Source organism: Amycolatopsis sp. M39 (assembly GCF_001651785.1).
GTDB classification, from domain to species: domain Bacteria; phylum Actinomycetota; class Actinomycetes; order Mycobacteriales; family Pseudonocardiaceae; genus Amycolatopsis; species Amycolatopsis rubida.
Genome location: NZ_LWSF01000004.1, coordinates 514,845 through 570,488 on the forward strand (window position 1 = coordinate 514,845; position 55,644 = coordinate 570,488).

Sequence of the window (55,644 nt, forward strand, 5' to 3'; positions counted from 1 at the left end):
GAGCCGATCAGCACGTCGAGCTGTTCCCGGAACGTCTGCTCCATCGCCTCGGTCAGCTCCCGCCCGGCGGGGGTCAGCTCGACGAGCGACGACCGCCGGTCCTCCGGGTTCGGCACCCGGCGCACCCAGCCGCGTGCTTCGAGCCGGTCGACGCCCTTGCTGGTCGCCCCGATCCCGACGGCGAAATTCACCGCGAGGTCCGCGACCCGCGACTGCGGATGCCGTCCCAGGTACTGCAGGAACTCGAACTGCGCCGCGCCGATGCCGTGCCCGGCCTTGAGTCCCTCCGTCAGCGCGTTGTAGATCCGGGTCTCGCAGCGCACGAGATGGTCGAAGAGCTCCTCGTTCGCCGAAGTACCTTCCATGGCATATAGTCTAGCATTATATGCCTAGGAATATACTTCCACGGAATCCTGAGGAGAGCAGATGAGCAGGGAACAGCGCCGCGCGATCGCCGGGAAGCTGCGGAACGCGCCGGAACAGCCCGAAGCGGCTTCGATCGACCAGATGCGAGCCGGGTTCGCCGCGTTCATGAGCCAGTGCCCCGTGCCTGCCGGGCATCGGGAAACTCCGGCCACGCTCGCCGGGAGACCGGCCGTCCTCGTCGAACCGACAGGCACGCCGCGGCCGGGCACGATCCTGTACTTCCACGGCGGGTCGTTCTCGCTGGGCTCACCGCGGACCGCGATGGGACTGACCGCGAATCTGGTCCTGCGCACGGGAATCCGCGCGCTCTCGCTGGACTACCGGCTCGCACCCGAGCACCCGTTCCCCGCCGGGATCGAAGACTGTCTCGCCGCCTACCGCAGCCTCTTGGCAGACAACGACCCGTCCTCGATCGTCTTCGCCGGCGACTCCGCGGGCGGCGGTCTCTCCGTCACCACCACCCTCGCCGCGCGCGACGCGGGGCTGCCGATGCCCGCCGGGATCGTCGCGTTCTCGCCGGGGCTCGACCACACGCGTTCCGGAGCGTCCCTGGTGACGAAGGAGGAGGCCGACCCCTTCTTCACCCGGGAAAGCATGGGCGAGACCGGCGAGCTGTACCTGGCGGGCGCGGACCCGGCCCAGCCGCTCCTCGCCCCGGCGGTCCACGCCGACCTGACCGGCTTCCCGCCCGTCCTGCTGCAGGTCGGCACGAACGAGGTCCTGCTGGACGACTCGGTCCGGCTGGCGGAACGCGCCCGCGAGGCGGACGTCGACGTGATCCTCGACATCACCGCCGACGTCCCGCACGTGTTCCACGCCTTCACCGACACTCTCGACGAAGCGGGACAAGCCCTCGACCGGGCCGCCCTCTTCATCAAGCAGCGCCTCGCCTGAAGCTCAGCGGATCTTGTCCAGCCGGGAGAGCGTCTCGTCGAATCCCCGCACCAGATCCGCCAGCACCTCGGCCACCGGGCGGACCCGGTCCATCCGGCCGACGATCTGGCCCACCGGCATCGACACCACCGACGGGTCCGCCGCGGCGTGGATCCGGTTGTGCGCGTGGGAAACCAGCAGGTTCTGCAACGGCATCGGCAACGGTTCCGGCGCACCCGGCGCCGCCCAGGCCTCCGTCCAGCGGGTCTTCAGCAGGCGGGCGGGCTTGCCCGTGTAGATCCGCGTCCGGACGGTGTCCGCGGAGGTCGCCGCGACCAGTGCGTTCTGCATCGCCTCCGATTCGGGCATCGTCTGGAGGTACTCCTGGGTCGCGAGCCAGTACGAGCCCATCCACGCGCCCGACGCGCCAAGGGCCAGTGCGGCGGCGACCTGGCGGCCGGAGCCGATTCCTCCGGCCGCCAGGACCGGGGCGCGGTCGCCGACCGCGTCCACGATCTCCGGGACCAGCACCATGGTCGCGATCTCGCCGGTGTGGCCGCCTGCCTCGTGTCCTTGTGCGACAACGAGATCCACGCCGTTGTCGACGTGCCGCACGGCGTGCGAGCCCTTTCCCGCGAGGGCCGCCACCGGGACGCCCGCCTCGTGGGCGCGGGTGATCACGTCGACCGGGGGCGAGCCCAGTGCGTTGGCGATCAGGCTGATCCGGTGCTTCAGCGCGACGTCCACATGGGACCGGGCGACGGAGTGCAGCCAGCCCAGAACCCCGGCGCGTTCGCCGGTGTCGTCAGGCAGCGGCGGGACCGCGAGATCCTTCAGCACTTTGTCGACGAATTCCCGGTGCCCCGGCGGGATCAGCTCGTTCAGGTCGGTCTGGGTGCCTTCGGACGGGATCTTCGCCGGCATCACGATGTCGACGCCGTAAGGCTTTCCGCCGGTGTTTTCGTCCATCCAGGACAGCACCGCGTCGAGTTCCGCGGCGTCGTTGAACCGGACGCAGCCCAGCACGCCCATGCCGCCCGCGCGGCTGATCGCGGCCGCGACGTGTTCCGACGGGGTGAATCCGAAGATCGGCACCTCGATGCCGAACCGGTCGCACAACGATGTGCGCATGCGCCCTCCTAGGCGGGTTCGTGTTCGGCGGCGTACCGCTGGGCCCACGGATAATCCGGCTTCCCGCTCGGCGAACGGCCGATTTCCTCGGCCAGCCACACCGTCCGCGGCACCTTGTACCCGGCGACCTCAGTCCGCACGTGCGCTTCCAGCGCGGCCAGATCCGGCCGCACGCCGGGACGCGGCTGGACGACGGCGGCCACGCGCTGGCCGAGCCGGTCGTCCGGGATGCCGATGACCAGTGCGTCGAAAACGTCCGGGTGCGATTTCAGCGCGCCCTCGACTTCTTCCGGATACACCTTTTCGCCGCCGGTGTTCACGCACTGCGATCCCCGGCCCAGCAACGTGACCGTGCCGTCTTCCTCGTAGCGCGCGTAGTCGCCCGGCACGACGTAGCGGACGCCGTCCACTTCGGTGAAGATCGTGCGGGTTTTCTCCGGGTCGCCGTAATAGCCGAGCGGGACGTGGCCGCGGCGGCCGATCAGCCCGATCGCGCCGGGTTTCGGTTCGACGAGCTTCCCGTCGTCGTCGAGCAGGATCGCGTCCTTGCCGAAGTTCACCCGGGGCCCGGCGGAATGGTCGGAATCCTTGCCCACCATGCCGATTCCGGTGAACCCGCTCTCCGAGGAACCGATCGCGTCGGTGATCACGACGTTCGGCAGCATCTCCAGGAATTCCTGTTTCACCGAATGCGAGAACAGCGCCGCGTGGCTCGACACCGCGACCAGCGACGACGCGTCGTAATCGCCGGAGCGATAGGCCTCCACGAGCGGCCGCGCCATCGCGTCGCCGACGATCGTCAGCACCTGCACCTTGTGTTCCTGCACCGCACGCCACACGTCGTGCGCGTCGAACTGCGGGACGAACACCACCGGACTGCCGGTGAACAGCGCACCGAACGCGGCCCACTGCGCGGCCCCGTGGATCAGCGGCGCGGCGGGCAGCCGCACGAGCGAACCGGATTTGCCCTGCTCGCTGAGCGTCCATTCGTCCGGCACGTACTCGCCGGTGACGAAGTTGATGCCGCCGCCCAGCGCGCGCCAGATGTCCTCGTGCCGCCAGAGCACGCCCTTGGGGTAACCGGTGGTGCCGCCGGTGTAGAGGATGTACAGGTCGTCGGCGCTGCGCTCGCCGAAGTCGCGTTCGTCCGACTCGCCCTCAAGCGCCGACTCGTACTCGACGCCCGTCTCGTACGGCGTGTCCGAACCGTCCTCGACGACTACAACGTGTTTCAGTTTTGGCGTTTCCGGCAGCACCGCCGCCACCCGGTCGGAGTAGCGCCGCTCGTGCACCAGCGCCACCAGGTCGGCATTGGTGAACAGATAGCGGAGTTCTCCGTGGACGTAGCGGTAGTTCACGTTCACCGCGATCGCGCGCAGTTTGTACGCGGCGAACATGACTTCCAGTGCCTCGATGGAGTTCCGGGAATAGACACCGATGTGGGAACCGGGTCCCACGCCGTGCGCGGCCAGGTGGTGGGCCAGCTTGTTCGCGCGTTTCTCCAGCTGCGCGAAGCTGACCTGGCGTCCGCCGCACACGACCGCGACGCGTTCCGGCACGGCGTCGACGGCGTGCTCGAGTAGATCCGCGATGTTGAGTGCCACGCACCCAAAGTAGAACATGTTATCGTTCTGGGCAATGACCCCGGCCAGCTGAGAAGGAGGCCCCGGTGGCCGAACCCCACGCACTCGTCAGCCTCGAAGGCCGCACCCTCGTGGTGACGATGAACCGCCCGGAAGCCCGCAACGCCCTCACCGGCGAAATGCTTTCGATCATGGTCGAGGCCTGGGACCGGGTGGATTCCGACGACCAGGTGCGCAGCTGCGTCCTCACCGGCGCCGGCGGCGCGTTCTGCGCGGGCGCGGACCTGAAATCCATGTCCCGCAACGCCCCCGGCAAGTCGTTCTCGAACGGTTCCTTCGACCCGAGCCGCATCGAGGGCCTGCTGAAGGGCCGTCGCCTCACCAAACCGCTCATCGCCGCCGTCGAAGGCCCCGCCATCGCGGGCGGCACGGAAATCCTGCAGGGCACGGACATCCGGGTGGCCGCGGAGAGCGCGAAATTCGGCGTCTCCGAACCCCGCTGGGGCCTGTTCCCGATGGGCGGCTCGGCCGTGCGGCTGCCCAGGCAGATCCCGTACACCGTCGCCGCCGACCTCCTCCTCACCGGCAGGCACATCACCGCCGCGGAGGCACGCGACATCGGCCTGGTGGGCCACGTCGTCCCCGACGGTCAAGCGCTGGCTCGCGCGCTGGAACTCGCTGAACTGATCAACGACAACGGCCCGCTCGCGATACGCGCGATCCTCAAGACCATCCGCGACACCGAGGCCATGCACGAGGAAGAAGCCTTCAAACTGGACGCCAAGTACGGCATCGAAGTCTTCGCCTCAGCCGACGCGAAGGAAGGCCCGAAAGCCTTCACCGAAAAGCGCAAACCCCACTTCCAAGCCCGCTGACCGACGTATGTGAGGGGAACCCTGCGGGAATCCGATTCCCGCAGGGTTCCCCTCACTGGCATTCAGTGCGTCACACGCACCCAACGCCACACTGGGGCGCTAAACCGCCACCCGCGAACCCCACCGCAACCACCCACCCACACCGTGCACCCCCACCACCAACCGCGGCCAACGCACCCGGCCCATCAAGGCACCCACACCCCCACCACCCCGATACGAAGCCAAAAACACTCAAGCTTCGGGGTGGTGGCCCCCACCTCACGACACGTACTGCTCCCGCAACTTCCGCTTGTAAAGCTTCCCGTTCGGATCCCGGGGCAGCTCCGGCAAGTAGTCGACCGACCGAGGCAACTTGAACCGAGCCAACCGAGTCTCCGCATACGCGAGCAGCTCGGACGTCAGCTCAGCCGACCCCTCAACCCCGTCCGCGGGCTGCACGACGGCCTTGATCTCCTCCCCCCAATCCTCGTGCGGCACCCCGAACACCGCCACATCCGCCACCTTCGGATGCATCACCAGCTCGCCCTCGATCTCCGCCGGGTAGATGTTCACCCCGCCGGAAATGATCATGTCGGCCTTGCGGTCGTGCAGGAACAGATACCCGTCCTCGTCGAGATGCCCGACGTCGCCCAGCGTGAACAGATCCCCGACGCGAGCCTTCTCCGTCTTGGCCTTGTCCCGGTGGTACTCGAACTTGGAATCGCCCATCTTCATGTACACCGCACCGGTCTCGCCGACCGGCACCTCGTGCCCGCCGTCATCAAGAATCCGGATCGTCGACCCCGGCCACGGCAACCCGACAGACCCCGGCTTCCGCAACCAGTCCTCGCCGGAAATCACCGTCCCGCCGCCTTCGGTCGCCGCGTAATACTCGGTGACAACCGGCCCCCACCACTCAAGCATCTGCCGCTTGACCTCAAGCGGACAAGGCGCGGCCCCGTGGATCATCACGCGCAGCGAGCTCAGGTCGTACTTCCCGCGCACCTCCTCCGGCAGGGCAAGCAACCGCCGGAACTGCGTCGGCACCATATGGCTGTGCGTAACCCGATGCCGTTCGATCAGCCGCAGCATTTCCTCGGCGTCCCACCGGTCCATCAGCACCGCGGTATGCCCCAGCTGCAGCGAAATAGCCACAAAATTCAACACTGCCGTGTGATACAACGGCGACCCGCACAGATGCACGTGCTCGTCGAACGGCCGCAGCCCGAACACGCCGAAGAACCACGTCGAAGCAGCAGGCACCTGATCCGGATCCGCCCCGGTCAACGGCCGCTTGACGCCTTTGGGCCGCCCAGTCGTGCCCGAGGTGTAGAGCATCGGCGACCCGGCGGTCCGATTGTCCGGCCGCCCCTCGCCCAGCCCCGCGCCCAGCTCCTCGACGCGGCGGAAGCCAGGCACTGAGCCGACCGAGAACCGCGCCGAAGCGGGCAGTCCGGCTTCGTCGGCCGCGGCCACCGCGACCTCGGCGAACCGCTCGTGCGCCAGAAACGCCTTGGCTCCGCTGTCGGAGAGGATGTACGCGACTTCCGGTCCGACCAGATGCCAGTTCACCACCACCACGTACAGCCCGGTCTGGATCGCCGCGAAGTACGCCGCGACCAGGTCGTCGCCGTTCGGCAGCAGCAGCACCACCGCATCGCCGACGCCGAGGCCGAGTTCGCGCAGCCCCGAGGCGTACCGGTTGGCTTTCGCCGTCAGATCGCCGTAGGAAATTTCCCGCCCGTCCGGATCCACCAGCGCCACCCGGGCGGGCTCGGCCGCGGCGATGGTCCACAGTCCCAGGTCCATAGTTCCCAAATCTAGAACGCGTTCCACATAGACACAACAGGTTCCTTGCCTCGGATTCGAGAACGTGTTTCACTCGAAGTCGTGACGGTTTCGGATGCCCCTCTGTCGGCGCCGCTCAACGTCGGCTTCGACTACACCCGTTCGACCGGCCCGGTGCTCGGCCGATTCGTCAACGCGCTGCGCGAACGCCGGATCGAAGGCGTGCGCGGCAGCGACGGACGCGTGCACGTGCCGCCGGTCGAGTACGACCCGGCCGCCGCGGACCCGTTGACGGAGTTCGTCCCGGTCGCCGCGGAAGGCGTTGTCGTTTCCTGGTCCTGGTGCGCGGATCCGCTCGACGGCCAGCCGCTGTCGCGTCCGTTCGCCTGGGTGCTGGTGAAACTCGACGGCGCGGACACCAGTCTGCTGCACGCCCTCGACGCCGGCTCCCCGGACAATGTCCACATCGGACAACGCGTGCGCGTGCGGTGGGCGGACGAAACCGTCGGCCACATCCGCGACATCGCGTACTTCCTGCCCTCCGGCGCGCCGGACACCACGCCGACCGAGGCTCCCCCGCCGGTGGCGAAGCGCGACGAAGGCGCGCCGGTCAGCGTGATCATCACGCCGGTGCACCTGAAATACCAGCATTCCGCGTCGCCGGAGGAAAGCCGGTACCTGCGCGGCCTCGCCGAAGGCCGGATGCTCGGCCAGCGCTGCCCCGAGTGCGGCAAGGTCTACATCCCGCCGCGCGGCGCGTGCCCGGTGGACGGCGTGCCGACCACCGACGAGGTGGAACTGCCCGACACCGGCATCGTCACGACGTTCTGCATCGTCAACGTCCCGTTCCTCGGCCAGCGCATCAAACCGCCGTACGTCGCGGCGTACATCCTGCTCGACGGGGCCGACATCGCCTTCCTGCACCTCGTGCTCGGCTGTGCCGCCGAGGAGGTCCGGATGGGCATGCGGGTGCGCGCCAACTGGCGGCCGCGCGAGGAATGGTGGACGTCGCTGGAGAACATCAGCCACTTCGAGCCCACCGGCGAACCGGACGCCGCGTACGAGACCTTCGCCCACCACCTGTGAGGAACCATGCCTGAAGTAGCCGTAGCCGGTTTCGCGCAGGCGCCCAACGTCCGCAAGACCGAGGGCACCACCAACGGCGTGGAAATGCTCGTGCCGATCCTCGCCGAGGCCTTCGCCGCGACCGGACTGTCCAAACAAGACATCGGATTCTGGTGCTCCGGATCGTCGGACTACCTCGCCGGGCGCGCGTTTTCGTTCATCGCCGCGGTGGACGCGCTGGGCGCGTTCCCGCCGATCAACGAGTCCCATGTGGAAATGGACGCCGCCTGGGCGCTGTATGAGGCGTGGCTGAAGATCCGCACCGGCGAGGTCGGCACCGCGCTCGTGTACGGCTTCGGCAAAGCCAGCGCCGGACAGCTCCGCCGGGTCATGGCGATGCAGCTGGACCCGTACCTCGTCACTCCGCTGTGGCCGGACTCGCTGGCGATCGCCGGCCTGCAAGCACGGTTGGGTCTTGACGGCGGGCTGTGGTCCGAAAAGGACTTGGCCGAAGTCGCTGCCCGTTCGCGGGCGGATGCGGCGAACAATCCGGCCGCACAGCTGTCCGGAACCGTGGACGTCGCCGAACTGCTCGACACTCCGTATGTCGCTGATCCCCTGCGCGCGCACGACATCGCGCCGGTGACGGATGGTGCGTCGGTGATCATCCTGGCGTCCGCGGAACGGGCCCGCGACCTCGTGGAGCGGCCCGCGATCATCTCCGGACTGGAGCACCGCATCGACTCCCCCGTCCTCGGCGCGCGCGACCTCACGCGTTCCCCGTCGACCGCCATCGCCGCGGCACGGCTGGATCTCGACGGCGTCGAACTGGCCGAACTGCACGCGCCGTTCACGCACCAGGAACTCATCCTGCGCCGCGAACTCGGTCTCGACGACCGCGTCCGGATCAACCCGTCCGGCGGCGCGCTCACCGGGAATCCCATGTTCTCCGCCGGGCTCGCGCGTATCGGCGAGGCCGCCGCGCGCATCCATCGCGGCGAGGCGGCCAAGACGCTCGCCCACGCGACCAGCGGACCCGCCCTGCAGCAGAACCTCCTCGCCGTGCTGGAGGCACGATGACGAAACAGCTCGCCGCGGTGCTCGGGACCGGGCAGACGCACCACCGCGCGAAGCGCACCGACGTGTCGATGGCCGGTCTGCTCCGCGAAGCGATCGACCGCGCGATGGCGGACGCCCAGGTCGGCTGGGACGACATCGAAGCCGTCGTGATCGGCAAGGCGCCGGACCTGTTCGAGGGCGTCATGATGCCCGAGCTGTTCCTCGCGGACGCATTGGGTGCGAACGGGAAACCGTTGATTCGCGTGCACACCGCGGGCTCGGTCGGCGGCTCGACGGCGCTGGTCGCCGCTTCGCTGGTCCAGTCCGGCGTGCACCGGCGCGTGCTGACGGTGGCATTCGAGAAGCAGTCCGAATCGAACGCGATGTGGGGCCTGTCGATTCTGCCGCCGTTCCAGATGCCGGTCGGCGCTGGCGCCGGTGGCTACTTCGCGCCGCACGTGCGGTCCTACATCCGCCGTTCCGGCGCGCCCGAGCACATCGGGGCGATCGTGGCGGCGAAGGATCGGCGCAATGGCGCGTTGAATCCGTTCGCGCACTTGCAGCAGGCCGACATCACGGTCGAGTCGGTGCAGGCCTCGCAGATGCTGTGGGACCCGATCCGGTACGACGAGACTTGCCCGTCCTCCGACGGCGCCTGCGCGATGGTGCTCGGCGACGAAGCCGCCGGAGACGCCGTGCCAGGCGGTGCGGCGTGGATCCATTCGACGGCGATGCGGACCGAGCCCACGACGTTCGCCGGACGCGACCAGGTCAGCCCGCAAGCCGGCCGCGACGCAGCCGCGGCGTTGTGGCGCGACGCCGGCATCACCGATCCGCTGTCCGAAGTGGACGTTGCCGAGATCTACGTGCCGTTCTCCTGGTTCGAGCCGATGTGGCTGGAAAACCTCGGCTTCGCCGCCGAAGGCGAGGGCTGGAAGATCACCGAAGCCGGCGAAACCGCGATCGGCGGACGGCTGCCGGTGAACCCGTCCGGCGGCGTGCTGTCGTCGAATCCCATTGGCGCTTCCGGGATGCTGCGGTTCTCCGAGGCGGCCAAGCAGGTGATGGGCCGCGCTGGCGACTATCAGGTGGACGGTGCGCGCATCGCGATGGGGCACGCCTACGGCGGCGGCTCGCAGTACTACAGCATGTGGGTGGTGGGGGCAGCAAAGCCCTCGTGAGCGTTTGTCCCGGTTCTAACCGGGACAAACGCTCACGAGTCCTTTCGCCGCCCCCTTCGCAACGCGACCGCCGCCCCCAACGCCCCCACTATCGCCCCCAGGACCGCCGCCTTCCCGCTGTGTTGTTTGGGCACGATGATCGGCCGCAGCTGCGTCGCCGCCGGGGGCTGGATCGGCTTGCGCGGAGCGTCGCGCGCGGTGGCGGTCCAGGCGGTGATGTAAATCAGCATCCGCGCGATCAGCGAGATGAAGAACAGCAGACCGATCACCGAACCGAACGCCACGCCGGAAGGCGACTTGCTGATCAGGTTCAGGTAGAACCCGCCGGCCAGCTTGAGCAGTTCGAAGCCCACCGCCGCGGCGACCGCGCCACGCATCGCACTGCGCCAGCCGACGCGTTCGCGCGGCAGCCGGGTGAGCACCCACAGGAACACCAGCCAGTCGGCGAGCAGCGCCAGCGGCACCGAGACGAACGACAGCAGGTTGTGTCCCCAGCTCGTGTCCTCGACCCCGACCAGCCCGAGCAGCGAGCGGCCGACCGCGGTGCCGGACACCGAGATCCCGAACGACACCAGCAGCGCCGCGGCCAGGCCGAGCAGCGCCAGGACGTCCATGAGGATCGTGCGCAGCAGCGGCTCCTCGGACCGGTTCTGGCCGTACATCGCGGTGAGCGCGTCCCGCAGCGCGTTCATCCAGTTCCAGCCGGAGTACAGGCCCACGACCAGACCGGCGACCCCGACTCCGGTGCGCTGCTCCACGAAGCCGGTCAGGATCGACGACACCTGCGCGCCGATCGGACCGGGGAGCGTGCCGGAAATGCCGCGCACCAGCGCGTCGAGCAGATGCGGCTGCGTGGCGAGCACGAACCCGGCCGCCGACGACGACAGCATGAGGATCGGCACCAGCGACAGCAGGCTGAAGTAAGTAATCGACGCGACGTAGTGGTAGCCGCCGTAGTCGATGTACCGGTTGGTGGCGCGCGCGATGTGGTCCAGCCATCGGTACCGGGCACGCGCGCGGGCCCACTTACTCGGCCCAGGGGTCTTGCGGGAACGCTTCACCGTCACTGTTTACCCAGCGGACGCGCTGTTTGTCGCAAAAGACACGCATTCAAGCCAGTACGACCGGGGCGTGCCCGTCGTCACGCGGCAGCGGCTCGTCGGTCGTGGCGAAGACGGTCGCGCCGAGGAAGTCCAGTTCGCAGCCCAGCGTCGCGAGGAACGGGGTGTCGGCGGCGTCGCGTCCGGTCGCGATGCGGAGCATGGACTGGCGCGGGGCCAGCCGAGTGGCGTCGAAGACGTACCAGCGGCCGTCGATGCCTGCTTCGAAAACCGCGTGGAAGTCCATCGGCTGCAAACCCGGCGCGTACACCGACGTGTAGCGCGCGGGCACGTCGACGAGTCGGCACAGTGCGACGCATACGTGCGCGAAGTCGCGACAGACGCCTTCGCCGGCGAGGAGCGTGTCGATGGCGTCGTGGGTGGGGTCGCCGGAGCCGACGACGTACGCAAGCCTGCCGTGTACGTGGTCCACGATCGCCTGCACTCGCGCCCGCGCGCCGTCCAGATCCCCGATGCCCGCCGGCAGCAGCCCGCCCATCCGGTCGCACGGACAGTACCGGCTGGGGCGGGTGTACCGCGCGATGTCGGCGAGCGTGACGGGTTCGGCATTGCCGCGGTGCAGCACGCGTTCGCCGTGATAGGCGACGCGATGCTCGCCCTCGGCGAGGTCGTACACCTCCGCGCGGGTGCCGTGTTCGAACTCGGCGGTGCGCGCGGAACCGGCGTCGGACACGGTGAGTTCGCCGGCGTCCGCGCGCACGGCGGCGACCGAGATCGCGGCGAGGCCGGGTTTCGTCACCCGGACGCCGAATTCCGCGTCTACCGTCGTGCGCACGGGGCCATCATGCCGGTGCGTCGCGCTCCTTGCCGGTCAGCTCGCGTCCCCGGGCGTTTCGCCTGCTCAGGCGTAGCGGACCTGGTAGTGCTTGATCCCGTTGAGCCAGCTGGAACGCAGCCGCTCCGGCGCGGAGACCTCGGCGATGCCCGGCATCGCCTCGGCGATCGCGTTGAAGATCAGGTCGATCTCCAGCCGGGCCAGGTTCGCGCCGATGCAGTAGTGCGAACCGGTGCCGCCGAAGCCGACGTGCTGGTTGTCCTCGCGCAGGATGTCGAACTTGCCGGGTTCGTCGAAGACCTCGGGGTCGAAGTTGGCCGAGCTGTAGAACATCCCGACGCGGTCGCCCTCGCGGATCCGCGCGCCGCCCAGTTCGGTGTCGCGGGTCGCGGTGCGCTGGAAGGCGACGACCGGCGTCGCCCAGCGGACGATCTCGTCCGGCGCGGTCTTCGGGCGCTGCTCCTTGAAGACGTCCCACTGGTCCGGGTGGTCCAGGAACGCCTTCATGCCGTGCGTGATCGCGTTGCGGGTGGTCTCGTTGCCCGCGACGGCCAGCAGGATCACGAAGAACCCGAACTCGTCGGAGCCGAGCGATTCGCCGTCGACGTCGGCCTGGACGAGCTTCGTGACGATGTCGTCCATCGGGCAGCGGCGGCGGTCCTCGGCCATGTTCCAGGCGTAGCCGACGAGTTCGGCGGACGCGGCGATCGGCTCGAGGTCGTATTCCGGGTCGTCGTAGGCGATCATCTGGTTGGACCAGTCGAAGATCTTGAGCCGGTCCTCCTGCGGCACGCCGATCAGCTCGGCGATCGCCTGCAGCGGCAGCTCGCACGCGACGTCGGTGACGAAGTCGCCGGTGCCCTTCTTCTTGGCCTCGTGCACGATCCGCTCGGCGCGCTCGCGCAAGGTGTCCTCAAGCTTGGCGATCGAGCGCGGGGTGAACCCCTTCGAGACGATGCGGCGGAGCTTGGTGTGCTGCGGCGCGTCCATGTTCAGCAGGACGAGCCGGTTGGCGTCGAGGCCCTCGGCGGTCATCTGGTCGTCGAACCGGATGATCGCGGTCTTTTCCCTCGACGAGTAGAGCTCGCTGTCGCGCGAGACCGCCTTGACGTCGGCGTGTCGCGTGACGACCCAGTAGCCGTCGTCGCCGAATCCGGCGGTGTTGTGCGGCTGCGGGTTCCACCAGACGGGCGCCGTGCGGCGGAGTTCGGCGAACTCCTCCAGGGGCAGCCTGCTGGCGTAGAGGTCCGGATCGGTGAAGTCGAAACCGGCGGGCAAAAGCGGAGCTGCCACGGCTTGGCCTCCTGCGCGGGATCGGCGGTGATACCCAACTGCAACGCGTTCTATGACCCCAGTAGAGCATACGGTGTTAACCAGTGGAACCCGCTTGAGTGAAACCTGTTTACTTTACCGTTCCAGAAGTCGTTGGCGCAGGTGAGCGCACGCTCATCGTTTCGTGATCGACTTCCGCGCTGCCGTGCGTTCGCTTGTCATTAACAGGAACGTGTTCTAGTTTTGCGGGTAGGAAGCTTCCGGAAGGGGACACTCGTGGGCGAACCGGTGATCGTGGCCGCGGCACGCACGCCGATCGGCAAGCGCGGCGGCTGGCTGTCCGGCCTGCACGCGGCCGAACTGCTGGGCGCGGCGGTGCGCGGGGTGGTCGAACGGGCGGGCATCGACCCGGCCGAGGTGGAGCAGGTGATCGGCGGAGCGGTCACGCAGGCGGGCGAGCAGTGCGGCAATCTGACCCGCACCGCTTGGCTGCACGCGGGCCTGCCGGAATCGACCGGAGCCACGACGATCGACGCGCAATGCGGTTCGGCGCAGCAGGCCGCGCATCTGATCGCCGGCTTGATCGCGGCGGACGCGATCAGCGTCGGCGTCGCGTGCGGCGCGGAAGCGATGAGCCGAGTTCCCCTCGGCGCGAACCGCGGCGAGGGCGTCGGCTCCCCCAAGCCGGACGCGTGGTCGATCGACCTGCCGGACCAATACGGTGCGGCAGAACGGATCGCGATCCGGCGCGGCATCACGCGCGAGGACGTCGACGCGTTCGGAGTGCGGTCGCAGACCAACGCCGCCGCCGCGTGGTCGGCTGGGCATTTCTCGCGGGAGATCGTGCCGGTCACGACGGAAGCCGGTGCGGTGGACCGGGATCAGGGGCTGCGGGAGACCACAATGGAGGGTCTGGCGCGGTTGAAGCCCGTGGTGCCGGACGGAATCCACACGGCGGGTTCGTCGTCCCAGATCTCCGACGGCGCCGCGGCGGTGCTGATCATGGACGCCTCGCTGGCCCGCTCGCTCGGCCTGCGCCCGCGTGCGCGGATCCGGCGGCAGGCACTGGTCGGCGCGGAGCCGTACTACCACCTGGACGGTCCGGTCCAGGCCACGACGCGGGTTCTCGACGCGGCCGGGATGAAGATCGGCGACGTGGACCTGTTCGAGGTGAACGAGGCCTTCGCGTCGGTCGTGCTTTCGTGGCAGCGCGTGCACAATCCGGACGAGACACGGGTGAACGTCAACGGCGGAGCGATCGCGCTGGGGCACCCGGTGGGGAGCACCGGCGCGCGGCTGCTGACGACCGCGCTGCACGAACTGGAACGCCGCGACGCGACGACGGCGCTGGTGTCGATGTGCGCGGGCGGGGCGATGGCTACCGCGACGATTCTGGAGCGGATCTGAGCTGACGGGGCACAGCCACCGCGGCAAACGGGAAGCGGAGCATCGCCACAGCGATGAACGGGGAGCCGGGCGGAGCCGACGGAGCATCGCCACAGCGACGAACGGCGAGCCGAGCGGAGCCGACGGAGCATCGCCACAGCGGCGACCTCGAAGCCGGGCGGAGCCAGTTGGGCGTGGCTGCTGCGACAAACCGGAACTGAGCAGGCAGCCCGGGTCTGGCCGGTTACGTGCCGCGCTGGCACCAGTTCCGTTGCGGCAAGCAAACTCTCACGCGGAAAGCCCACCGGTTCGACGGCGCAGCCGCGGCACGCCAGCGCCGGGAGCTTTCCGCCGCCGGTGCGGTGCTGGTTAAGGCCGGTCGTCCGTCCAGAAGCAGAACGGATGCCCGGCCGGATCCAGCAGCACGCGCACATGCTGCTGCGGCTGAAACTCCGTCACCCGAGCACCCGCGGCGACCGCCTTCGTGACCGCGGATTCCAGCGCCGCGCGGCCGTCGACCTCGAAGTCGAGGTGCAACTGCATCTGCTGCTCCCCGGCACCGGCGGGCCACACCGGCGGCACGTACCGCGTTTCCCGCTGAAACGACAGCCCCGCCCCGCCACCGGACGGCCGCAAGGTGACCCACTCCGGCTCATCGGCGCCGATCGGCCACCCGAGCAACTCCCGGTAGAACTCGGCCAGCGCGCGAGGGTCGGGCGCGTCGAGCACAGTGGACGTGAGTTTCATCGGCCCAGGCTAGGGCTCATCGCACTGTTCGCTCCACACATCTCCAGCCTTCTCCCCGGTCCGCCACCGCGCCCTGTCCTCAGCGCTTCCCAGCGGCTCTCAGCGCTCCTTAACGCCTCCCACTCTCCCCATCGGCCCCAGCGCTCCAGCGGTCCTCAACGCCTGCCCCTGTCTCCAATGGCCCCAGCGCTCCAGCGGTCCTCAACGCCTCCCCCTNCCTGTCTCCAATGGCCCCAGCGCTCCAGCGGTCCTCAACGCCTCCCCCTGTCTCCAATGGCCCCAGCGCTCCAGCGGTCCTCAACGCCTCCCCCTCTCTCCAGCGCCCCTCCTGACGACCCGCGCCGCGAGCGCCGTCATCGGGAGCGGAGCGGGCTCCCCTCCCCCATCACCCCAGCTCGGTCCGCACCGCGGGACCGTTGTCCGGCCTCGCGAACCGCACCCAGCTGCCCGGATGCCATGATTCGATCCACAGCGTGTTGTCCTCCACCCACGTCACCACGGCCTCTCGCAGATCCAGCCGGAACAGGTGGCTTTCCTGGCCCTCCTGGATGCGCGCGACCTCCGCCCGGTCGGTGATCTCCACCGCGCGGCCGGCGATTTTCGCGTCGCCGCCTTCCTCGATGCCGGGGCAGGCGTGCAGGGCGAAGCGGTCGTCGCGCTGGAGGTCGCGGGCCTTGCGGGCGTCGAGCATCGACCCGACGTACGCCTCGCCGTCGCGGAAGTCGATCTCCGAACCGCTCACCCGTGGCGAACCGTCGCTGCGCAGGGTGGCCAAGACGTGCGAATCCGCGGCGGCGAAGCGGGCCCGTACGCGCGAGGCCAGTGACGGGGCGGCGGCACTGAACTCATCCCAACTCGTCATTCCCGGAGTCTCGCACCCGCCACCGACAAAAACCGGCGTCCCGGAAGCGATCGGGTGACCCGGGTTGTGCTTGACTCTCGGCATGATCGCGGAAGACGCGGAGACTGCCGAGCATCGCTGTCCGGTCGAGGGCGGCGAGCTGGCCGTCCGCACGACCGGCGAGGGGCCGCGGCTGCTGCTGGTCCCCGGCGGGACCGGCGCGGCGGACTCGTTCCGGGCGCTGGTCAAGCTTTTGCGCACGGACTTCACCGTGATCACCTATGACCGGCGCGGCCATTTCTCCAGCACGGACACCACCACCGGACCCGTTCCGGTGCCGCTGCAGGCGGACGACGCGCTCGCGGTTCTCGACCACGTCGGCGGGAGCGGGCCGGTCGCGATGTTCGGCACCAGTGCCGGCGCGTTGATCGGGCTGGATCTCGTCGCGCGGCATCCGGACCGGGTCGCCGCGTTCGTCGCGCACGAACCGCCCGCGATCCAGCTGATGCCGGACGCCGAGGGGATTCTCGAGGCCGCCGCGGCGCAGGTCCGGCTGGCCCGTTCGGGTGATCTGATGGGCGCGGTCACGCGGTTCGCGGACGGGATCGCCGGAGCCGCGCTGCCCGACCTGCCGCATCTGCGGCTGCCGAACGAGGGCGACTGGCTCCGGTTGTTCGACCGCGAGCTGACCGAGTTCTTCGACTACCTGCCGGACTTGCGCGCGCTGCGCCGGACGAACACCGAGATCGTGCCGGTCGCCGGGGAGGGCAGCCGCGGCTGGTACCACTACCAGCCCGCCAAAATCCTCGCGCTCGAACTCGGGCTGCCCTTCACCGAGACGCCGGGCGCGCACCTGGCGCCGCAGCGCAATCCGGCCAAGTTCGCGGCCGCGCTGAAGGATCTCCTCGCCGGCGCCTGAAGGTCCGTGCGGGAACCACGAGGGACTCCCTCACGCACCTTCCGCGCCAGGATCGGCAGCCCGCCGGCGCCGCGGGAACTCCCGCACCAGCCCCGGCAGGATCGCCAAGACCAGGACCCACAGGAACCGCGCCGGAGTCAGCGTCCCGCCGAGAAATCCCAGCCCGGCCGGGATCCCCAGCCCGGCGAGCACCGCGACGAAATCCCACCGTTTCCACATCTTGGAGGCCACCCGCGCCGCGACGCCCACCATCGTGAACGCGGCGACACAGCCGCACAGCAGCCACCGCGTCCCCGCGGCGACGTGCCCGGGCGAGACCGACTCCACGACATCCCCGAACCCGGCCGCCAGCGCCGCCAGCAACCCGGCCACCAGGCAATGCACCGGCAGCAGAGCCCGCGGCCCCCAGGCAGTGTGCGACAAGTAGGGAATCCCGCCGAAGCCCTGGAACAACGCCGCGCCCCACAATGCCGCGAGCAGCGCCAGCACCCCGAGAACCGTCCAGAACAACGGTCCGGCCCAGTCCGGGACCTCCGTCGCCGCCTCGGTGACGGTCAGGACGCCCTCGCCCAGCACGATGATCGTGAACAGCCCCAGCCGCTCGCCGAAGTGCGCGATGTCCAAGTGCGCGAAAGCCAGCCCCGGCACCGGCCGCCTGGACTGGGTGGCTCGTTCCGTCATCCTGGCCGCGACCCGCTCCCCGGACATGGTCAGCCCGGCCACCAGGTCGATCCCCAGCCCCAGCGCCCACAGCAGGTACTTCCCGGGCGCGTCGACCCAGAACGAAACGAACCACGGCACCACGCCCATCCCGGCGTGCACGACCGGCCATTCGACAATGATCCGGGTGTTCTCCCGGCCCTCCCACACCCGGCTCGCCAGACCGCGCACCGCGACGTAAGCGATCGCGAAGGCTTGGGCGTGCTCGTCGAGGTCGTGCACCGCGCCGGCCATGAAAACGAGCCCGGCCATCGCCAGCAGCACCGGCATCGTGTGCGCCGCTTCGCCGGTGACGTTGCCGTACACGGTGAAGCACATCCACGCGGTCCAGAACGCGAGGAAGCACACGACGTAGAGGCCGGCGTCGCTCCAGGAAGTCGTTCCGCGCACGAGGTGCGAAAGCTGGGCGACGCCGGCGACCGCGACCAGGTCGAAGAAAAGCTCAAGCCAGGAAGCGTGGCGTTCCTCGGTTTTCATGATCACGGCGGCCAGTATGCCGTGCTCCCGAAAGCCCCGCCCTAAACCGCGCGCGCTCCGTCCTGCCAGACTTCCCGAACGTTCCCCGCCAGAGCCGGGAAATCGTAAATATCGCCCGAAACAACCACGAGGTCCGCGCAATGCCCCGGAGCCAAGCGGCCCAGTTCGCCGTCCTTGCCCAGCAGCTGAGCGGCCGACGACGTCGCGGCGGCCAGCACGGCCGCGGGGCTCATCCCGGCCGTCCGCATCAGGTCCAGCTCTTCGAGATTCGTCCCGTGCGGGCCGACGCCGCTGTCGGTGCCCATCGCGATCCGGACCCCGGCTTCGACGGCCCGGCGCACTGAATCCAGATGGACCTCCGCGACCTCTTTCGCTTTCTGCACCACCGCATCCGGCAGCGCGGCGCCGGCGGCCGCCGCGCGGATGACGTTCACCGGCGCCACCAACGTCGGGACGAGCCAGGTGCCGCGCGCGAGCATCAGTTCGATCGCCTCGTCGTCGAGGTAGATGCCGTGTTCGATCGACCGGATCCCGGCGCGGACGGCGTTCTTGACCCCCTCCGCGCCCTGCGCGTGGGCCATCACCGCACGCCCCCGCATGGTCGCTTCGGCGACCAGGACGGCCAATTCCTCCGGGGTGAACTGCGAATGCCGGGGATCGTCCCGAGGAGACAGCACGCCACCGGTAGTACAGACCTTCAGCACGTCGGCCCCGGCGCGCAGCAGCGTGCGTGCGACTCGGCGCATCTCGTCGGGGCCGTCCGCCAGCGCACTCGGACGGCCGGGGTGCGGGAGCGAGAGCGGGACGCAATGCCCGGACGGCATCCATCCGTCGCCGTGCCCGCCCGTCGGGCTGATCAGGCCGATCGCGATTTCCAGGCGAGGCCCGGGGATCAAGCCGTCCGCGAGCGCCTGCTTGATGCCCAGATCGGCCCCGGCGGCGTCGCGCACGGTGGTGATGCCGAGCTTCAGCGTGGTCCACAGGTTCCGGGCCGCCTCGTAGAACTGGTACGAGAACGGCTTCTGGACGCGCTGCAGCAACCCGAGATCGGACACCGTGACGTGCACGTGGCAGTCGAACATCCCGGGCAGCAGCATCGCGCCGGCGCAGTCCACCGCGCGGTCGCCGTCGAGGCCCGGGCCGACCTCGACGATCCGGCCGTCCTCGACCGCGACATCCGCGAGCGCGGGCGCGCTGCCCGTCCCGTCGAACACCGTGCCGCCGGTGAAAAGGGTCCGCGTCATACCGGTTCTCCTGTCCGCACAACGTCTCCGGACCGGTTCCCGGCCCGTTCGACGGCTGCCGCGATCGCGAGCACGACCACGTTGACCGCGAGCCCGACCAGCCCGACGTTCACGGTGCCGGCGAGCTTGGTGTCCACGAAGGTCAGCCAGATCACCACGACCTCGCCCGCCAGCAGCCCGGCGAACACCGGAACCTTGCCGACCGGGACCTTCTTCAGGAAGCCCAGCAGGTTCGCCGGGGCCAGCTGCACCGACCCGGAGTAGGTGAGCAGCAGCAGGTTCGCCAGCAGGTCCGGCCGGAAGATGCCGAGCACCAGGGCGAGCGCGCTGGCCAGCACGACTGTCCCGTGGTTGATCCAGAACTGCCTGCGCTCGCCGCGCACCCGGGTGATGTTCCTTGCCACCAGTGAGGAAATGCCGATCAGGATGCCCGCCGCGGGCACCATCGCGGTGGCCGTCGCGGCGACGACCACGAGCCCGGTGACCCAGCCCGGCAGCGCCTCCTTGCTCAACGACAGCAGCACGCCGTTCGGGTCGCTTCCCTTGGGCACCACCAGGATCGCCGCGAATCCGATGATCATCGGCAGCAGCAGGCACAGCTCGTACACCGGCATCCAGGTGTAGTTGCGGCGCAGCACCTTCGGGTCGCGCGCGGACATCAGCGCGGGCCAGGTGTGCGGCAGCGTCATCAGCCCGACGCCGATCGCGCTGACCAGCATGCTGGTGATGAACCACGTGTGGTCGTTGGCCCCGGCGTGCACGAACAGCTTCTCCGGATGCAGCTGGTCGATCTTGTGGAACACCCCGGACACGCCGCCCGCGAAATGCGCGGGCACCGCGATGATCAGCACCACCAGGACGACGAGCATGATCGCGTCCTTGAAGTACGACGTCGCCGCGACGCCGCGCAGCCCGGCCCACAGCACGAACGCGACCACCAGCACGCTGCCCGCGATCATGCTGAGCGTGCCGGAGGCGTGGTCGCCGGTGACGAGCCGGACGATCAGTCCGAGCCCGGTGATCTGCAGTTGCAGGTACGGCAGCACGAACACGACGCCGAGGATCGCCGACACCGTGCCCAGCGCGCGGCTCGAATACCGGTCCTCGAGGAAATCGCCCTGGGTCAGGTAGCCGCGCTCCTTGCCCATCCGCCAGATCCGCTTGGCGAGGAAGAACAAGAGGACGTAAGCGATCGGCACGTAGGGCAGCGCGTACATCGCGGCCACGCCGCCGGAGAACGCCAGCCCGGCCATGCCGAGGAAGGTGAAGGTCGTGAAGACCTCGCCGGCTTGCAGAAACCACATGGTCAGCGCGCCGAACTTCCGGCCGCCGACGGTCCATTCCGCGAGGTCCGCGGCGGGACGGCGGCGGCCGACGAAGCCGAGCACGCCGATGAGCACGATGCCGGCGAGGGTGAAGGCGAGGATCATCGTCAATCCTCCTCGCCGCTGCGGGACAGCAGCCGTTCCGACAGCAGCAGCGCCGGAGTGAACATGAGACACCAGAACGCGCCCCAGACCATCATCTTCGGCAAGCCCAGCCACAGGCCGGAGGAGTTGACGAAGGGGAGGAACGGCATGAGGACGAGAGCGACTACGGGGACGATCGGGGGGAGGTAGTAGCTGCGCATGCGAACACGCTGCCAGAAGGCGCGGCTCTCGGCAGGTTGGTTTCGTACCGGTTTCGCAGCCCTCGAACCGCGCGCCGCGGCCCGGTTTTACAACGGGATGGCGTGCTCTGGTGGATCAGCGCCTCGACGGTCCGGCGGGAGGTGTCCTGACGGCTGTCGCTCAGGGTTGCCGCCAGCCGGCCTGTCTCGGTGCCGGTCGCCTCGCGCACCTGGTGCACCACGGCTCGTCCCGCCGGGGTGACCGTGACGTGGACGGCGCGGCGGTTGCCGGGGACGGCGATGCGCTGGACCAGGCCGCGGCGTTCGGCGCGGTCCACCAGCCCGGTGACGCTGGACTTCTCCAGTTCGAGGATTCCGGCCAGGTGCCGCATGCCGATCTCGCGGCCGTCCAGCACGGCGAGCTTGCGCAGCCGGGTGACGGACAGTCCGTGCCGGCCCAGTACGGCTTGCACGATGAACGACAGCTGGACGAGGGCGTCGGTCAAGTTCAGCTCCGGCGGCGGGAGGTCCGCGGGCGGGGAAGCGGCCACGGGGACCAGGTCGGCCTGCTCAGTTCGTGACACCAACTATTTTGGTTCGTGTAACCAACAGTCCGCGAGGCGAACTAAAGGGCGGACCGCGACCATGGCGGACAAGAAACGCATTGCTGTCGTCGTGGGCGGCACTCGCCCTTCCCGGATCTGCGGGGATGTCGCGGCCTGGACACGGGCTGGTCGGCCTCGCGGAGATCGCGTTGCCGTTCCTGGACGAGCCGGTCAAGTCCGCGGCGCAGCAGTAGGACCACGATCGGGGCTGTCCGGGGGGGTGCTCAAGAACGCGCTGGACTACCTCTGCCGGGAGTGGCGCGCTCGGCCCGCGAGCCTGCTCGCCTGCGGCACCCGCGGTGGCGGGAAGGCTGCGCGACATCGAGGGCACGCTCCGGCCGAACCGCGCGCTGCTGAGCAAGATCGACGAAGAAATGGCCGAAGCGCTGAGCCGGCGGAACCGGCAGAACCGTCAATGACCGGAGGAATGATCATGACTGAACCGTCACGCCGGGTGGGTTTCATCGGGCTCGGGAGGATGGGCACTGCCCTCGCCGGTCGCCTGCTCGACGCGGGCTACGACGTCACCGTGTGGAGCCGCAGCGCGGGCAAAGCGGACGAGCTGGCAGTGCGAGGCGCGACCGTGGGCGAAACTCCCGAGGACGCGATCGCGACCGGGACCGTCTTCTCCATGTTGAGCGACGAAGCGGCGGTGCGGCAGGTGTTCACCGCCGAGCGGATGCGCTCCGCGCCGGAGGGCTTCGCCCACGTCAACCACGCGACAATCAGCCCGGAGGCAGCCCGCGAGTTCGCCGCGCGGGGCGGGCGGTACCTCAGTGCGCCGGTGGTCGGCCGCCCGGAAGCAGTGGTGGCCGGGAACCTGACTGTGCTGGTGTCCGGCGACGCGGACGTCCGCGCCGAAACGGCGCCGATGCTCGCCGCGATCGGACGGCGGGTCTGGGAGTTCGGCGACGCCGCGGACGCCGCGCCGACGGCGAAGATTTCGGTGAACTATCTGATCATTCACGCATTGCAGGCGCTGTCCGAGTCGATCACCTTGCTGCAGCACGCCGGACTGGACGCCGGGCGGTTCGTCGACATGATCAACGATTCCGTCTTTCCCGGCGCGGTTTACCGCGGCTACGGGGACGCCATCGCCGCCGGCGCCTACACGCCGCCGGGGTTCACCGCCGCGCTGGGGCTGAAGGACCTGAAGCTCGCGCTGGACACCGCCGGCGAGCTGGGCGTCGAACTGCTCTCCGGACCGGTTCTTCAGGACGTGTTCGCCACTGCGGTCGACCAGGTCGGCGCGGACCTCGACTGGGCGAGCATCGCGGAGGTGACCCGGCGGCGGTCCGGCGGCGAGCTGCGCTGAGGAGGCGTCGCTGCGCGGAGGGGCGGCGGGAAGCAGACCGCCGAACGACGGAAATTTCATGGGCACACGGAGTAACCCTGCTGCCCCTCACGGCCGCGCCGGAGCCGTCGCCCGGCGCCTCGGCACGCGCTTGAGCAGCACCGCTTCGGGAATGCACAGGAGCGGGGTGGGGACAACCCCAGCACGAGCCGTCGGGTCTGCTGGTTTCCCGCCGGGGCGCCGCGCCGCAATACTCGCCCGGGTGACCACCGAAAAGCTCGTCCTCCCCTCGCCCCCACGGCCGGGAAGCGACTTCGCCCGGCTTTGCCGCCGGATCACCGACGCCGGTCTGCTCGACCGCCGCCCCGGCTACTACACCGCTCGAATCTCGCTCGTGACCGTGCTGTTCGCGGGAGGCTGGGTCGCGTTCGCGCTGCTCGGCGACTCGTGGTGGCAGCTCGCCGTGGCCGCGTTCCAGGCGTTCCTGTTCGGGCAGATCGCCCTGCTTTCGCACGATCTCGCGCACCGGCAGGTGTTCCGGACGCGCCGTCCCGCGGAGATCGCCGGGCGCCTCGCCGGGAACCTCGGCATCGGGATGAGCTACGGGTGGTGGATGGACAAGCACACCCGCCACCACGCCAACCCGAACCACGAGGAGCTGGACCCGGACGTCGACCCGGACATCCTCGTCTGGTCCCAGCGCCAGGCCCGCGAGGCGCGCGGCCTGCCCCGGTTCGTCGGGCGGCACCAGGCGCTGCTGTTCTTCCCGCTGCTCACCCTCGAAGGCCTCAACCTGCACTGGTCCGGCATCCGCGCCGTCGCGCGCCCCGGACTGCGCCGCCGCGGGCTCGAAGCGGCGTTGCTGTTCACCCACCTCGCGGTCTACCTCGCCGCGCTGTTCATCGTCCTGCCGCCGGGCCTGGCGCTGCTGTTCTTCGCGGTCCACCAGGGACTGTGGGGCGTCTACATGGGTTCGATCTTCGCGCCGAACCACAAGGGCATGCCGACGCTGACCGGCAAGACGGATCTGGACTTCCTGCGCAAGCAGGTGCTCACCTCCCGGAACGTCGCGGGCGGACCGGTGATCGACGTCCTGCTCGGCGGCCTCAACCACCAGATCGAGCACCACTTGTTCCCGAGCATGCCGTCGGTGCACCTGCGCCGCGCCCAGCCGGTGGTGGAGGCCTACTGCGCCGAGATCGGCATCCCGTACCTGCGCACCGGGCTGGTGTCCTCGTACCGGCAGACGCTGCGGCACCTGCACGAAGCTGGGGCTCCTCTCAGGAACGCTTCCTAGACTCGGTGGCATGAGCTTCCCAGCATTGATTCCGGCGGCCTTCGGCGCGAAGGCCGCCGGAGCTCGTGCTGAGCGGATGCGCCAGTCTCCGCAGTACGCCGACGGCGTCTTCCACAACGCCGCCGCCACTCGTGCGACGCCCTCCTCCCCCGGCGGGCTCGTGCGCGAATTCCTGTTCGGCGAGGACCGCGCCCGCCGGCGGCCGGGCGGCGCGATCCCGCTGGTCTCCTCGCCCGCCGCCTCCTCCGCCGACGGTCTTTTCCTTACCTGGTACGGACATGCGTCCACGTTGGTGGAGATCGACGGCGCCCGCGTGCTGTGCGATCCGGTGTGGGGCGACCGGGTTTCGCCCGCCGCGTTCGCCGGGCCGCGGCGGCTGCACGCTCCCCCGGTTTCGCTGCGGGAGCTGGGCAGGCTGGACGCGATCGTGATCTCCCACGACCATTACGACCACCTGGACCTGCCCACCGTCCAGACGTTGATTTCGCTGACCGACGCACCCTTCCTCGTCCCGCTCGGCGTCGGCGCGCATCTCGAACGGTGGCACGTCCCGGCCGCGCGGATCATCGAACTCGACTGGCACGAGGACGCTCTCGTGGCCGGGATCCGCTTCGTCGCCACGCCCGCGCAGCACTTCTCCGGCCGCGGCCTCGCGAACGACAGCACGCTGTGGGCGTCGTGGGTGATCGCCGGTCCGGAGCATCGCGTGTACTACAGCGGCGACACCGGATATTTCGCCGGTTTCGCCGAGATCGGCGCGAAGCACGGCCCGTTCGACGCGACGCTGATCCAGGTCGGCGCGTACGCCCCGCAGTGGCCGGACATCCACATGACGCCGGAGGAAGGCGTCGCCGCCCATCTGGACGTGCGCGGCGGACTGTTGATCCCGGTGCACTGGGCGACGTTCACGCTGGCCATGCACGCCTGGCCGGATCCCGCGGACAAGGTGTGGCGGGAGGCCAGGGCCAACGACCTCCCGCTCGCGATCCCGAAACCCGGGCAGCGGATCGACGCGGCCGCCGCGGCGCCGGTGGACGGCTGGTGGCAGACCCTGGGCTGACGGACGGCCGCACCGTCCGCCAGCGCCCGCACCCCGCCGCGCCGGCCCGAGCGGACCCGGCCGGCGCGGCGGCAACCTGCTGCGGGCGTCCGAACGGACCCCGCTCCGCGTGACCCGGGCCAGCGGTCCGCGCTCGTGTGGCTCCGCTAGACCGAGGCGCGAGAAGACCCGAACTCGATCCGGTGCCGATGCACGTCCCCGAACATCTTGTCCGGAGTCAGCACCGTCTTCATCATCAGGGGCATCAGCAGATCCCGCATAATTCGCGCCACCGGCCCCGCCGCCTTGTCGTTGTTGATCTTCGCCGCCCGCGCGATGATCCGCTCGACCCATTCCCGCCGGGCCGCCTCGTACTGGGCGAAAGCCGTTGCCGCGTCAGGAGCGTCCCGCAACGCACGAGCCAGTTCGAGAGAGCTCTCGATCGCCTGCGACGCTCCCTGCCCGGAACTCGGCGACGTCGGATGCGCGGCGTCGCCGACCAGGACGATCCGGCCGCGATGCCACGTCCGCACCGTCGGGATGTCCTCCAGGATCCCCGGCTGGGCGACGTCCGCCGGCTTCAGCAGGGAGATGATGTCGCGCGCCGGGACGTCGTCCGCGTGCCGTTCGCGCAGCACCGAGAGCCAGTGCTCCGGCGACGCGGTCTTCGCCTCCGCCGGGTCGGCGGCGGGGACGTTGCTGAACCAGAGAATCTCGTCCGCGTCGACGAAGTAGCCGAAGAACGCCCGTTTGCCGAAGGCGAAATGCTGGTAGTTCCCGGTGACCGGCAGGCCGGGGTTGCGGATCCAGCCGCCGAGGCCGAGCAATCCGGCGTAGCGCGGAGCAGGCGCCGCCGGGTCCACAGCGGACCGGACCGCCGACCGGATGCCGTCCGCGCCGATCAGCACGTCGCCGGTCGCGGAGGAACCGTCGGCGAAATGCGCGACCACCTGGTCCGGCTTGTTCTCGACAGACTTCAGGCGCTTGCCGAATTCGACCGCGATCCCCCGGCTCAGCGCTTCGTCCATCAGCGCGCGGTACAGCCGGTCCCGGCGCAGCAGCAGGCTCGACGGCAGGCCCGGCAGCCCGTCGAATCTGCCGGCTACCCGGCCGTTGTGGTTCTGCATCACCATTCCGGGCACCTCGATGCCGACCGCGGCCACCGCGTCGTCGGCGTCGATCTGCCGCAAAGCGTTGCGGCCGTTGGGAGACAGCGTCAGCGCGCTGCCGACTCCGTCCGCGGCCTTCGGGTAAGCCTCGTAGACAGCGGCTTCGATTCCCGCCCGCTGCAACGCCATCGCGGTCGTCGCGCCGGCGATGCCGCCGCCGATCACCACTACGTTCATGTTCTCCCCTTGAAATAGGTTTCCCACGCCTGCCGGTAGTCCTCCCCGGCGACCGACTCGGCGAGCCGTTCGACGAAGCCGCGCTCCGCCTCGGCCTTCGTCAGCCGGTAGTCCTCCTCGACCAGGAACCACCAGGCGAGCCCCTGCTCCCGCGCGGCGTCGATCGTCGCGCGGATTTCGCCGGCGATCGCGGCGAGCGCGGCCAGCCGCTGCCGCAGCAGCTCGCGCACCTCGTCCGCCGGCAGCACCATGAACAGCGACAACGCCGCCCCGAACAGCGGATACTCGGTGGCCGGCTCGGCGACGAGCTCGCGCATCCAGTCGAACAGCTCAAGCCGTCCGGTGGGGGTGATGGCGTAGACCGTCCGCTCCGGGCGCGCCGAATCGCGCAGCGTCTCCCGCGCCGCGATGAACCCGGCCTTCTCCAGCTGCCCGACCACCATGTACAGCGAGCTGCGGGTGTACTTGAAGTCCCGCTCCTTGCCGTACTCCACGAACCGCCGTGCCATCTCGTAGGGATGCATCGGCTCCTCGAGCAAGCCCGCCAGCACGGCCAGCCCGAGCGGGTTCCCCACCACGCGTCGCTTCACCACAGCTCCTTAGTCAGGATCGACTATACGCATAAGAATGGTCGATGTCGACTATCACTGCGTGGGGTAGGAAGGACCGATGAAGCTCAAGCTCGATCTTCACGACATCTACAACCGCGGCGGGGAGATCGACCGGGCGCTGCGCGCGGTCATCGACGAGGCGGTCGCGAAGAAGGCGCCGCTCGTGGAGATCATCCCGGGCAAAGGGTCCGGGCAGCTGAAGAAGCACGTGCTGCGGTTCCTGGAGCGCAAGGACGTGAAGGCGCTCTACCACCGCGTCGAGAAGGACAAGGACAACTTCGGGCGGGTGTTCGTGCACTTCCGCTGGAAGTAGGCCTCGTGCGCGGGAGTCAGAGCCAGTCGTCCGGGCGGGGCCAGGGCATCAGGGCGGTGAGCGCGTCCGGCACCGGTTCGGTGACGGTGTACTGGCCGCGGTGGAACAGCAGCGGGCGGGCGTCGGACGTCTCGCCCAGCGCGGTCACGCGGCCGACCACCACGTAGTGGTCCCCGGCCGGGTGGACCGCCTGCACTTCGCAGTCCACCCAGGTCAGGGCTCCCTCCAGCAGCGGCGCGCCCGACGGGGCGGGCCGCCAGGACACTCCGGAGAACTTGTCGCCGCCGCGGCGGCCGAACTCGGCGCAGACCGCCTGCTGGTCTTCGGCGAGCACGTTCACCGCGAACGCGCCCGCCGCGGCCAGCGCGGGCCAGGTGCGCGACGTCCGGGCGACGCAGAACAGCACCAGCGGCGGGTCCAGCGACAACGCGGCGAAGGACTGGCAGGCGAACCCCACCGGTCCGGTCGGCGCGACAGCCGAGGAATCCTCGACGTAGCCGGTCACCACGGTCACCCCGGTGCAGAAGTGGCCCAGCACCTCGCGAAACCGGTCCGGCACGGCGTCGGAGACGGCGGCTGTCATTGCGCGCCCACGGAGAAGTCGTGGCCCCACAACGAAACCGCGGTGCTCTCGCGCGCGATCCAGTCCTCGTCCTCGACCTGCCTGCCCTCGCAGCCGAACTCGACGTCGAAGCCGCCCGGGGTCTTCATGTAGAACGACAGCATCAGGTCGTTCACGTGCCGGCCGAGCGTCGCCGACATCGGGACGTTCTTGCGCTTCGCGCGGTCCAGGCACAACCCGACGTCGTCGGTCTCCTCGACCTCCACCATCAGGTGCACGATCCCGCTCGGCGTCGGCATCGGCAGGAACGCCAGGCTGTGGTGGCGCGGATTGCAGCCGAAGAACCGCAGCCACGCCGGGTCCCCGTCGGCAGGGCGGCCCACCATCTGCGGCGGCAGGCGCATCGAATCGCGGAGCCGGAAGCCCAGCACGTCCCGGTAGAACCGCAGCGCGGCCTCGTCGTCGTGGGTCGACAAAACCACGTGGCCGAGGCCCTGCTCGCCGGTCACGAACCGGTGGCCGTACGGGCTCACCACACGCCGGTGCTGCAGCGCGACCCCGTGGAACACCTCCAGGGTGTTGCCCGACGGATCGGTGAAGCTGACCATTTCCGCGACCCGGCGGTCGGCCAGCTCCTCGGGCGTGCCTTCCTTGTACGGCACCGAAGCCGCGTCGAGGCGGGCGCGGACATCGTCCAGTTCCGCGGCGTTGGCCGCTTCCCAGCCCGCTACCGCCAAGCGGTCCTTCTCTCCCGGCACGATCACCAATCGCGCCGGGAAATCGTCCATGCGCAGGTAGAGCGCGTCCGGGTCGGTGCCCGAACCCTCCACCATGCCGAGCACCTTCAGCCCGTAGACGCGCCAGGCGTCCATGTCGGTGGCTTCGATGCGCAGATATCCCAGCGAACGGATAGCCATCACGAACTCCCGAGGAAGTCGAGGGCGAGTCGATTGAACTCGTCGAACTTCTCCAGCTGCGCCCAGTGCCCGCAGCCGCCGAACACGTGCAGTTGCGCACGCGGAATCGTCTTCAGCGCAAGCAGTGCGCCGTCGAGCGGGTTGACCCGGTCCTCCCGGCCCCAGACGAGCAGGACCCGTTGCCGCAGGCGGTAGGCCTCGCGCCACAACATGCCTTCCTCGAAGGAGTCCGGCAGGCTGAACGACTTGCCCATCGCCCGCATCGCCGCGAGCGACTCCGGCGAACGCGCGGTCTCGAAGCGTTCGTCGATCAGCTCGTCGGTGACCAGAGCCTGGTCGTGCACCATGATCCGGAGGAACGCTTCCATCCGCTCCCGGGTCGGATCCCCGGCGAACTTCGACAGCAGCCGCACGCCTTCGGTCGGGTCCGGGGCGAACAGGTTGACGCTCAACCCGCCCGCGCCCATCAGCACCAGCCGTCCCGCGCGTCCCGGGTGGTTCAGTGCGAGCCGCACCGCCGCGCCCGCGCCGAGCGAATTGCCGACGAGGTGCGCCTTTTCGATGCCGAGCCGGTCCATCAGGCCGACGACCGCGTCCGAGCTGTGCCGGAAGTACTGCGGGTGGTCAGCCGGCTTGTCGGACCGGCCGAACCCCGGCTGGTCGACCGCCAGCGTCCGATAGGACTTCCCGAACACCGGCAGGTTCCGGCCGAAGTTGCTCCACGCCGAAGCACCGGGGCCGCCACCGTGCAGCAACAGCACCGTCTCGGCGTTCTCCGCGCCGGACTCGTGGTAGTGCAGGCGAATGCCGCCCGCAGTGTCTACATAGGAACCTTCAGGCGCCATCAAACCATCGCATTCTCAACAGGCAAGCCGAACTCGCCGGTGCCGAACATGACGTACGCGCGCTCCGCGTCGTTCGCCGCGTGCACCCGGCCCGCGTGCGCGTCGCGCCAGAAGCGCTGGATCGGCGTGCCCCGCCGCAGCGCGCGGCCGCCGGAGTTCTCGAAAAGCCGGTCGATCGCGGAGATCGCCCGCTCGGTGCCGCGCACCTGGTCCCGGCGCACCCGCAACCGCGTGCTGAACGGCAGTTTCTCGCCCTTGCGGGCCAGCTGGTACAGCTCGTCGATGTTGTGCGTCAGCTGCAGCCAGGCCGCGTCGATCTCGCTGCCCGCCTCGGCGATCCGCACCTTCGCGAACGGGTCCTCTTTGGACTGTTCGCCCGCGTACGCCGCCCGCACCCGCTTGCCCTGGTGCTCCACATGCGCGTCGTAGGCGCCCTGCGCCATNATCGGCGCGGTGATGGTGCTCGGGTGCACGGAACCGTACGGCAGCCGGTACAGCGGACCCGGGTTGACTTCCTGGCCCGGCGTCTTGCACTTCGACGTCGCCATGAAGCTCAGCGCGCGGTGCTTCGGCACGAAAACGTCCTCGACGACGATGTCGTTGGACCCGGTGCCGCGCAGCCCGACCGTGTCCCAGACGTCCACAATGGAGTAGTCCGAGATCGGCACGAGATACGTGCAGAAGTCCACCGGTTTGCCGTCGGCGAACGCGGGCCCGCCCAGCAGCACCCACGTGCAGTGGTCGCTTCCGGAGGAGAAGCTCCATCGCCCGGACAGCCGGTAGCCGCCCTCGACGACAGTCGCCTTGCCCATCGGCGCGTACGACGAAGAAATCCGCACGTCGTGGTCCTCGCCCCACACGTCCGCCTGGGCTTGCGCGTCGAACAACGCGACGTGCCACGGGTGCACGCCGAGAATCGACGCGACCCAGCCGGTGGACCCGCAGGCGCTCGCGATGAGCTTGACCGCGGTGTAGAAGGTGACCGGGTCGGCTTCCATGCCGCCGTACGGTTTCGGTTGCAGCAGGCGGAAAAATCCGGTCTCCTGCAGCGCTTTCACTGATTCGGCGGGGACCCGGCGGGCATCCTCGGTCTCCTGCGCGCGTTCCCGCAGCACGGGAAGCAGGTCGCGCACCCCCTCGATCACGGCAGCCAGCTCGCTCATCGGCCGTCCTCTCTCGCTCGACACGCTCAAGGCTAGAACACGTTCTCGTTTTTGTCGACGCGGTCCGCCCCGCGCGCGCCGTGCAACCCCGCCCGGCGACCGGAAAACACGCAGTCAGCCAGCGAAAGGCCGCTCACATACGACCGGGAACAGATTCCCACCGCGGTGCGCCCGGCGGCGTACAAGCCGCGGACGCCCGCCACCGCGCCGGTGTCCTCGTCGACCACCAGACCGCCCAGCGTCAGCATCGGGCACGGGTAGCCGAGGTTGGGTTTCACCGACACGTCGATCAGGGAGTACGGCGGCGTGTCCAGCGGGCGGGCGAAGTCCGCCGGTTTGCCGGCCGGGTCGGGGCCGCGCTGGTACTCGGCATAAGTCGCCGCCAGCCCGGCCGGATCGACTCCGGCTCGCGCGGCGACTTCTTCGATCGTCCCGGCGCTCACCCGGCCCTTGCCGAGCAGATAGCGCAGTTGCAACGTGGCGAACCATTGACCCTGTTTTCGCCCGTCGCGCCGGGCTTCGGCGACGATCGGCTCGTCGACCAGCAGCCAGCCGCGTCCGCCGTGCCCGGCGATCATGCGTTCGCCGATCGCCGCGCCGTACCGGGATTCGTCGATGATCCGGCGGCCGTCCGCGCCCACCAGCAGCCCGCCGAGAAACGCCGACGGCGGCGTCAGGAACCGCCACGCCGACACCCGGTCCAGCTCCGCCGTGCGCCCGCCGGCCTCCACGCCCATCCGGATGCCGGAACCGTCGTCCGCGGAGGTGCCGAGATCCAGCCCGCCGCGATACGCGGGCGCGTGCTCGCGCACCATCGCCCGGTTCACGATGAAGCCGCCCGCCGCCAGCACGATGCCCCGGCGTGCGCTAATCCGAAGCTCACGCGCGTGCTTGCGTTCGATCCGCTCCACCCGTTGATGCAGCGACCGGCGCATCGCGGGCACGTAGATGCCCGGCTTCGCCGCCCAGTCCGCGAGCCGCGCGTGTCGCGCCCGCACCCACGAAGGCGCGCCCCGCAAACTGCGCGTGAGCACCCCGGTGACCGTTCCCGAGTCGTCGGCGATCAGGTTCGTCGCCTGCGTCTGCGGCAGCACCCGCACTCCGCGCTCGCGAGCCGCCGCCAGCAACTGCTTCATCAGCAGTTTCCCGGACGTGCCCGGCCCTTTGACCCGGTGTCCGCGCGGCGCGGGTTTCGCCACGTCGCGGAAGCCGCCGGAAAGTTCGCTGCCGGAGTAGTACAGATAGTGCTTATTGCTGGGATAAGACGTCTTGTAGTCGCACATGCTGCCCTCGAACGGCACGCCTTGGCGCTCCAGCCACGCCACCATGTCGACGCTTTCCTCGCAGAACCGCCGCAACGTCCGTTCCGACACGACGTCGCCGGTTTCCATCCGCAGGTACGCGTACATCGCGTCCACGCTGTCGTCGACGCCAGCGGCGCGTTGCTGCGGCGTGCCTCCCCCGGCGTAGACCACGCCGCCGCTCACGCGACTGGCCCCGCCGCCGGAGAACCGGTCGACCAGCAGCACCTCGGCGCCCGCGTCGGCCGCTTCGATGGCCGCGCACACGCCGGCCGCGCCGGCTCCGATGATCACGACGTCCGCCCCGAGCTCGTCCATAGTCCGCCACCCTAGAACTGGAACACGTTCTCGTCTATGGTGACGGAAGTGGCCCCGAGCAGGCCAGCTTTAGCCGATAACACGTTGCATGTGAGGTGGCATGTCGGACGAGTACGACGTGGTGGTGGCCGGCAGCGGCGCCGCCGGGATGACCGCCGCGCTCGCCGCCGCCCATCGCGGGCTCTCCGTGGTGGTGCTGGAAAAGGCAGCCCGCTTCGGCGGTTCGACCGCCCGCTCCGGCGGGGGCGTCTGGCTGCCCGGCAACCACGCCCTGCGAGCCGCGGGCATCGAAGAACCACCCGAACGCGCGAAGCAGTACCTGGAATCGATCGTCGGCGACGTGGTGCCGGAGCACCTGCGCGCGACCTTCCTCGACCACGGCCCCGAGGTGCTGGAGTTCGTCACCCGGAACACGCCGCTGGAGTTCAAGTGGGTCCCGGGGTACAGCGACTACCACCCGGAGGCGCCCGGCGGACGTCCCGGCGGCCGGTCGGTCGAGCCGAAGCCGCTCGACGGCAAGCTGCTCGGCAGCGACCTGGCCGAGCTCGAACCGCCCTACAGCGCGCCGCCGCTCGGCGTGCCGATCACCCAGTCCGACTATCGCTGGCTGAGCCTGATCGCCCGGCATCCGCGCGGAGCCGCCCGGATGCTGTCGCTCGGGATGAAATGGCTGGCCGGGCGCGTCCGCGGGCAGCAGCCGCTGTCCATGGGGCAAGCGCTTGCGGCCGGGCTTCGGAAGGGCCTGCGGGACGCGGGCGTGGAGGTTCTGCTCGACACGCCGCTGGTCGATCTTCAGGTGGAAAACGACGTCGTCACCGGCATCGTGGCCCGGCGCGCCGGCGCGGAGACGCTGTTCCGCGCGCGTCGCGGAGTGGTGCTGGCCTGTGGCGGCTTCGAGCACAACGAAGAGATGCGCACCAAGTACCAGCGCGCGCCGATCGGCACCGAATGGACCGTCGGCGCCGAGGCGAACACCGGCGACGGCATCAACGCCGGGCTCAAGCTCGGCGCGGCGACCGAGTTGATGGACGACGCCTGGTGGGGCCCGTCGTTCCCGCTCACCGGCGGGCCGTGGTTCGCACTCGCCGAGCGCTCGCGGCCCGGCTGCCTGATGGTCGACGCCGCGGGCACGCGGTTCGTGAACGAATCCGCGCCGTATGTCGAGGCCGTGCACGCGATGTACGGCGACGGCGACGGCCCCGGCGAGCACGTCCCCGCGTGGCTGGTGTTCGACCAGCGCTACCGCGACCGCTACCTGTTCACCGGTCTCGGCCCGCGGCAGCCGCTGCCCGGTCGCTGGTACAAGGCCGGGATCGTCGCGAAGTCCGCGACGCTGGCGGGGCTCGCCGAGAAGATCGAAGTGCCCGCTGAGGCGCTGGAGCAGACCGTCACGCGGTTCAACGGCTTCGCGCGCAAGGGCGTCGACGACGATTTCCAGCGCGGCCTCAGCGCCTACGACCACTACTACGGCGACCCCCGCAACCGGCCCAACCCGAGCCTCGGCGAACTCGCCAAGGCCCCGTACTACGCGGTCCGCGTGGTGCCCGGCGACCTGGGCACCAAGGGCGGGCTGCGCATCGACGAAAACGCCCGCGTCCTGCGCGAGGACGGCACGGTCGTGTCCGGCCTCTACGCAGCGGGCAACACCAGCGCGCCGGTGATGGGCCGGACCTACGCCGGGCCGGGCGCGACCATCGGCCCGGCGATGGTGTTCGGCTACCTTGCGGCACAGGCGCTGGCGAACGAAGATCAGACCGGCACGGGAGGCAGGCAGTGACGCCGAAGACCGATGGATCCGAGATCCGCACGATCGACGCCGGGGCGCCCCCGGCGCGGTACGCCCGCGGCTGGCACTGCCTCGGGCTGGCCGACAACTTCCGCGACGGCGAACCGCACGCCGTGCAGGCGTTCGGCACCAAGCTCGTCGTGTTCGCCGACTCCGCCGGGAAGCTGAACGTGCTCGACGGGTACTGCCGGCACATGGGCGGCGACCTGACCCAGGGGTCGGTGAAGGGCGACGAGGTCGCCTGCCCGTTCCACGACTGGCGGTGGGGCGGCAACGGCAAGTGCAAGTCGATCCCGTACGCCAAGCGGGTCCCGCTGCGGGCGCGCACCCGGGCGTGGCAGGTGCTGGAGGAGAACAAGCAGCTGTTCGTCTGGCACGACCCGGAGGGCAACCCGCCGCCGGAGAACGTCGTGATCCCGCGCGTCGAGGGCGCGTTCAGCGCCGAGTGGAGCAACTGGACCTGGGACTCGATCCTGATCGAGAACGCCAACTGCCGCGAGATCATCGACAACGTCGTGGACATGGCGCACTTCTTCTACATCCACTACGCCTTCCCCACCTATTTCAAGAACGTGTTCGAGGGCCACATCGCCACCCAGTACCTCAACACCAAGGGCCGCCCGGACATGGGCATGGCGTCCAATTACGGCGGCGAGGAGAACCTGCTGCGCTCGGAGGCGTCGTATTTCGGCCCCTCCTACATGATCAACTGGCTGGTGAACTCCTTCCAGGGCTTCGAAATCGAGAACGTGCTGATCAACTGCCACTATCCGGTTTCGCCGACGTCGTTCGTGCTGCAGTGGGGCATCATGGTCAAGAAGATGCCCGGCATTTCCGACGAGCACGCGGACAAGATCGCGCAGAAGCTCGCGAAGGGCATCGGCGTCGGGTTCCTCCAGGACGTGGAGATCTGGAAGAACAAGACCAAGATCGACAATCCGCTGCTGTGCGAGGAGGACGGCCCGGTCTACCAGCTGCGCCGCTGGTACGACCAGTTCTACGTGGACGCCGCGGACGTCACCGAGGACATGACCCGCCGGTTCGAGTTCGAAGTGGACACCACGAAGGCGAACGAGGTGTGGGCGGCCGAGGTCCAGGAGAACCTGGCGCGCCAGCGCGCGGAGGCCGAGGCGGAGGAGGCTGGGGTGTGACGGCCGAAGCGACCGAATTCCTCACCTCCGGGCTGCGGCCGCATGAATGCCGCAGCTGCGGAACCTGTGTGCTGGTCAAGAAAAACAGCCTGAAACACACCAGCATCCAGTGGACCACCGACGCCGCGACCAGCTGCCCGGTGTTCGCCGCGCACGCCGCGTCCGGCGGCAACACCGCGTTGCTCGACACCTGCGAGAAACTCGCGGACAGCATCGACAACGCGGTGCGCGACGGCAATTTCGGGCAGGTGCGCGATGACTGACGTCGTCACGCTCACCGTCGCCGAGGTGATCGAGGAAACCGCGGACGCGCGGTCCATCGTGTTCGCTGTCCCGGACGAGCATCTCGACCGGTTCGCCTACGCCCCCGGGCAATTCCTCACGCTGCGGATTCCCAGCGACCGAACGGGTTCCGTCGCACGGTGCTATTCGCTTTCGAGCGCGCCGCACGAGGGCCGGGTGCAGGTCACGGTCAAGCGGACGGCCGAGGGATACGGCTCGAATTGGGTGTGCGACGAGCTGAAGGCGGGCGCGACGATCGACGTGCTGCGGCCGTCCGGCGTGTTCTGCCCGTCCTCTTTGGACTCCGATTTCCTGTTGTTCGCCGCGGGCAGCGGGATCACTCCGGTGATGTCGATCCTCAAGTCCGCACTGGAAAAGGGCGAGGGGCAGGTGGTGCTGGTCTACGCCAACCGCGACGAGCAGTCGGTGATTTTCGCCGCCGAACTGCGCGAATTGGCCGAGCGATTCGGCGACCGGCTCACAGTGGTGCATTGGCTGGAAAGCTTGCAGGGCTTGCCAAGCGTCACCGCACTGCGGGCGCTTGCCAATCCTTACAGAGGGCATGAGGCGTTTCTCTGCGGCCCGGCGCCGTTCATGGCCGCCGCGCAGGATGCGTTGCGTGAACTCGGCGCGCCGCGCGAACGCGTGCACGTGGAGAAGTTCCATTCGCTCACCGGGAACCCGTTCGCGGACGAGCCGGAACCTGAGGAGGACACCGGCGGCGAGACGACCGCGCTCACCGTCGACCTCGACGGCGAAACCCGGCAGCTCACCTGGCCGCGCCAGCGAAAGCTGCTCGACCACCTGCTCGCCTCGGGCCTCGACGCGCCGTATTCCTGCCGCGAGGGCCAGTGCAGCGCGTGCGCCTGCCGCATCACCTCCGGCGAGGTGAAAATGCTGAACAACGAGGTGCTGGACGCCGAGGACATCGCCGACGGGATCGTGCTGGCCTGCCAATCGGTACCGTTGACCGACGAGGTGTCCGTCAGCTACGAGTGAGGGGAGAGCCCGTGCCCATCGACCCCGCGGTCGCGATCGGAGCCGATCTCGGCGAGGTCGGCTTCGCCTGGACGCCGTCCGACGTGCTGCTGTACCACCTGGCCGTCGGCGCGGGCGCGGACCCGGTGGACGAGCGCGAACTGCGCTACGCCTACGAACGCGACCTGCGCGTGCTGCCGACCTTCGCCACCGTCGCGGCGAATCTCCGCACGTTCGAGCCGCCCGCGCTGAAGTTCCCCGGCGTCGACGTCGACCTGGCGAAAGTGCTGCACGGCAAGCAGGAAATCGACCTGCACCGGCCGATCCCGGTCGAGGGCAAGGCGGTCGCGCGGACCCGGATCGCCGACGTCTTCGACAAGGGCAAGGCCGCGGTGCTGGTGCAGGAGACCGAGGTCGCCGACGAGTCCGGCGCTCCACTGTGGACAGCCCGGTCCAGCATCTTCGCCCGCGGCGAAGGCGGCTTCGGCGGCGAGCGCGGGCCGTCGGACAAGATCGAGTGGCCGGACCGCGAACCGGACAAAGTCCTCGACGTGCCGACGCTGCCGCAGCAGGCGCTTCTGTACCGGCTGTGCGGCGACCGCAACCCGCTGCACGCCGACCCGGCGTTCGCCAAGGCCGCCGGCTTCGACCGGCCGATCCTGCATGGGCTGTGCACCTACGGCGTGGTCGCGAAAGCCGTGGTCGACGCGTTCCTCGACGGCGATCCCGAGCGTGTCTCGGCATTCGGGACGAAGTTCGCCGGCGTCGTCTTCCCCGGCGAAAACCTGCGCGTGCGCGTGTGGCGCGCGGACGACCGTCTGCTGGTCACGGCCACCGCACCGGAGCGCGACGACACGCCTGTGCTGGCCGACACAGTGCTGAGGTCCCGCTGAGCATCGGGACCGTTATACGGTTGTCCCATGGCGGACGAGCGAGACGGCACCTTCTTCGTGGTGCGCGGGCCAGTCGAGCCGGGCGACAAGCGCGGCCGTGAGCTGGGCTTCCCCACCGCGAACATCGCGCTGCGCGACCAGCGCGGCGAACTCGGCGACGGGGTGTGGGCCGGCTGGGCGGAGCGCGCGGACGGCGCGCGCGTGGCCGCCGCGGTGTCGGTAGGCCGCCGCCCGACCTACTACGGAGCCGACGGCTACCGGCTGGTCGAGGCTTTCCTGCTCGACTTCGAGGGCGACCTGTACGGCGAACGCCTCACCGTCTGGCTCGGCAAGCACCTGCGGGAGCAGCAGGGGTTCGGATCAGCGCAGGAACTGATCGACGCGTTGGGCCGCGACGTCGCCGCAGCTCGCGAATGGGTCGCGGGGCACCCGGCCGACGCGCTGCCGACGCTGGCCGCGCTCCCGCCGGACGGCGAAGTCCAGCGGCTCGGCTGAATCACACGGCCGCGAGCAGCATGACGCCCATGCCCGCGCCCATCGCCGCCCGGCACAGCGTGCGCGACGCGTGTCCCGGTGCCCCCGTGCCGCGCGACTGCACCGCCACCACCCCGGAGCGGACCGCGTCGACCGCGAAGTAGGCTGCCGCCACCAGCGCGACCGCCGGCCACGCCAGCCGGGCGTCCATTGTGGACATGTTGAGCCACGGCCCGTGCACCATTCCGCCGTGCGGCATCGCGGTGACCATGTACAGCATCGCCGCCGCCGACAGCGCGTGGTGCCAGCAGCTGTGTCCCTCAGCGCGGCCTCGCCAGGCGGAGAAGGCGAACCAGCCCGCGGTCAGCACCAGCACCGCCTGCCAGCCCGCGGCCGGGATCGGTCCGCCTACCGGGGACAGCATCGCGACCATCGCCACCACCAGCAGCAGTTCGGCGAGGTCGCCGTTGCGCACCCGGTGCCCGAGACTGCCGTAATCGAGCTTCACCAGCCGCAGCACGCACGGCAGCGCCAGCGACGCGAACAGCACGGTGAACAGCCACGCCAGCGGGACAGTCACCTCGGCACCTCACTCCTCCGGACACGCTGCGTCACACGGTCTCACTACCGTGACACGCGCGCCGTGGAGGCACCAGCCAGCAATAAGGTGATCCGCGTCGACCCACAAGGGCTATGCGCACACCGGCAAGCCCAGGTCAGACCGCTGCGTCCCGCCTCGCGCCCCCCAGCCCGCGCGCAGCCCCGGCCACGTGCGTGGCAATCCCGGTTCTAACCGACACCAACACTCACGAGGCCCGACCAGCCGCCACCCACCTCCCGTGCCGCCGCAGCCGCGTGCGCGGCAATCCCGGTTCTAACCGGCACCAACACTCACGAGGCCCGAGTCAGCACCAGCCCGCTCGTCGGGACCCCCGTCCCCGCCGTCACCACCGCCGTGCTGGCGTCGGCGACCTGGTTCGCCGCCGTGCCGCGCAGCTGCCGGACCGCCTCCGCGATGCCGTTCATACCGTGGATGTACGCCTCGCCGAGCTGGCCGCCGTGCGGATTGAGCGGCAGTTTCCCGTCGAGGGTCAGCGTGTCGCCCGCGATGAAGTCCTTCGCCTCGCCGCGACCGCAGAAACCCAGTTCTTCCAGCTGCATCAGCACGTACGGGGTGAAGTGGTCATACAACACCGCGACGTCCACATCGGACGGCCCGATCCCGGATTGCGCCCACAGCTGCCGCCCGACCACGCCCATTTCCGGCAGCGCGGCGAGATCGTCGCGGTAGTAGCTGGTCATCACGTACTGATCCGGCCCGCTCCCCTGCGCCGCCGCCGAAACCGCCACCGGTTCCTGCCGCAGGTCACGCGCGCGTTCGAGACTGGTGATCACCAGCGCGACGCCGCCGTCGCTTTCCTGGCAGCAATCGAGCAGGTGCAACGGTTCCGCGACCCAGCGCGAAGCCTGGTGCTCCTCCAGGGTGATCGGCCTGCCGTGGAACCAGGCGTTCGGATTGGTCGCCGCGTGCGCCCGGTCGATGACGGCGATCCGGCCGAAATCCTCGCTGGTGGCCCCGTATTCGTGCAGATACCGCTGTGCGACCATAGCCACCGTCGCGGCCGGGGTCGCGATGCCCATCGGGTAGTGGAACGCGTTGTCCGCACCGGAGGTGTTCACCTGCTGGGCCGCGGCCGCCGACACGCGCCCGAACCGCGTTCCGGACCGTTCGTTGAACGCCCGGTACGCCACCACGACGTCGGCGATCCCGCTGGCGACCGCCATGGCTGCCTGCTGCACGGTCGCCGCCGCCGCGCCGCCGCCGTAGTGCACGCGGCTGAAGAACGTCAGCTCCGGGATGCCCAGTTCGCGGGCGAGCGCGATCTCCGCGTTGCCGTCCATGGTGAACGACACCATTCCGTCCACATCGGACGGTTTCAGTCCGGCGTCGGCCAGCGCGTGGCTCACGCACTCGGCCGCCAGCCGCAGTTCGCTGCGTCCGGAATCCTTGGAGAACTCCGTCGCGCCGATCCCGGCGATGGCGGTGGTCCCGGTGAACGTCATGCGTCCTCCTCCGGCAGCGTCAGCGAAACTGTGCCGGTCACGTGCGCGCCCAGACTGTCCACAGCGGACACTTCGAGTTCGACGTCGTTGCCGTCGCGCGCGGTGACCCGGCCGGAAAAGGTGAGCGTGTCCCCGGCGTAGCACGGCACGCCGAGCCGGATCTTGATCGAGCGGATGAGCGCCTGCGGGCCGGCCCACTCGCTCACGTACCGCTGCACCAGGCCGGTGTCGGTGAGGATGTTGAGGAAGATGTCCTTCGAACCGCGCGCGACGGCGGCGTCCCGGTCATGGTGCACGTCCTGGAAATCCCGGGTCGCCAGCGCGGTGCTGATCACGAGCGTCGGCGTCGCCTCAAGCACCATCGGCGGCAGTTCGGTCCCGACTGCGGCAGTCATCGCGCCACCTTCCACGCGGGCAGGGTCAATTCGTCGTCGACGCGCACGAACGCGGCGGTCACCGGAAGTCCGACGCGGACCTCGGCCGGGTCGGCGTCCAGCAGTTCGGCCATCACCCGCACGCCTTCCTCCAGCTCCACCAGCGCGACCACGAACGGCAGCCGCTTGCCCGGCACCGCCGGATGGTGGTGCACGACGAAGCTGTAGACCGTTCCGCGGCCGCTGGCAACGACGTAATCCGGTGCCGTGTCGAGCGATCCGTCCGGCGGCATCGGGCCGGGCGGATGCCGCAGCACGTCGCCCCAGCGCTGGATGCGCAGTTCGCCTTCGCGCAGGCCGTCCCAGAAGAACTCGGTGTCGTGGCTGATCACCGGCCGCAGCACCGGCGACGGCGGCGGCTCCGGTTCGCGCGGGCGGAACTTCAGCACGCGGAACACCATGTCCGCCACCAGTTCCCCGTCGACGTACCAATTCGTCCGGGTGGTCACGAACCAGCCCTCGCCGAGCCCGGTGCGCTTCGGGCCGGTGACGTCCTCCAGCACGTTCGTGGTCGAAACGTGCTCGCCGGGCCGCAGGTAGCGGTGATAGGTCTGCTCGGAGTTGGTGGCCACGATGGAGGTGTACCCGGCGTCGTCGAGCACGTTCAGGATCGCGCCGAGCGGATCGTCGTCCCCGCGCACGCCGTGCAGTCCCGGCATCGTCCACACCTGCGCCATCGCCGGCGGCGCGACGAGTCCCTTGTGGACGCTCGTCTCGGCGAAGTCCGCGTCGGTGTACACCGGATTGGCGTCGCCGATCGCCTCGACCCAGTTGTGCACCATCGCCTGGTTCACCGGATCGCGCGCGTACCTCGGCGCGCTTTCGCCCTGTGCGGCGATCTTCGCGGCGGCTTCCTCGATCGTCATCGCGGCACCCTCGGCAGGTTCAGTCCGGCGGAGGCGATCAGTTCGCGCTGGATCTCGCTGACGCCTCCGCCGAACGTCAGCACCAGGTTCCGTTTCGCCAGCACGTCGAGCCATTCGGCGAGTTCGGCGGTGTCCGGGTCGGCGAGGTCGCCATGGCGCCCGACCAGCTCCTCCAGCAGCCTCCCGATCCGCTGGATTCGCTCGGAGGCGAACACTTTCGTCGCCGAAGCGTCGGCGATCTCGACCGACCCGTGCGCCGCTGCCGCCGCGACCTGCCAGTTCAGCAGTTCGTTGACCCGCGCGACCGCGAACGTCTCGGCCAGCACCGCGCGCACGTCCGGCAGGTCGAGCAACGCCGTGCCGTCCGGGGTCTTCCGCGCCGCCGCCCACGCCCACACGCGGTCGTGCAGGCCGCCGACGCGCCCGGCCGGGCCGAGCATCACGCGCTCGTGGTTGAGCTGTGTCGTGATCAGCCGCCAGCCGCGGTTTTCCTCCCCCACCAGCATGTTCGCCGGCACCCGGACGTCCTCGTAGAACGTCGCGTTGACGTGGTGCGCGCCGTCGCAGGTGATGATCGGCGTCCACGAATAGCCGGGGTCGCGGGTGTCCACGATCAGGATGGAGATGCCCTTGTGCTTCGGCGCGTCCGGATCCGTGCGCACGGCGAGCCACACGTAGTCCGCGTCGTGCCCGCCGGTGGTGAAGATTTTCTGGCCGTTGATCACGTAATCGTCGCCGTCGCGGACCGCGCGGGTGCGCAGCGAGGCGAGGTCGGTGCCGGCCTCCGGTTCGGTGTAGCCAATGGCGAAGTGCACTTCCCCGGCCAGGATCTTCGGCAGGAACCTCGCTTTCTGTTCCTCGGTGCCGAATGCCTGCAACGTCGGCCCGACCGTCTGCAGCGTGACCGACGGCAGCTGGACGTCCGCGCGGGCGGCTTCGTCGACGAAGATGTGCTGCTCGATCTCGCCGAAACCGCCGCCGCCGTACTCCTTGGGCCAGCCGACGCCGAGCTTCCCGTCGCGGCCCATCCGGCGCACGACGTCGCGGTACACCTGTCCGTGCCGCTCCCGCAGCAAGGCCCGGCGCTCGTCGGCGGTCAGCAGGCCCGCGAAGTACTCGCGCAGCTGCGCCCGCAATTCCTGTTGCGCGGCCGTCAGTTCGATGTGCATGCTCATCCCGCCACTCGTTCGCCCAGCCGGCCGAGCCGGTGCGCCGCTCCCCCGACCGTGCGGCCGAGGTCCTTCACTGCCGAGGAATACCGGTGCAGCGGATAGGTGCGGTCGACGCCGACGCCGCCGTGCAGGTGATGGCAGATCGCCAGCGCGGACGGAGCTTCCGCAGTCAGCCAGTACGCGGCGATGTCCAGCTCGGTGTCCGCGTCCAATCCGGACGCCAGCCGCCACACCGCCGACACCGCGGCCAGATGCACGGTGCGGGAAGCGACGTAGACGTCCGCGATCTGCTGTGCCACCGCCTGGAAGGTCGCGAGCGGACGGCCGAATTGCGTGCGCTCGCCGACGTGCTGGGCTGTTAGCGCCAAGGCTCCGGCCAGCAGGCCGTCGCCGAGCGCGAGCGCTCCAGCCAACGCGTAGCGGTGCAGCGTCTGCAACGCATGCCCTGCCGTGCGGTCACGCAAGAAATCCGCTTCGCTCACCCGCGCGCCGTCGAACCGCACGGTGTACTCCGGCGTGCCAGTCGCGTTGTACGCGGGCAGCACTTCGACCCCGTCTGCGCGCGGATCCACCAGCGCGACGCCAGTGCCTCCCGGCAACGCGATCGGCGTGAGAATGCGCGTCGCCTCCGCGGCGTACGGCACGTGCGTCTTGACGCCGGCCACCGCCCAGGAACCGTCCGCCGCCGCACCGCTGGTCCCGGGGATGGAGGTCAGCGGTGCGGACGGCTCGTGCAAGGCGGCAGTGAGAATGGTCTCCCCCGCCGCGGCGGGCGGCAGGAACTCAGCGCGCTGCGCCGGGGTGCCCAGGGCCTCGATCGGCAGGATCCCGAGCGCCAGCACGGCGTACGCGGGCACCGCCGCCGCGGCCCGGCCCACCTCGGTGAGCACCGGGGCGACGTGGTCGACGCCGAGCCCGTCGCCGCCGAGGTCGGCGGGCAGGGGCAGGGCGAGCAGGCCCGCGCCGGCCAGCGCTCGCCACTGGTCGGCGGGCTCGTCGGTCTTCCCGAGCACTTGCGCGGCGAGCGAGGTGATCTCGCCCTGCGTATCGTCGGGGGTGAAGTCCACTCCGGTCTCCCTCCACCTAGGTGGAACACGTTCTATTTTTAGCCGGAATGGGCTGGCTCGGCAACCCCCAGGACCGGGGCCCGGGCGGTAGATCGACAGGACGAGCAGGGAGGGCGGCACGCCGACGTGGGTGCGGAACAAGTTCTCAAATCAGCGCTGGGCGACGTCGGCTGGCAAGCAACGCGCAAGCTCGCGACCATCCCGCCCACCGCGGGCGTCCCCGACCCGGAGCCGCTGTCCCTGCCCGGCCGCGGCCACACCGTCGTGGTGGACGTCGGCCCGCGGCACGCACCCGCGGTGATCCTGCTGCACTCGGTCGCCTGCACCGGCCTGCTCACCTGGTACCCCGTGCTGAAACGGCTGTCGGCGAACCACCGGGTGGTGGTGTTCGACCAGCGCTGGCACGGCCAGGGCATCCGCTCGCACGACTTCAGCCTCGAAGACTGCGCGGACGACGTGGTCGCGGTCGCGGATGCGCTGGGCATCGACCAGTTCATGGTCGCGGGCTACTCGATGGGCGGCATGGTCGGCCAGCTGACCGCCCGCCGCTGTCCGGACCGCGTCACCGGTCTGGTGCTGTGCTCGACGGCGAGCAACTTCCGCCGCGGCGTCCGGCAACGCGTGGCCCTCGACCTGTTCGGCCGCACCCTGCACCTGCTGCGCGACCAGGCCCGCATCGGCCTGGTCCCCGGCGAACCCCGCCGCGAACGCCTCGCCCGGCTGGAGGACCACCGGTGGGCGCTGGAGGAGTTCCGCTCGACCAGCCCGTGGGCGATCGCGGTCGCGCTGGACGAGATCGGCCGCTTCGACTCGACGCCGTGGCTGCACACGCTCGACCTGCCCGCCGCGGTGGTGGTGACTTCGCGGGACGGGTTCATCGCGCCCGCGCACCAGCGGAGCCTGGCGCGGCGGATCGCCGGGGCGGCGACGTACGAGATTCCGGCGGGGCATACCGCGTGCGTGTTCGCGGCGGACCAGTTCGTCGCGGCGTTGACGGCGGCGTGCACTTCGGTGCAAGCCGCACTCGCCGACAGTGCGCCGCCGCCGGCCAGCGCGGCGTCCTGACGGCTACGCGGCCGAGTCTCGCTCCGGCTCCAGCAGATCCCGGATCGCCCGGGGAACGGCCTCCGGAGCGAGATGGCGGTCGGCGAAGGCCAGCGCCGGATGCCGGCCGACGCAGTAACTCGTCGTCGCCTCCCGCAGCATCCGCTCGTCGTTGGCGTCGTTCCCGAACGCCGTGTACCCGGATTCGGCGATCCCCAGCCGGACGAGCGCGTGATGTTTGGTGATCCCGCTGGGCGCCACGTCGACGATGCCTTCCTCGGGATGCACGCTGATCGAAAGCCCGGTCTCCCGAAGCCGGCGCAGCACGTCCGGGCGGGAGGTGAAGAGGACGACCTTGGAATACCGTTCGATCTGCTCCCGGCTGACGTTCGAAGCGAGTTTCCCGGCGTCCAGCTGCCGGAAGATCTTGTGCGCTTCGTCGCCGGTGTAGGCGTAGTCCCAGTCGCCGTCGATCAGCACCTTGAGATCGTGCTCGTCGATGATCCGGTCGAGCACCCGGCGGTCCTCCCGGGCGATGCCGAGAACCTGGAGTTCGCCGTCGCTGCGGGAGAAGGCGCCGTTGCCGCCGACGAGCGTCTCGTCGTGGAATTCGGCGGGCAGCACCGGCAGCAGATCCCGGATCGGGCGCGCGGAGGCGAACACCAGCCGGAACCGGCCCCGGAGCGCACTCAACGCCTCGGCGATCGCCGGCGCTATCGAGACACCGTCGAAGCAGATCGTCCCGTCGACATCGAACACCACCGTCTTCCCCACGGACCGCAAGTTACCACCGTCGCCGGGCGGGCAGCACGCTCGCGAGGAGTCACACCGGCGCGGCCTTGCTCAACTCGTCCATCGCCTCCGGCAGCGCGTCCGCCAGCGGCCACAGGTCCTTCACCAATTCCTTGGCCCCCAGCAACCCGACCCCGACCTTGCCGTCAGTGGACAGCACCGTGATGTTGAGCCCCGCGCCGTGAAACACCGGCCCGAGCGGGTACAGCCCGGTGATCCGCGCCCCCAGCAAATACAACGGCATCGGCGGCCCGGGCACATTCGAAATGATCAGGTTGTGCACCACCGGATGCCGTTCGGCCAGCCGCAGCGCCGAATACGCGCGCACGCCGAGCCCGAAGACCGACGCCGGGGAGAACTGGGCCCAGTCGGCGAGCATGTCGGCGTCGATGTCGTAATGGTGGTCCTTCGCCCGCCGGTTCGCCTCGGCCAGGAAGAACACGCGCGCCGCCGGGTCGGGCAGATGCGTTGGCAGCGAAGCGAAAAAGGCCGAGACCTGGTTGCTGCCGTGATCGCGTTCCGTGCGTTCGTGCACCGACACCGGGACCGTCGCCACCAGCGGGTCGCCCGGCAGCTCGCCGCGACCGAGCAGGAATTGCCGCAGGGCACCGGAAACCAGCGCCAGCACGACGTCGTTCACGGTGACGCCGAAAGCGTCCTTCACCTGCTTCACCGCATCGAGGTCCAGCTGCGCGAACGCGACCGAGCGATGACCGGTGATGGTGCCGTTCAGCGAGGTCCGCGGCGCGGTGAAGGGCACCGGCATTCCCTTGCCGCGCAAAGTTTTCATCGCCCACTTCGGCACCAGCCCCAGCAGCTCCGGCAGCAGCCGGGCGACCTCGAACGGCCGGTGCAGCAGCGAATCGGCGCTCTCGCGCAGCAGCCGAAGCCGGGTGGGGAGACCGTCGTTGTGGCGCTCGCCGGCGGGCAGCTCCGGCAGCGGCGCGTCGGGTTCGAGCCCGGCGAGGTAGCCGATCAGGCTGGCCCCGCCGACGCCGTCGACGCTCGCGTGGTGCATTTTCAGCAGCACCGCCAGCCGTCCGTCCGGCAGGCCCTCGATCACGTAGCACTGCCACAGCGGATGCGCGCGGTCGAGCCGCTGTCCGGCGATGTGCGCGCACATCTCGGCGAGTTCGCGGTCGTCGCCCGGCGCGGGCAGGCCGATCCGGTGCACGTGGTTGTCGAGGTCGAAATCCTCGTCCTCCACCCACACCGGATGGTTCAGGTTCCAGAGCGGATTGTGGAGTTTGCGGCGGAACGCCGGGAGCACCGCGACGCGTTCGGCGAGGCGGCGCTTGAACTCGGGGAACGCGTAGCCGCCGGGCATGGTCGAACCGTCGAGGGTGAGCAGGCCGCAGACGTGCAGGACCTGCGAGGGCGTCTCCAGATAGAGGAAGCTCGCGTCCAGCCCGCTCAGTCGCTGCATGTCTGCCAGCGTAAGGCAGAACCCTGGCCGGGGCGCTCGGCGGAGGTAGCATCGGGCAGGTGAAACCGGACTTCGTGACCCGCCGGGCGGCGCAGCTCGGGCTCGCCGCGCTCGCCGTGGCGCCGCCGAAACCGCGGCCGACCTCGATCCCGGTGTTCTTCGCCGGCTGGCTCACCGGCGAACTCGCGCCGCACCTGCTCGCGCTCACCGCGGCCGACACCGTGCAGCACGTCGCGCGCCACGGGGTGCGCCGCCCCGGCGACCGGGTCGGGCTGGCCGCTCCGGTGTTGCTGGAGNGTCGGGCTGGCGCTGGCCGGGCTGTCCGCGGCCGGTTTCGCGTCGCTCATCGGGACCTCGCTGAAGGCGCGCCTCGAGGTCGAGGCCGCGCTCGTCGAAGCGCTCGGCGAGGACTACCGGGACCGGCTGGAGAACCCCTCGGACTTCTCGACTCCGTGGGGACGCCTGCTGATGCCGTTCCGGATGCACGAGCCGGACGTCGTGCGCGACCGGAATGTCGCTTACGCCCCTGGCGGCAAACGGTTCCTGCTGGACGTCTACCGTCCGCGCGAGACAGTCCGCGACGCACCGGTGCTGCTGCAGATCCACGGCGGCGCGTGGACGATCGGCAACAAGGAACAGCAGGGCCTGCCGCTGATGCGCCACCTCGCCCGCCGCGGCTGGGTCTGCGTCGCGATCAACTACCCGCTCTCCCCCGCCTCGCGCTGGCCTGCGCACATCGTGGCGGCCAAGCAAGCGCTCGCCTGGATCCGCGAGCACATCGCCGAGTACGGCGGCGACCCGCGATTCGTCGCGGTGACCGGCGGTTCGGCGGGCGGGCACCTGGCCGCGCTGCTCGCGCTGAGCCAGAACGACCCGGCGCTGCAGCCGGGGTTCGAGGAGGCGGACACGAGCGTGCAGGCCTGCGTGCCGCACTACGGCGTGTACGACATCGCCGCGTCGACCGGCGAGGAGGAAAGCCGGTACCGCCTGGAAAGCCTGATGGCGCGCCGGGTGTTCGCGCCGGAGCACCGGCTGGACGACTACCTCGCCGCGTCCCCGATGGACCGGGTCGCCGAGGACGCGCCGCCGTTCTTCGTGATCCACGGCAAGCACGATTCGCTCGTGCCGGTCGCGGAGGCGCGGGAGTTCGTCGCCCGGTTGCGCGCCAAATCCGCCCACCCGGTCGCGTACGCGGAACTCGCCGGAGCACAGCACGCGTTCGACGTGTTCCCGTCAATCCGCAGCACCCACGTCGTCCGCGGCGTCGAACACTTCCTCGACTGGGCCCGCGCTCAGGCGTTGACCCCGGTCAACGAGAAAAACTCCTGACGCGACCGGGCGTCCTCGCGCAGCGTGCCCATCAGTGTGGACGTCACCGTGGACGAGCCGGTCGCCCGCACGCCGCGCAGAGTCATGCAGGTGTGCTCGGCCTCGATCACCACGCCGACGCCCTTCGGGGACAGCTGGTCGCCGAGCCAGCCCGCGATCTGCTTCGTCAGCCGTTCCTGCACCTGCGGGCGGCACGCGAAATGCTCGACGACCCGCGCCAGCTTCGACAGCCCGAGGATCCGCTCGCCCGGCAGATACCCGACGTGCGCGACGCCGATGAACGGCAGCAGGTGGTGTTCGCAGACCGACCGGACCGGGATGCCGCGGGCCAGCACCAGCTCGTCGTAGCCCTCGTCGTTGGGGAACGTGGTGAGGTCGAACGCGCGCGGCGTGAACAGCTCCGCGTACGCGCGGGCCATCCGGCCGGGGGTGCCGCGCAGGCTCTCCGAGTCGAGGCTGATGCCGAGCGCGCGCAGGAAATCCCCCGCCGCATGTTCGGCCGCGGCCAGGTCGAAGCCGGGGACGGGCTCGTGGACGACGCGGAGGGCGGTTCCGGACGACTGCATGGGCGATCCTCGGGCTTCGGGGCTGGCAGGGCAGGGTTTCGCCTACAAATCTTGGTCTTATCGCCTGACGGAGTCAATGTGACCAGGTGAACAAGCCAGGTAGCGGGTTCGGGGAACCTCGCTGGGCGTTATCGTGGAGATGTGACGAGTGACCTGGCGACCATCCGCGCGGTAGCGGCGCTGGAGGAGGACCTGCGCCGGGGGATGTACGCCTTCATCCGCGACGCCGGCCGCCCGGTGACGCGCGAGGAGGCGGCCGCGGCCGTCGGCATCTCGCGCAAGCTGGCCGCGTTCCACCTGGACAAACTCGTGACAGCCGGTCTCCTGCGCGCCCGCTACGAAACCGTCGGCGGCGTCCGCAAGGTGGGCCGCGCTCCGAAGGTCTACGAACCCGCCGCGACCGACTTCGCGATCACCATCCCGCCCCGGCACCCGGACGTCCTGGCCGCGATCCTGGTGGACGCGGTCGCGTCGGCGGCCCCCAGCGAACCGGCCCGCGACGCTGCCCTGCGCGAGGCCGGACGGCACGGCTCCGCGGCCGGTGCCGCCGAGCGCGAACGTTCCCGGCCAGGCCGGCTGGGCACGGAACGCGGGCTGACGCTGACGAGCACAGTGCTGGCCCGGCACGGTTTCGAGCCGAACCGCGAGACGCCGGTGTGCCTGCGGCTGCGCAACTGCCCGTTCCAGCCGCTGGCCGGACGCGCACCGGACCTGGTGTGCGGGATGACGGACCGGTTCTTGCGCGGGGTCGTGGAAGGACTCCAGGTCCCGGGGGTGGCGACGGCCCGGGTCGCGCCGCGCGACGGCGGGTGTTGCGTGGAGCTTCGGGGAACCGAGTCAGGCGGTAGTTGACCTGGCCGGCCTCGGCCCGCGGGCGAGGATGTCCCGGATTTCGGCACCGTCGATCTCGAAGGCGAGGAACCAGTTCCCCGCTTGGCCGGAGCCGACTCCGGGCGCACCCGAAGCGGAGCCCTCGCTCCGGGGACGCGGCTTTCCAGGATCGGCGAAGGTCGAGCATGAGCGGCGCTGCCGTGCCCAGGTGCCGGATTCGGGTCCCGTTGCCGCGCTCGCCGAGCTAGCCGCCGGACGACACCGCGCGCAGCACCCGGTCCACGTGGGCGGCGGGCCAGTCCTCCGGGAACGGCCGGGTGCGCAGCAGCCAGCGGTGGAAAACCGGGCCCAGCAACAGTTCCGCGCCGTCCTCCGGGCAGGCGGCCTCGGCGCGGGCCAGGCGGTCGGCGATGGCGCGCAGTTGCGGGCCCAGCAGCCGGTCCAGGACTTCGGCGCCGATGGCCGGATCGGTTTGCAGTTCGGCGGTCACTGCGCGGAGCAGGCGGTCTGTCGCCGGATCGGTCAGTTCGGCGATCATGCCGTGGACCAGGGTTTCCAGATCCGCGCGAAGATCGCCGGTGTCCGGGATGGCGACTTCGCCGGAAGCGTCGAGGCTTTGCCCCAGCAGCGCGTCCAGCAGGACCGCGGCGGGCGAGGACCACGTGCGGTACAGCGTTTGCTTCCCGGCGCCCGCGCGGGCCGCGATGCCCTCCATGGTCAGGCCGCCGAAACCGGATTCGGCGGCCAGGGAGAGCACCGCGGCGTGCACCCGGGCTCGGGTGCTGGCGCGCGCCACGTCAGATCTCCGCGTCGGAGAAACGCTTGTCCTGCCGGTAATCCGTCAGCCGTCCGGACAGTGCGGTCGCGACCATTCCGGGGGCGTCGGCACCGGCCAGGACGCGCAGCCGCCGGTCGGCGGGGTCGTCGACGTGCCGCAGGATCTCAGCGGCGATCTCCGCGGGCGGGGTGCCACCGCCGGTGCCGGCGGCGGCCCACGGGACGCTCGCCGTGCCGAACATCCGCTCGCGCAACCCGTCGTACGCCGGGTCCGGGGCGGCGAACCGCATGCTGCCGGTCGCCCATTCGGTGTCCATTCCGCCCGGTTCGACGATGCTCACGCGCACGCCGAACTCCGCGACCTCCTGCGCGATCGCCTCGCTCATGCCCTCCAGCCCCCATTTGCTCGCGCTGTACAGCCCGAATCCCGGCACCGAACCGGCGCCGCCGACCGAAGAAATCTGCACGACGTGCCCCGACCGCTGCTCGCGCAACACCGGCAACGCGGCTTGGGTCAGCCACAACGCGCCCAGCAGGTTCGTCTCCAGGATGTCCCGCGCTTCGTCCTCGCTTGCCTCCTCGGCCATGCCGACCAGTCCGTACCCGGCGTTGTTCACCACCACGTCCAGCCTGCCGAACTCGGCCACTGCCCGCCGCACGGTTTCCCGCGCGGCGGCCCGGTCCCGCACGTCGAGCACGTGCTCCACGACGTTCCGGTGGCCCGGCGCGCTGCCCGGCGTGCGGACGGTCGCCAGCACTCGGCCGCCCGCTTCCGCCGCGGCCACCGTCAGCGCCTGCCCCAGGCCGCGGCTCGCTCCGGTGATCACCCATGTTCTCGTCATGCCGCAGACGCTAGCACGAAACGAGACGGACCGTCTCGTTTCACTCCGCGTCAGTGAGCCGGCTCTCCGCCGGGTAGGCGAGATCGACCGGCTGCCCGGCCGGAGGCCCGTCCGGCCACCACTGCCCCGCGACGCGCACGAACCGGTACCACCGGCTGTCCCGTCCGTACCGCAGCTGCACCGGCCCGGCCGTCACCCGGTTGCGCCACACCCTCACCTCCCCCGGCAATTCCGCGAGTTCCGCACGAGCCACCGCCAAGGGCCCGGATCCGGGACTCCAGACCTCCCGCAGCGCCGCCAGCCCGCTCCGGCCCGCTTCTCGCCACGCCTGCGCCGACACGATCAGCTCCGACGGCGCGACCTCGGCGGCAGCGGCGAGCCCGAACACGTCCGCGCCCGGCCGGGCGGCCCGACGGGCCAGGTCCTCGGCGAAAGTCAAGTCCGCCACGGCATCCCGGGTGTACAGCAGGTCGAGCGCGAGCGAGGCGGCGTCGGCGGCCAGCGCGGCGAGGCCAGCGGAGGTCAGGCCGGAGCGAGCGGGCGGGTCCAGGTCGAGCACGGCGGGCGGACCGGGTTCGCCGGGGATCGCGGGCAGCGGCGGCAGCGGCGCGATCCGCCGCGCGTACGCCTTCTTCGGCGTCAGCCCGACCTCCGGCGCGCGAGCCGGACGAGCAGCGCCGGTGCTCCGCGATTCGCGCAGCTGAGCCAAAACCTCGTCCCGGCCCCGGCCGCGCAGGGTGAACAGCACGAACGGATCGGCGTCCACCTCGTCGGCGACCAGGTAGTACACCGCCGCCACGTGTTTGCACGGATTCGCGCGGTCCGGACAGGAACACCGCGGCCGCAGATCGCCGGGACCAGGCAGCAGGTCCGCCCCGGCCTCGCGCGAGCCGACGGCCAGTTCCTCCGGCAGTTCGCCGTCGAGCAAGGCCGCGGCGTGCCCGAGGCGGCGACCGGCGACGTCGAGCAGCTTGTCCCATTCCGACGCGCTGAACTCGCGCATCCGGATCGCGACGCGGTACGGGTCCGGGCGGCTTCCCCGCACCCACGCGGTGATCTCGCCCGCGCTGATCGCCAGCTGGTCGACGACGCCCTTGCGCGCGTACGTCCGCCCGCGCGGCAGCCGGTTCGGATCCAGTTCGGCGCGCTGCTCCAGCGCCTCCACCCACGCCCGGCCCCACCACCGGCGCCCGAACGTCCGCCGCGGCGGCATCAGCCGCTCCCGAGCCGGACGAGGTCGGCGAGCTGGTCGTCGGACAGTTCGGTGATCCAGTCCTCCCCCGCACCGACGACCGCGTCGGCCAGCCCGCGCTTGGTGTCCAGCACCGCGGCGACGCGTTCCTCCAGCGTGCCCTCGGCGATCAGCCGGTGCACCTGGACCGGCCGGTCCTGGCCGATCCGGTACGCGCGGTCGGTGGCCTGGTCCTCCACCGCCGGGTTCCACCAGCGGTCGTAGTGGATCACATGCGTGGCCTGGGTGAGGTTGAGCCCGACGCCGCCCGCCTTGAGGGACAACAGGAACACCGGCACCTCGCCGGACTGGAACGCGGCCACCATCTCGTCGCGCTGCTTGGGCCCGGCCTCGCCGGACAGCAGCGCGGCCGGCAGCCCGCGTTCGGCGAGCCGACGCTCCAGCAATCGGCACAACCGCACGTACTGGCTGAACACCAGCACACTCTCGCCCTCGTCGAGGATGACGTCCAGCAGTTCCTCGAACGCGGCGAGCTTGCCCGACCGCCCGCTCAGCGCGCCCGTGCTTTCCTTGAGGTAGTGCGCCGGGTGATTGCAGATCTGCTTGAGTTCGGTGAGCAGCTTCAGCACCTGGCCGCGCCGCTGGACCCCTTGTGCTTCCCGGATCTGCGCGAGGTTCTCCCGGACCACCGCCTCGTACAGCGTGGTCTGCTCGGCGGTGAGCGGGACGTACCGGTCGGTCTCGGTTTTCCGCGGCAGTTCCGGCGCGATGTCCGGATCGGTTTTGCGGCGGCGCAACAGAAACGGCCGGACTGTCGCAGCCAGCCTTCCGGTGGCCGTCTCGTCCCGGTCCCGTTCGATCGGCCGCGCCACGGTGCGCCGGAACTTCTCCAGCGGACCGAGCAGCCCCGGCGTGGTCCAGTCGAGCAGCGCCCACAGTTCGGTGAGCCGGTTCTCCACCGGTGTTCCGGTGAGCGCCACGCGGGCCGCCGCGGGCACCTGCCGCAGTTCTTTCGCCGTGGCGGACAACGGGTTCTTGACGTGCTGCGCCTCGTCCGCGGCGACCATGCCCCAGTCCACTTCGGACAGCAGCTCCCGGTCGCGGCGCAGCACCCCGTACGTGGCGAGCACGACCTCGTCCGGGGCCAGATCGTCGAGGTGCCGTCCGCCGCCGTGGAACCGGCGCACCGGCACGTCCGGCGCGAACTTGCCGAACTCGCGTTCCCAGTTGCCCAGCAACGACGTCGGGCACAGCACGAGCGTCGGACCCGCGGCCCGGGCGCGGCGGTGCAGGTGCAGGGCGATGAGCTGGATTGTCTTGCCCAGCCCCATGTCGTCGGCGAGGCAGGGGCCCCGACCGAGTTCGGTCATGGCGATGAGCCAGCCCAGCCCAGCGCGTTGATACGGCCGCAGAGTGGCGATCAGCCCCGCCGGTTCCCCGACCGGCGCGGGTTCCCTTTCCCGCAGCCGTTCGGCGAGCCCGGCCAACGCCGGTCGCGGGGCGAACTCGACTCGTTCGCCGTCGACCTCCAGCTCGCCGGTGAGCGCCGCGGCCAGCGCTTCGGCACCGGTCAGCCGCGAGCGCCGGGCCCGCATCCGCGCCAGCAGAGCGGGATCGAGCTTCACCCACTGCCCGCGCAACCGGACCAGCGGACGTTTGGCTTCGGCGAGCACCGAGACCTCCTCGTCGGTGAGGTCGCTGCCGCCGAGACTGAGCCGCCAGCGGAACTCCAGCAGGCCGTTGAGCGGGAACGCGGGACCGGATTCGCTCGCCGGAGCCTGCGTGACGCTCGCCTTCGCCCGCACCTCTCCGGAGAAGAGATCCTTGGGCCACAGGACTTCGATGCCCGCGCCGCCCAGGTCACGCGCACCGGTGCCGAGCAGGTCGAGGACCTCGTCGTCGGACAGCGGGAGCGTGGCGGGCGCCGGTTCGGACAGGATCCGCCCCAGCGGCGGCCAGGCCCGCGCACCTCGCCGCAGCCCCAGCAGAAGCTGCGTTTCCACCTGGTCGCCCAGCCGGTGCAACACCGCTTCGGGAGCGTCCCACAACGTGGCCGCTTCGACGACCAGACTCGGTTCAAGGGACGAGCGGACGGCCAGTACTCCGGAGAATTCCTCCTCGGCCGCTTCGATCCGCAGCAGCAGTCGCGCGCCGTCCGGGCTGCGGGCTTCCAGCTCGGCGAGCCAGGCCGCACCGTCCGGATCCAGCAGCGTGGGCCGCGCTTCGGCGAACGCTGCCCCACCGGACCCGACCGCGGCCGCCGGACTGCGCACGAGCACGTCCGCCGCGGCGTCCCACACCGCGCGAACCAGTGATTCCGGCGAGTGCAGGCGGATTCGTTTCACGCCGGACAGCGGCAGCGCGTGCGCTTCGGGCGGCAACGCGGCGGCGAGTCCGCGCAGGAGTTCTTCGTCGGCCGCGTCCAGCGGGCCCACTCGCCAGGTGCCCAGGCCGCTCGGGGTCGACGCCGGACGCAAGCGGCCGCGCGCCACGAGATTCACTCCGGCGTTGACCACCGCTGACCACGCTGACAGTGCCGGGCTGGTTTCGTCCGGTACGACCAGCAGCCGCGGGATGGCCTGCGCGAGCGGCACGAGCCGCGCCACCACCTCGGTACGGGCGAATTTCCCGCCGCCGGGCAGGACGAGCTGGATCGGGGTGTCCCCCTCGATCTCGTCGCCCCACAGTGCCAGAACTCCCTCTCGCGGGGGATCCGAGGGGAGGTAGGTGGCTTGGGTGGTCTGGTCGAACTCCACCCGCGCACGGTAACGCGTGGGTCCGACAGTTCCGCTCGTCGCCTGGCGGCGACATTGTTTTTTGGGGGTTGCGCGGGGCACCCCGAAGCTTATTGTGCTGACGGTCTGCAGGGAAGCTTCGTATCGGGGTGCGGGGGGTGGTGTGGCTGCACCGTTCGCTGAGTGCATCGGCGGCGGTCTCGCAGGCGGCGGGGGCTAGCGCTCCCACGCATCCCGGGCGGCGGTGGCGAGCGAGCGGGT

54 protein-coding genes (1 of these 54 cut by a window edge) are annotated in these 55,644 nt (G+C 70.1%); 20 read left to right on the forward strand and 34 right to left on the reverse strand.

Annotated features, from left to right (window positions below):
• Positions 1 to 365 carry the 5' portion of a MarR family winged helix-turn-helix transcriptional regulator gene (locus A4R44_RS12975; protein ID WP_067579569.1) on the reverse strand. It extends 97 nt beyond the left edge of the window, so only the first 365 of its 462 coding nucleotides appear in the window; its start codon is at positions 363 to 365; its stop codon lies beyond the left edge, outside the window.
• Positions 366 to 426: 61 nt separating this feature from the next.
• Between A4R44_RS12975 and A4R44_RS12980 the strand changes: the two genes are divergently transcribed.
• Positions 427 to 1,320 carry an alpha/beta hydrolase gene (locus A4R44_RS12980; protein ID WP_067579571.1) on the forward strand — a complete coding sequence of 298 codons (894 nt, stop codon included), beginning with the start codon at positions 427 to 429 and terminating at the stop codon, positions 1,318 to 1,320.
• Positions 1,321 to 1,323: 3 nt separating this feature from the next.
• Here the strand turns inward: A4R44_RS12980 and A4R44_RS12985 are convergent, their stop codons facing one another.
• Complete coding sequence (locus A4R44_RS12985; RefSeq protein WP_067579573.1) at positions 1,324 to 2,430, reverse strand: nitronate monooxygenase family protein; 1,107 nt, start codon at positions 2,428 to 2,430, stop codon at positions 1,324 to 1,326.
• Positions 2,431 to 2,438: 8 nt separating this feature from the next.
• A complete protein-coding gene (locus A4R44_RS12990) occupies positions 2,439 to 4,034 on the reverse strand; it encodes an acyl-CoA synthetase (protein WP_198545265.1) in 1,596 nt (531 codons plus the stop codon).
• A gap of 65 nt (positions 4,035 to 4,099) precedes the next feature.
• On the opposite strand from A4R44_RS12990, the gene A4R44_RS12995 reads away from it, so the two are divergent.
• On the forward strand, positions 4,100 to 4,888 hold the full coding sequence (locus A4R44_RS12995) for a crotonase/enoyl-CoA hydratase family protein (protein ID WP_067579577.1): 789 nt from the start codon (positions 4,100 to 4,102) through the stop codon (positions 4,886 to 4,888).
• Between the two features lie 258 nt (positions 4,889 to 5,146).
• On the opposite strand, the gene A4R44_RS13000 is transcribed toward A4R44_RS12995, so the two are convergent.
• Positions 5,147 to 6,676 (reverse strand): acyl-CoA synthetase, encoded by a 1,530-nt coding sequence (locus tag A4R44_RS13000; RefSeq protein ID WP_067579579.1) that lies wholly within the window; start codon positions 6,674 to 6,676, stop codon positions 5,147 to 5,149.
• Positions 6,677 to 6,757: 81 nt separating this feature from the next.
• On the opposite strand from A4R44_RS13000, the gene A4R44_RS13005 reads away from it, so the two are divergent.
• Genes A4R44_RS13005 through A4R44_RS13015 form a run of 3 tightly spaced genes read left to right on the forward strand, consistent with a single transcriptional unit; the run spans position 6,758 to position 9,960 of the window.
• On the forward strand, positions 6,758 to 7,741 hold the full coding sequence (locus tag A4R44_RS13005) for a Zn-ribbon domain-containing OB-fold protein (RefSeq protein ID WP_067579581.1): 984 nt from the start codon (positions 6,758 to 6,760) through the stop codon (positions 7,739 to 7,741).
• Positions 7,742 to 7,747: 6 nt separating this feature from the next.
• The gene (locus A4R44_RS13010; RefSeq protein WP_067579583.1) at positions 7,748 to 8,800 is read left to right on the forward strand and encodes a thiolase domain-containing protein; all 1,053 of its coding nucleotides are present in this window, start codon (positions 7,748 to 7,750) and stop codon (positions 8,798 to 8,800) included.
• Complete coding sequence (locus A4R44_RS13015; protein ID WP_067579585.1) at positions 8,797 to 9,960, forward strand: thiolase domain-containing protein; 1,164 nt, start codon at positions 8,797 to 8,799, stop codon at positions 9,958 to 9,960. The genes A4R44_RS13010 and A4R44_RS13015 overlap by 4 nt, the downstream gene beginning before the upstream one ends.
• A gap of 32 nt (positions 9,961 to 9,992) precedes the next feature.
• On the opposite strand, the gene A4R44_RS13020 is transcribed toward A4R44_RS13015, so the two are convergent.
• From A4R44_RS13020 to A4R44_RS13030, 3 genes are all read right to left on the reverse strand, one after another.
• Positions 9,993 to 11,027 carry a YhjD/YihY/BrkB family envelope integrity protein gene (locus tag A4R44_RS13020; RefSeq protein WP_067579587.1) on the reverse strand — a complete coding sequence of 345 codons (1,035 nt, stop codon included), beginning with the start codon at positions 11,025 to 11,027 and terminating at the stop codon, positions 9,993 to 9,995.
• Between the two features lie 43 nt (positions 11,028 to 11,070).
• Entirely contained in the window at positions 11,071 to 11,856 is a 786-nt protein-coding gene (locus A4R44_RS13025; RefSeq protein ID WP_067579589.1) for a transglutaminase family protein, read from the reverse strand.
• A gap of 66 nt (positions 11,857 to 11,922) precedes the next feature.
• A complete protein-coding gene (locus tag A4R44_RS13030; RefSeq protein ID WP_067579591.1) occupies positions 11,923 to 13,149 on the reverse strand; it encodes a cytochrome P450 in 1,227 nt (408 codons plus the stop codon).
• Positions 13,150 to 13,404: 255 nt separating this feature from the next.
• Here A4R44_RS13030 and A4R44_RS13035 point away from each other — a divergent pair, with 255 nt between their 5' ends.
• The gene (locus A4R44_RS13035; RefSeq protein ID WP_067579593.1) at positions 13,405 to 14,535 is read left to right on the forward strand and encodes a steroid 3-ketoacyl-CoA thiolase; all 1,131 of its coding nucleotides are present in this window, start codon (positions 13,405 to 13,407) and stop codon (positions 14,533 to 14,535) included.
• A 348-nt stretch (positions 14,536 to 14,883) separates the two neighbouring features.
• On the opposite strand, the gene A4R44_RS13040 is transcribed toward A4R44_RS13035, so the two are convergent.
• Both A4R44_RS13040 and A4R44_RS13045 read right to left on the reverse strand, forming a co-directional pair.
• Positions 14,884 to 15,261 (reverse strand): VOC family protein, encoded by a 378-nt coding sequence (locus A4R44_RS13040; protein ID WP_067579595.1) that lies wholly within the window; start codon positions 15,259 to 15,261, stop codon positions 14,884 to 14,886.
• Positions 15,262 to 15,646: 385 nt separating this feature from the next.
• The gene (locus A4R44_RS13045) at positions 15,647 to 16,123 is read right to left on the reverse strand and encodes a pyridoxamine 5'-phosphate oxidase family protein (protein ID WP_067579597.1); all 477 of its coding nucleotides are present in this window, start codon (positions 16,121 to 16,123) and stop codon (positions 15,647 to 15,649) included.
• Positions 16,124 to 16,205: 82 nt separating this feature from the next.
• Between A4R44_RS13045 and A4R44_RS13050 the strand changes: the two genes are divergently transcribed.
• A complete protein-coding gene (locus A4R44_RS13050) occupies positions 16,206 to 17,021 on the forward strand; it encodes an alpha/beta fold hydrolase (protein ID WP_067579600.1) in 816 nt (271 codons plus the stop codon).
• 30 nt (positions 17,022 to 17,051) lie between these two features.
• On the opposite strand, the gene A4R44_RS13055 is transcribed toward A4R44_RS13050, so the two are convergent.
• From A4R44_RS13055 to A4R44_RS13075, 5 genes are read right to left on the reverse strand one after another with little or no spacing between them, the layout of a single operon-like run.
• Positions 17,052 to 18,218 (reverse strand): low temperature requirement protein A, encoded by a 1,167-nt coding sequence (locus A4R44_RS13055; RefSeq protein WP_067580184.1) that lies wholly within the window; start codon positions 18,216 to 18,218, stop codon positions 17,052 to 17,054.
• Between the two features lie 41 nt (positions 18,219 to 18,259).
• Positions 18,260 to 19,462, reverse strand: a complete 1,203-nt coding sequence (locus A4R44_RS13060) for an amidohydrolase family protein (RefSeq protein WP_067579602.1) — start codon at positions 19,460 to 19,462, stop codon at positions 18,260 to 18,262.
• Entirely contained in the window at positions 19,459 to 20,892 is a 1,434-nt protein-coding gene (locus A4R44_RS13065) for a sodium:solute symporter (RefSeq protein WP_067579604.1), read from the reverse strand. The genes A4R44_RS13060 and A4R44_RS13065 overlap by 4 nt, the downstream gene beginning before the upstream one ends.
• Positions 20,893 to 20,894: 2 nt before the next feature.
• Positions 20,895 to 21,092, reverse strand: a complete 198-nt coding sequence (locus tag A4R44_RS13070; RefSeq protein WP_037713222.1) for a hypothetical protein — start codon at positions 21,090 to 21,092, stop codon at positions 20,895 to 20,897.
• Complete coding sequence (locus A4R44_RS13075; RefSeq protein ID WP_232791585.1) at positions 21,056 to 21,655, reverse strand: MarR family winged helix-turn-helix transcriptional regulator; 600 nt, start codon at positions 21,653 to 21,655, stop codon at positions 21,056 to 21,058. The genes A4R44_RS13070 and A4R44_RS13075 overlap by 37 nt, the downstream gene beginning before the upstream one ends.
• Before the next feature lie 454 nt (positions 21,656 to 22,109).
• On the opposite strand from A4R44_RS13075, the gene A4R44_RS13080 reads away from it, so the two are divergent.
• The 3 genes from A4R44_RS13080 to A4R44_RS13090 all read left to right on the forward strand — a co-directional run bounded on the left by A4R44_RS13080 (position 22,110) and on the right by A4R44_RS13090 (position 25,327).
• Positions 22,110 to 22,991: an NAD(P)-dependent oxidoreductase gene (locus A4R44_RS13080; protein WP_067580186.1), complete on the forward strand. Its 882-nt coding sequence runs from the start codon at positions 22,110 to 22,112 to the stop codon at positions 22,989 to 22,991.
• Between the two features lie 241 nt (positions 22,992 to 23,232).
• Positions 23,233 to 24,267 carry an acyl-CoA desaturase gene (locus A4R44_RS13085; protein WP_067579607.1) on the forward strand — a complete coding sequence of 345 codons (1,035 nt, stop codon included), beginning with the start codon at positions 23,233 to 23,235 and terminating at the stop codon, positions 24,265 to 24,267.
• A 10-nt stretch (positions 24,268 to 24,277) separates the two neighbouring features.
• Entirely contained in the window at positions 24,278 to 25,327 is a 1,050-nt protein-coding gene (locus A4R44_RS13090) for an MBL fold metallo-hydrolase (protein ID WP_067579611.1), read from the forward strand.
• 146 nt (positions 25,328 to 25,473) lie between these two features.
• Here A4R44_RS13090 and A4R44_RS13095 read toward each other — a convergent pair whose 3' ends face one another.
• Positions 25,474 to 26,652 carry an NAD(P)/FAD-dependent oxidoreductase gene (locus A4R44_RS13095; protein WP_067579613.1) on the reverse strand — a complete coding sequence of 393 codons (1,179 nt, stop codon included), beginning with the start codon at positions 26,650 to 26,652 and terminating at the stop codon, positions 25,474 to 25,476.
• The gene (locus tag A4R44_RS13100) at positions 26,649 to 27,242 is read right to left on the reverse strand and encodes a PadR family transcriptional regulator (RefSeq protein WP_232791586.1); all 594 of its coding nucleotides are present in this window, start codon (positions 27,240 to 27,242) and stop codon (positions 26,649 to 26,651) included. The genes A4R44_RS13095 and A4R44_RS13100 overlap by 4 nt, the downstream gene beginning before the upstream one ends.
• 79 nt (positions 27,243 to 27,321) lie before the next feature.
• Between A4R44_RS13100 and A4R44_RS13105 the strand changes: the two genes are divergently transcribed.
• Entirely contained in the window at positions 27,322 to 27,576 is a 255-nt protein-coding gene (locus A4R44_RS13105) for a Smr/MutS family protein (RefSeq protein WP_009075408.1), read from the forward strand.
• A 16-nt stretch (positions 27,577 to 27,592) separates the two neighbouring features.
• On the opposite strand, the gene hsaB is transcribed toward A4R44_RS13105, so the two are convergent.
• The 5 genes from hsaB to A4R44_RS13130 form a co-directional block, all read right to left on the reverse strand.
• Positions 27,593 to 28,159: a 3-hydroxy-9,10-secoandrosta-1,3,5(10)-triene-9,17-dione monooxygenase reductase subunit gene (gene hsaB / locus A4R44_RS13110; RefSeq protein ID WP_067579620.1), complete on the reverse strand. Its 567-nt coding sequence runs from the start codon at positions 28,157 to 28,159 to the stop codon at positions 27,593 to 27,595.
• Positions 28,156 to 29,055, reverse strand: a complete 900-nt coding sequence (hsaC, locus tag A4R44_RS13115) for an iron-dependent extradiol dioxygenase HsaC (protein ID WP_067579622.1) — start codon at positions 29,053 to 29,055, stop codon at positions 28,156 to 28,158. The genes hsaB and hsaC overlap by 4 nt, the downstream gene beginning before the upstream one ends.
• A complete protein-coding gene (hsaD, locus tag A4R44_RS13120; RefSeq protein WP_067579624.1) occupies positions 29,055 to 29,900 on the reverse strand; it encodes a 4,5:9,10-diseco-3-hydroxy-5,9,17-trioxoandrosta-1(10),2-diene-4-oate hydrolase in 846 nt (281 codons plus the stop codon). Before hsaD ends, hsaC begins: the two co-directional genes overlap by 1 nt.
• On the reverse strand, positions 29,900 to 31,063 hold the full coding sequence (gene hsaA, locus A4R44_RS13125) for a 3-hydroxy-9,10-secoandrosta-1,3,5(10)-triene-9,17-dione monooxygenase oxygenase subunit (protein WP_067579626.1): 1,164 nt from the start codon (positions 31,061 to 31,063) through the stop codon (positions 29,900 to 29,902). Before hsaA ends, hsaD begins: the two co-directional genes overlap by 1 nt.
• Positions 31,064 to 31,095: 32 nt before the next feature.
• A complete protein-coding gene (locus tag A4R44_RS13130; RefSeq protein ID WP_067579628.1) occupies positions 31,096 to 32,682 on the reverse strand; it encodes an FAD-binding protein in 1,587 nt (528 codons plus the stop codon).
• A 100-nt stretch (positions 32,683 to 32,782) separates the two neighbouring features.
• Here A4R44_RS13130 and kstD point away from each other — a divergent pair, with 100 nt between their 5' ends.
• Genes kstD through A4R44_RS13160 form a run of 6 tightly spaced genes read left to right on the forward strand, consistent with a single transcriptional unit; the run spans position 32,783 to position 38,267 of the window.
• Positions 32,783 to 34,459, forward strand: coding sequence for a 3-oxosteroid 1-dehydrogenase (kstD, locus tag A4R44_RS13135; protein WP_067579630.1), 1,677 nt, complete (start codon positions 32,783 to 32,785; stop codon positions 34,457 to 34,459).
• Entirely contained in the window at positions 34,456 to 35,619 is a 1,164-nt protein-coding gene (locus tag A4R44_RS13140; protein WP_067579633.1) for a Rieske 2Fe-2S domain-containing protein, read from the forward strand. Before kstD ends, A4R44_RS13140 begins: the two co-directional genes overlap by 4 nt.
• Positions 35,616 to 35,882 (forward strand): hypothetical protein, encoded by a 267-nt coding sequence (locus tag A4R44_RS13145; RefSeq protein ID WP_067579635.1) that lies wholly within the window; start codon positions 35,616 to 35,618, stop codon positions 35,880 to 35,882. The genes A4R44_RS13140 and A4R44_RS13145 overlap by 4 nt, the downstream gene beginning before the upstream one ends.
• Positions 35,875 to 36,900 (forward strand): ferredoxin--NADP reductase, encoded by a 1,026-nt coding sequence (locus A4R44_RS13150; protein ID WP_067579637.1) that lies wholly within the window; start codon positions 35,875 to 35,877, stop codon positions 36,898 to 36,900. Before A4R44_RS13145 ends, A4R44_RS13150 begins: the two co-directional genes overlap by 8 nt.
• An 11-nt stretch (positions 36,901 to 36,911) precedes the next feature.
• Positions 36,912 to 37,772 (forward strand): MaoC/PaaZ C-terminal domain-containing protein, encoded by an 861-nt coding sequence (locus A4R44_RS13155; RefSeq protein ID WP_067579639.1) that lies wholly within the window; start codon positions 36,912 to 36,914, stop codon positions 37,770 to 37,772.
• Positions 37,773 to 37,799: 27 nt separating this feature from the next.
• Positions 37,800 to 38,267, forward strand: a complete 468-nt coding sequence (locus A4R44_RS13160) for a riboflavin kinase (protein WP_067579641.1) — start codon at positions 37,800 to 37,802, stop codon at positions 38,265 to 38,267.
• Between the two features lies 1 nt (position 38,268).
• On the opposite strand, the gene A4R44_RS13165 is transcribed toward A4R44_RS13160, so the two are convergent.
• The 6 genes from A4R44_RS13165 to A4R44_RS13190 all read right to left on the reverse strand — a co-directional run bounded on the left by A4R44_RS13165 (position 38,269) and on the right by A4R44_RS13190 (position 43,849).
• A complete protein-coding gene (locus A4R44_RS13165; protein ID WP_067579643.1) occupies positions 38,269 to 38,826 on the reverse strand; it encodes a DUF5134 domain-containing protein in 558 nt (185 codons plus the stop codon).
• A 311-nt stretch (positions 38,827 to 39,137) separates the two neighbouring features.
• Positions 39,138 to 40,310 (reverse strand): lipid-transfer protein, encoded by a 1,173-nt coding sequence (locus A4R44_RS13170; RefSeq protein ID WP_067579644.1) that lies wholly within the window; start codon positions 40,308 to 40,310, stop codon positions 39,138 to 39,140.
• The gene (locus A4R44_RS13175) at positions 40,307 to 40,705 is read right to left on the reverse strand and encodes a MaoC family dehydratase (RefSeq protein ID WP_067579646.1); all 399 of its coding nucleotides are present in this window, start codon (positions 40,703 to 40,705) and stop codon (positions 40,307 to 40,309) included. Before A4R44_RS13175 ends, A4R44_RS13170 begins: the two co-directional genes overlap by 4 nt.
• A complete protein-coding gene (locus tag A4R44_RS13180) occupies positions 40,702 to 41,610 on the reverse strand; it encodes a bifunctional MaoC family dehydratase N-terminal/OB-fold nucleic acid binding domain-containing protein (RefSeq protein WP_067579648.1) in 909 nt (302 codons plus the stop codon). Before A4R44_RS13180 ends, A4R44_RS13175 begins: the two co-directional genes overlap by 4 nt.
• On the reverse strand, positions 41,607 to 42,779 hold the full coding sequence (locus A4R44_RS13185; RefSeq protein ID WP_067579650.1) for an acyl-CoA dehydrogenase family protein: 1,173 nt from the start codon (positions 42,777 to 42,779) through the stop codon (positions 41,607 to 41,609). The genes A4R44_RS13180 and A4R44_RS13185 overlap by 4 nt, the downstream gene beginning before the upstream one ends.
• Before the next feature lie 2 nt (positions 42,780 to 42,781).
• Positions 42,782 to 43,849 (reverse strand): acyl-CoA dehydrogenase family protein, encoded by a 1,068-nt coding sequence (locus tag A4R44_RS13190; RefSeq protein WP_067579652.1) that lies wholly within the window; start codon positions 43,847 to 43,849, stop codon positions 42,782 to 42,784.
• Positions 43,850 to 43,975: 126 nt separating this feature from the next.
• Here A4R44_RS13190 and A4R44_RS13195 point away from each other — a divergent pair, with 126 nt between their 5' ends.
• Positions 43,976 to 44,914 carry an alpha/beta fold hydrolase gene (locus A4R44_RS13195; protein WP_067579655.1) on the forward strand — a complete coding sequence of 313 codons (939 nt, stop codon included), beginning with the start codon at positions 43,976 to 43,978 and terminating at the stop codon, positions 44,912 to 44,914.
• Between the two features lie 3 nt (positions 44,915 to 44,917).
• Here A4R44_RS13195 and A4R44_RS13200 read toward each other — a convergent pair whose 3' ends face one another.
• Together A4R44_RS13200 and A4R44_RS13205 are read right to left on the reverse strand one after the other, a co-directional pair.
• Positions 44,918 to 45,667: an HAD-IIB family hydrolase gene (locus A4R44_RS13200; protein ID WP_157904858.1), complete on the reverse strand. Its 750-nt coding sequence runs from the start codon at positions 45,665 to 45,667 to the stop codon at positions 44,918 to 44,920.
• Between the two features lie 49 nt (positions 45,668 to 45,716).
• Complete coding sequence (locus tag A4R44_RS13205; protein WP_067579660.1) at positions 45,717 to 47,111, reverse strand: wax ester/triacylglycerol synthase family O-acyltransferase; 1,395 nt, start codon at positions 47,109 to 47,111, stop codon at positions 45,717 to 45,719.
• Positions 47,112 to 47,579: 468 nt separating this feature from the next.
• Between A4R44_RS13205 and A4R44_RS13210 the strand changes: the two genes are divergently transcribed.
• Positions 47,580 to 48,440: an alpha/beta hydrolase fold domain-containing protein gene (locus A4R44_RS13210; RefSeq protein ID WP_369805891.1), complete on the forward strand. Its 861-nt coding sequence runs from the start codon at positions 47,580 to 47,582 to the stop codon at positions 48,438 to 48,440.
• Here A4R44_RS13210 and folE read toward each other — a convergent pair.
• Positions 48,404 to 49,006, reverse strand: a complete 603-nt coding sequence (gene folE, locus A4R44_RS13215) for a GTP cyclohydrolase I FolE (RefSeq protein WP_067579662.1) — start codon at positions 49,004 to 49,006, stop codon at positions 48,404 to 48,406. The two genes, A4R44_RS13210 and folE, sit on opposite strands and share 37 nt — an antisense overlap.
• Positions 49,007 to 49,147: 141 nt before the next feature.
• On the opposite strand from folE, the gene A4R44_RS13220 reads away from it, so the two are divergent.
• Positions 49,148 to 49,858, forward strand: coding sequence for a metalloregulator ArsR/SmtB family transcription factor (locus A4R44_RS13220; RefSeq protein ID WP_067579664.1), 711 nt, complete (start codon positions 49,148 to 49,150; stop codon positions 49,856 to 49,858).
• Between the two features lie 223 nt (positions 49,859 to 50,081).
• Here the strand turns inward: A4R44_RS13220 and A4R44_RS13225 are convergent, their stop codons facing one another.
• Genes A4R44_RS13225 through A4R44_RS13240 form a run of 4 tightly spaced genes read right to left on the reverse strand, consistent with a single transcriptional unit; the run spans position 50,082 to position 55,404 of the window.
• On the reverse strand, positions 50,082 to 50,633 hold the full coding sequence (locus tag A4R44_RS13225) for a TetR/AcrR family transcriptional regulator (protein ID WP_093574460.1): 552 nt from the start codon (positions 50,631 to 50,633) through the stop codon (positions 50,082 to 50,084).
• A gap of 1 nt (position 50,634) precedes the next feature.
• Positions 50,635 to 51,456, reverse strand: coding sequence for an SDR family NAD(P)-dependent oxidoreductase (locus A4R44_RS13230; protein WP_067579668.1), 822 nt, complete (start codon positions 51,454 to 51,456; stop codon positions 50,635 to 50,637).
• Between the two features lie 40 nt (positions 51,457 to 51,496).
• On the reverse strand, positions 51,497 to 52,669 hold the full coding sequence (locus A4R44_RS13235) for an SWIM zinc finger family protein (protein WP_067579670.1): 1,173 nt from the start codon (positions 52,667 to 52,669) through the stop codon (positions 51,497 to 51,499).
• The gene (locus tag A4R44_RS13240) at positions 52,669 to 55,404 is read right to left on the reverse strand and encodes a DEAD/DEAH box helicase (protein ID WP_067579672.1); all 2,736 of its coding nucleotides are present in this window, start codon (positions 55,402 to 55,404) and stop codon (positions 52,669 to 52,671) included. Before A4R44_RS13240 ends, A4R44_RS13235 begins: the two co-directional genes overlap by 1 nt.
• Between the last annotated feature and the right edge of the window lie 240 nt (positions 55,405 to 55,644).

Excerpts from the sequence above, each read along its gene's own strand:
- A4R44_RS12980 (WP_067579571.1), top strand. The coding sequence starts at position 427 with ATGAGCAGGGAACAGCGCCGCGCGATCGCCGGGAAGCTGCGGAACGCG.
- A4R44_RS12985 (WP_067579573.1), bottom strand. The coding sequence starts at position 2,430 with ATGCGCACATCGTTGTGCGACCGGTTCGGCATCGAGGTGCCGATCTTC.
- A4R44_RS13000 (WP_067579579.1), bottom strand. The coding sequence starts at position 6,676 with ATGGACCTGGGACTGTGGACCATCGCCGCGGCCGAGCCCGCCCGGGTG.
- A4R44_RS13010 (WP_067579583.1), top strand. The coding sequence starts at position 7,748 with ATGCCTGAAGTAGCCGTAGCCGGTTTCGCGCAGGCGCCCAACGTCCGC.
- A4R44_RS13015 (WP_067579585.1), top strand. The coding sequence starts at position 8,797 with ATGACGAAACAGCTCGCCGCGGTGCTCGGGACCGGGCAGACGCACCAC.
- A4R44_RS13040 (WP_067579595.1), bottom strand. The coding sequence starts at position 15,261 with ATGAAACTCACGTCCACTGTGCTCGACGCGCCCGACCCTCGCGCGCTG.
- A4R44_RS13045 (WP_067579597.1), bottom strand. The coding sequence starts at position 16,123 with ATGACGAGTTGGGATGAGTTCAGTGCCGCCGCCCCGTCACTGGCCTCG.
- A4R44_RS13050 (WP_067579600.1), top strand. The coding sequence starts at position 16,206 with ATGATCGCGGAAGACGCGGAGACTGCCGAGCATCGCTGTCCGGTCGAG.
- A4R44_RS13055 (WP_067580184.1), bottom strand. The coding sequence starts at position 18,218 with ATGAAAACCGAGGAACGCCACGCTTCCTGGCTTGAGCTTTTCTTCGAC.
- A4R44_RS13060 (WP_067579602.1), bottom strand. The coding sequence starts at position 19,462 with ATGACGCGGACCCTTTTCACCGGCGGCACGGTGTTCGACGGGACGGGC.
- A4R44_RS13065 (WP_067579604.1), bottom strand. The coding sequence starts at position 20,892 with ATGATCCTCGCCTTCACCCTCGCCGGCATCGTGCTCATCGGCGTGCTC.
- A4R44_RS13070 (WP_037713222.1), bottom strand. The coding sequence starts at position 21,092 with ATGCGCAGCTACTACCTCCCCCCGATCGTCCCCGTAGTCGCTCTCGTC.
- A4R44_RS13080 (WP_067580186.1), top strand. The coding sequence starts at position 22,110 with ATGACTGAACCGTCACGCCGGGTGGGTTTCATCGGGCTCGGGAGGATG.
- A4R44_RS13090 (WP_067579611.1), top strand. The coding sequence starts at position 24,278 with ATGAGCTTCCCAGCATTGATTCCGGCGGCCTTCGGCGCGAAGGCCGCC.
- A4R44_RS13095 (WP_067579613.1), bottom strand. The coding sequence starts at position 26,652 with ATGAACGTAGTGGTGATCGGCGGCGGCATCGCCGGCGCGACGACCGCG.
- A4R44_RS13105 (WP_009075408.1), top strand. The coding sequence starts at position 27,322 with ATGAAGCTCAAGCTCGATCTTCACGACATCTACAACCGCGGCGGGGAG.
- hsaB (WP_067579620.1), bottom strand. The coding sequence starts at position 28,159 with ATGACAGCCGCCGTCTCCGACGCCGTGCCGGACCGGTTTCGCGAGGTG.
- hsaC (WP_067579622.1), bottom strand. The coding sequence starts at position 29,055 with ATGGCTATCCGTTCGCTGGGATATCTGCGCATCGAAGCCACCGACATG.
- hsaD (WP_067579624.1), bottom strand. The coding sequence starts at position 29,900 with ATGGCGCCTGAAGGTTCCTATGTAGACACTGCGGGCGGCATTCGCCTG.
- A4R44_RS13130 (WP_067579628.1), bottom strand. The coding sequence starts at position 32,682 with ATGGACGAGCTCGGGGCGGACGTCGTGATCATCGGAGCCGGCGCGGCC.
- kstD (WP_067579630.1), top strand. The coding sequence starts at position 32,783 with ATGTCGGACGAGTACGACGTGGTGGTGGCCGGCAGCGGCGCCGCCGGG.
- A4R44_RS13150 (WP_067579637.1), top strand. The coding sequence starts at position 35,875 with ATGACTGACGTCGTCACGCTCACCGTCGCCGAGGTGATCGAGGAAACC.
- A4R44_RS13160 (WP_067579641.1), top strand. The coding sequence starts at position 37,800 with ATGGCGGACGAGCGAGACGGCACCTTCTTCGTGGTGCGCGGGCCAGTC.
- A4R44_RS13170 (WP_067579644.1), bottom strand. The coding sequence starts at position 40,310 with ATGACGTTCACCGGGACCACCGCCATCGCCGGGATCGGCGCGACGGAG.
- A4R44_RS13175 (WP_067579646.1), bottom strand. The coding sequence starts at position 40,705 with ATGACTGCCGCAGTCGGGACCGAACTGCCGCCGATGGTGCTTGAGGCG.
- A4R44_RS13180 (WP_067579648.1), bottom strand. The coding sequence starts at position 41,610 with ATGACGATCGAGGAAGCCGCCGCGAAGATCGCCGCACAGGGCGAAAGC.
- A4R44_RS13185 (WP_067579650.1), bottom strand. The coding sequence starts at position 42,779 with ATGCACATCGAACTGACGGCCGCGCAACAGGAATTGCGGGCGCAGCTG.
- A4R44_RS13205 (WP_067579660.1), bottom strand. The coding sequence starts at position 47,111 with ATGCAGCGACTGAGCGGGCTGGACGCGAGCTTCCTCTATCTGGAGACG.
- A4R44_RS13210 (WP_369805891.1), top strand. The coding sequence starts at position 47,580 with ATGCCGTTCCGGATGCACGAGCCGGACGTCGTGCGCGACCGGAATGTC.
- folE (WP_067579662.1), bottom strand. The coding sequence starts at position 49,006 with ATGCAGTCGTCCGGAACCGCCCTCCGCGTCGTCCACGAGCCCGTCCCC.
- A4R44_RS13230 (WP_067579668.1), bottom strand. The coding sequence starts at position 51,456 with ATGACGAGAACATGGGTGATCACCGGAGCGAGCCGCGGCCTGGGGCAG.
- A4R44_RS13235 (WP_067579670.1), bottom strand. The coding sequence starts at position 52,669 with ATGCCGCCGCGGCGGACGTTCGGGCGCCGGTGGTGGGGCCGGGCGTGG.